The 57,671-nt window shown below is 65.1% G+C and carries 44 protein-coding genes and 1 pseudogene (1 of these 45 running past the window's edge); 26 read left to right on the top strand and 19 right to left on the bottom strand.

From position 1 onward, the window contains the following. Window positions 1-224, bottom strand: partial view of a nuclear transport factor 2 family protein gene (locus ACLV8F_RS05875; protein ID WP_411883305.1) — the 5' portion only. It extends 103 nt beyond the left edge of the window; 224 of the gene's 327 nt are visible here — the first part of the coding sequence; it begins with the start codon at window positions 222-224; its stop codon lies off the left edge, out of view. Window positions 225-326: 102 nt separating this feature from the next. Here ACLV8F_RS05875 and ACLV8F_RS05870 point away from each other — a divergent pair, with 102 nt between their 5' ends. The 4 genes from ACLV8F_RS05870 (at window position 327) to ACLV8F_RS05855 (ending at window position 3,683) form a co-directional block, all read left to right on the top strand. Beyond that, window positions 327-1,238 (top strand): LysR family transcriptional regulator, encoded by a 912-nt coding sequence (locus ACLV8F_RS05870; protein ID WP_411883304.1) that lies wholly within the window; start codon window positions 327-329, stop codon window positions 1,236-1,238. 192 nt (window positions 1,239-1,430) lie between these two features. After that, complete coding sequence (locus ACLV8F_RS05865; RefSeq protein WP_411883303.1) at window positions 1,431-2,264, top strand: universal stress protein; 834 nt, start codon at window positions 1,431-1,433, stop codon at window positions 2,262-2,264. 226 nt (window positions 2,265-2,490) lie between these two features. Further along, window positions 2,491-2,910 (top strand): response regulator transcription factor, encoded by a 420-nt coding sequence (locus ACLV8F_RS05860; protein ID WP_411883302.1) that lies wholly within the window; start codon window positions 2,491-2,493, stop codon window positions 2,908-2,910. Between the two features lie 14 nt (window positions 2,911-2,924). After that, on the top strand, window positions 2,925-3,683 hold the full coding sequence (locus ACLV8F_RS05855) for a helix-turn-helix domain-containing protein (RefSeq protein ID WP_411883301.1): 759 nt from the start codon (window positions 2,925-2,927) through the stop codon (window positions 3,681-3,683). 15 nt (window positions 3,684-3,698) lie between these two features. Here ACLV8F_RS05855 and ACLV8F_RS05850 read toward each other — a convergent pair whose 3' ends face one another. Then, window positions 3,699-4,823: a fatty acid desaturase gene (locus tag ACLV8F_RS05850; RefSeq protein ID WP_411883300.1), complete on the bottom strand. Its 1,125-nt coding sequence runs from the start codon at window positions 4,821-4,823 to the stop codon at window positions 3,699-3,701. Between the two features lie 447 nt (window positions 4,824-5,270). Between ACLV8F_RS05850 and hemN the strand changes: the two genes are divergently transcribed. Beyond that, entirely contained in the window at window positions 5,271-6,653 is a 1,383-nt protein-coding gene (gene hemN / locus ACLV8F_RS05845) for an oxygen-independent coproporphyrinogen III oxidase (RefSeq protein ID WP_411883299.1), read from the top strand. 29 nt (window positions 6,654-6,682) lie between these two features. Next, window positions 6,683-7,369 (top strand): sulfite exporter TauE/SafE family protein, encoded by a 687-nt coding sequence (locus ACLV8F_RS05840; RefSeq protein WP_411883298.1) that lies wholly within the window; start codon window positions 6,683-6,685, stop codon window positions 7,367-7,369. Between the two features lie 19 nt (window positions 7,370-7,388). Here ACLV8F_RS05840 and ACLV8F_RS05835 read toward each other — a convergent pair whose 3' ends face one another. Continuing rightward, the gene (locus tag ACLV8F_RS05835; protein WP_411883297.1) at window positions 7,389-8,345 is read right to left on the bottom strand and encodes a LysR family transcriptional regulator; all 957 of its coding nucleotides are present in this window, start codon (window positions 8,343-8,345) and stop codon (window positions 7,389-7,391) included. 143 nt (window positions 8,346-8,488) lie between these two features. On the opposite strand from ACLV8F_RS05835, the gene ACLV8F_RS05830 reads away from it, so the two are divergent. The 7 genes from ACLV8F_RS05830 to ACLV8F_RS05800 all read left to right on the top strand — a co-directional run bounded on the left by ACLV8F_RS05830 (window position 8,489) and on the right by ACLV8F_RS05800 (window position 18,986). Then, window positions 8,489-9,352: a fumarylacetoacetate hydrolase family protein gene (locus ACLV8F_RS05830; protein ID WP_411883296.1), complete on the top strand. Its 864-nt coding sequence runs from the start codon at window positions 8,489-8,491 to the stop codon at window positions 9,350-9,352. A gap of 35 nt (window positions 9,353-9,387) precedes the next feature. Then, window positions 9,388-10,371, top strand: a complete 984-nt coding sequence (locus ACLV8F_RS05825) for a Bug family tripartite tricarboxylate transporter substrate binding protein (RefSeq protein ID WP_411883295.1) — start codon at window positions 9,388-9,390, stop codon at window positions 10,369-10,371. 54 nt (window positions 10,372-10,425) lie between these two features. Beyond that, window positions 10,426-11,628, top strand: coding sequence for a 3-hydroxybenzoate 6-monooxygenase (locus ACLV8F_RS05820; RefSeq protein WP_411883294.1), 1,203 nt, complete (start codon window positions 10,426-10,428; stop codon window positions 11,626-11,628). A 20-nt stretch (window positions 11,629-11,648) separates the two neighbouring features. Continuing rightward, window positions 11,649-12,701: a cupin domain-containing protein gene (locus ACLV8F_RS05815; protein WP_411883293.1), complete on the top strand. Its 1,053-nt coding sequence runs from the start codon at window positions 11,649-11,651 to the stop codon at window positions 12,699-12,701. A 26-nt stretch (window positions 12,702-12,727) separates the two neighbouring features. After that, the gene (locus tag ACLV8F_RS05810; protein ID WP_411883292.1) at window positions 12,728-13,453 is read left to right on the top strand and encodes a class II aldolase/adducin family protein; all 726 of its coding nucleotides are present in this window, start codon (window positions 12,728-12,730) and stop codon (window positions 13,451-13,453) included. Window positions 13,454-13,511: 58 nt separating this feature from the next. After that, entirely contained in the window at window positions 13,512-14,492 is a 981-nt protein-coding gene (locus ACLV8F_RS05805; RefSeq protein WP_411883291.1) for a tripartite tricarboxylate transporter substrate binding protein, read from the top strand. Between the two features lie 312 nt (window positions 14,493-14,804). After that, window positions 14,805-18,986: a filamentous hemagglutinin N-terminal domain-containing protein gene (locus ACLV8F_RS05800; RefSeq protein WP_411883290.1), complete on the top strand. Its 4,182-nt coding sequence runs from the start codon at window positions 14,805-14,807 to the stop codon at window positions 18,984-18,986. Window positions 18,987-19,081: 95 nt separating this feature from the next. Here ACLV8F_RS05800 and ACLV8F_RS05795 read toward each other — a convergent pair whose 3' ends face one another. Together ACLV8F_RS05795 and ACLV8F_RS05790 are read right to left on the bottom strand one after the other, a co-directional pair. After that, window positions 19,082-22,420 (bottom strand): acetate--CoA ligase family protein, encoded by a 3,339-nt coding sequence (locus ACLV8F_RS05795; protein WP_411883289.1) that lies wholly within the window; start codon window positions 22,418-22,420, stop codon window positions 19,082-19,084. A 194-nt stretch (window positions 22,421-22,614) separates the two neighbouring features. Further along, complete coding sequence (locus ACLV8F_RS05790) at window positions 22,615-23,547, bottom strand: LysR family transcriptional regulator (RefSeq protein WP_411883288.1); 933 nt, start codon at window positions 23,545-23,547, stop codon at window positions 22,615-22,617. A gap of 215 nt (window positions 23,548-23,762) precedes the next feature. Here ACLV8F_RS05790 and ACLV8F_RS05785 point away from each other — a divergent pair, with 215 nt between their 5' ends. The 5 genes from ACLV8F_RS05785 to ACLV8F_RS05765 all read left to right on the top strand — a co-directional run bounded on the left by ACLV8F_RS05785 (window position 23,763) and on the right by ACLV8F_RS05765 (window position 35,221). Further along, window positions 23,763-24,743: a Bug family tripartite tricarboxylate transporter substrate binding protein gene (locus tag ACLV8F_RS05785; protein WP_411883287.1), complete on the top strand. Its 981-nt coding sequence runs from the start codon at window positions 23,763-23,765 to the stop codon at window positions 24,741-24,743. Between the two features lie 469 nt (window positions 24,744-25,212). Continuing rightward, complete coding sequence (locus tag ACLV8F_RS05780) at window positions 25,213-25,581, top strand: response regulator transcription factor (protein WP_411883397.1); 369 nt, start codon at window positions 25,213-25,215, stop codon at window positions 25,579-25,581. Then, window positions 25,578-26,060 (top strand): hypothetical protein, encoded by a 483-nt coding sequence (locus tag ACLV8F_RS05775; protein WP_411883286.1) that lies wholly within the window; start codon window positions 25,578-25,580, stop codon window positions 26,058-26,060. The genes ACLV8F_RS05780 and ACLV8F_RS05775 overlap by 4 nt, the downstream gene beginning before the upstream one ends. A gap of 151 nt (window positions 26,061-26,211) precedes the next feature. Continuing rightward, window positions 26,212-27,114: a hypothetical protein gene (locus ACLV8F_RS05770; protein WP_411883285.1), complete on the top strand. Its 903-nt coding sequence runs from the start codon at window positions 26,212-26,214 to the stop codon at window positions 27,112-27,114. Between the two features lie 943 nt (window positions 27,115-28,057). Continuing rightward, entirely contained in the window at window positions 28,058-35,221 is a 7,164-nt protein-coding gene (locus tag ACLV8F_RS05765) for a S8 family serine peptidase (RefSeq protein ID WP_411883284.1), read from the top strand. A gap of 46 nt (window positions 35,222-35,267) precedes the next feature. On the opposite strand, the gene ACLV8F_RS05760 is transcribed toward ACLV8F_RS05765, so the two are convergent. The 9 genes from ACLV8F_RS05760 to ACLV8F_RS05720 form a co-directional block, all read right to left on the bottom strand. After that, entirely contained in the window at window positions 35,268-35,621 is a 354-nt protein-coding gene (locus ACLV8F_RS05760) for a RidA family protein (protein WP_411883283.1), read from the bottom strand. Between the two features lie 57 nt (window positions 35,622-35,678). Beyond that, on the bottom strand, window positions 35,679-36,824 hold the full coding sequence (locus ACLV8F_RS05755) for an NAD(P)/FAD-dependent oxidoreductase (RefSeq protein ID WP_411883282.1): 1,146 nt from the start codon (window positions 36,822-36,824) through the stop codon (window positions 35,679-35,681). After that, window positions 36,814-38,226, bottom strand: a complete 1,413-nt coding sequence (locus ACLV8F_RS05750) for an NAD(P)/FAD-dependent oxidoreductase (protein WP_411883281.1) — start codon at window positions 38,224-38,226, stop codon at window positions 36,814-36,816. Before ACLV8F_RS05750 ends, ACLV8F_RS05755 begins: the two co-directional genes overlap by 11 nt. Continuing rightward, window positions 38,216-38,608 carry a (2Fe-2S)-binding protein gene (locus ACLV8F_RS05745; RefSeq protein ID WP_411883280.1) on the bottom strand — a complete coding sequence of 131 codons (393 nt, stop codon included), beginning with the start codon at window positions 38,606-38,608 and terminating at the stop codon, window positions 38,216-38,218. Before ACLV8F_RS05745 ends, ACLV8F_RS05750 begins: the two co-directional genes overlap by 11 nt. Beyond that, window positions 38,598-39,749 (bottom strand): NAD(P)/FAD-dependent oxidoreductase, encoded by a 1,152-nt coding sequence (locus ACLV8F_RS05740; protein ID WP_411883279.1) that lies wholly within the window; start codon window positions 39,747-39,749, stop codon window positions 38,598-38,600. Before ACLV8F_RS05740 ends, ACLV8F_RS05745 begins: the two co-directional genes overlap by 11 nt. 7 nt (window positions 39,750-39,756) lie before the next feature. Beyond that, on the bottom strand, window positions 39,757-40,554 hold the full coding sequence (locus ACLV8F_RS05735) for an ABC transporter permease (RefSeq protein WP_411883278.1): 798 nt from the start codon (window positions 40,552-40,554) through the stop codon (window positions 39,757-39,759). Window positions 40,555-40,705: 151 nt separating this feature from the next. Then, complete coding sequence (locus ACLV8F_RS05730) at window positions 40,706-41,605, bottom strand: ABC transporter permease (protein ID WP_411883396.1); 900 nt, start codon at window positions 41,603-41,605, stop codon at window positions 40,706-40,708. Between the two features lie 13 nt (window positions 41,606-41,618). Further along, window positions 41,619-42,686, bottom strand: coding sequence for an ABC transporter ATP-binding protein (locus tag ACLV8F_RS05725; RefSeq protein WP_411883277.1), 1,068 nt, complete (start codon window positions 42,684-42,686; stop codon window positions 41,619-41,621). A 174-nt stretch (window positions 42,687-42,860) separates the two neighbouring features. Next, window positions 42,861-43,907 (bottom strand): ABC transporter substrate-binding protein, encoded by a 1,047-nt coding sequence (locus tag ACLV8F_RS05720; RefSeq protein WP_411883276.1) that lies wholly within the window; start codon window positions 43,905-43,907, stop codon window positions 42,861-42,863. A 204-nt stretch (window positions 43,908-44,111) separates the two neighbouring features. Here ACLV8F_RS05720 and ACLV8F_RS05715 point away from each other — a divergent pair, with 204 nt between their 5' ends. From ACLV8F_RS05715 to ACLV8F_RS05680, 8 genes are all read left to right on the top strand, one after another. Next, a complete protein-coding gene (locus tag ACLV8F_RS05715; protein WP_411883275.1) occupies window positions 44,112-45,023 on the top strand; it encodes a LysR substrate-binding domain-containing protein in 912 nt (303 codons plus the stop codon). A 494-nt stretch (window positions 45,024-45,517) separates the two neighbouring features. Then, window positions 45,518-47,371 (top strand): NAD(P)/FAD-dependent oxidoreductase, encoded by a 1,854-nt coding sequence (locus tag ACLV8F_RS05710; protein WP_411883274.1) that lies wholly within the window; start codon window positions 45,518-45,520, stop codon window positions 47,369-47,371. Window positions 47,372-47,432: 61 nt separating this feature from the next. Continuing rightward, entirely contained in the window at window positions 47,433-47,957 is a 525-nt protein-coding gene (locus ACLV8F_RS05705; protein WP_411883273.1) for an N-acetyltransferase family protein, read from the top strand. Further along, on the top strand, window positions 47,954-49,024 hold the full coding sequence (locus tag ACLV8F_RS05700) for an aspartate carbamoyltransferase (RefSeq protein ID WP_411883272.1): 1,071 nt from the start codon (window positions 47,954-47,956) through the stop codon (window positions 49,022-49,024). Before ACLV8F_RS05705 ends, ACLV8F_RS05700 begins: the two co-directional genes overlap by 4 nt. Beyond that, a complete protein-coding gene (locus ACLV8F_RS05695; RefSeq protein ID WP_411883271.1) occupies window positions 49,021-50,112 on the top strand; it encodes a hypothetical protein in 1,092 nt (363 codons plus the stop codon). Before ACLV8F_RS05700 ends, ACLV8F_RS05695 begins: the two co-directional genes overlap by 4 nt. A gap of 29 nt (window positions 50,113-50,141) precedes the next feature. After that, window positions 50,142-51,395 (top strand): MFS transporter, encoded by a 1,254-nt coding sequence (locus ACLV8F_RS05690; RefSeq protein ID WP_411883270.1) that lies wholly within the window; start codon window positions 50,142-50,144, stop codon window positions 51,393-51,395. Window positions 51,396-51,425: 30 nt separating this feature from the next. Next, window positions 51,426-52,712: a diaminopimelate decarboxylase gene (lysA, locus tag ACLV8F_RS05685; RefSeq protein ID WP_411883269.1), complete on the top strand. Its 1,287-nt coding sequence runs from the start codon at window positions 51,426-51,428 to the stop codon at window positions 52,710-52,712. A gap of 43 nt (window positions 52,713-52,755) precedes the next feature. Next, on the top strand, window positions 52,756-53,919 hold the full coding sequence (locus ACLV8F_RS05680) for a class II histone deacetylase (RefSeq protein WP_411883268.1): 1,164 nt from the start codon (window positions 52,756-52,758) through the stop codon (window positions 53,917-53,919). Between the two features lie 560 nt (window positions 53,920-54,479). On the opposite strand, the gene ACLV8F_RS05675 is transcribed toward ACLV8F_RS05680, so the two are convergent. From ACLV8F_RS05675 to ACLV8F_RS05655, 5 genes and pseudogenes are all read right to left on the bottom strand, one after another. Continuing rightward, on the bottom strand, window positions 54,480-55,169 hold the full coding sequence (locus ACLV8F_RS05675) for a methyltransferase domain-containing protein (protein ID WP_411883267.1): 690 nt from the start codon (window positions 55,167-55,169) through the stop codon (window positions 54,480-54,482). 108 nt (window positions 55,170-55,277) lie between these two features. After that, entirely contained in the window at window positions 55,278-55,946 is a 669-nt protein-coding gene (locus ACLV8F_RS05670; RefSeq protein ID WP_411883266.1) for an ankyrin repeat domain-containing protein, read from the bottom strand. Continuing rightward, window positions 55,943-56,743 carry a TatD family hydrolase gene (locus tag ACLV8F_RS05665; protein WP_411883265.1) on the bottom strand — a complete coding sequence of 267 codons (801 nt, stop codon included), beginning with the start codon at window positions 56,741-56,743 and terminating at the stop codon, window positions 55,943-55,945. The genes ACLV8F_RS05670 and ACLV8F_RS05665 overlap by 4 nt, the downstream gene beginning before the upstream one ends. Window positions 56,744-56,841: 98 nt before the next feature. Beyond that, window positions 56,842-57,222 (bottom strand): PilZ domain-containing protein, encoded by a 381-nt coding sequence (locus tag ACLV8F_RS05660; RefSeq protein ID WP_411879844.1) that lies wholly within the window; start codon window positions 57,220-57,222, stop codon window positions 56,842-56,844. Window positions 57,223-57,294: 72 nt separating this feature from the next. Next, a pseudogene (locus ACLV8F_RS05655) lies at window positions 57,295-57,671 on the bottom strand (DNA polymerase III subunit delta'); the annotation flags it as partial.

Genomic DNA, 57,671 nt, shown 5'->3' with positions numbered 1-57,671 from the left:
ACGAGCTGCAAGCCGTCCTCCCGCTCGATGTCGAACGGCACGCTCGTCGCGCTGTACCTGGCCGATGCCTCGGCTATAAAGACCTTGATGGCATCGACGCCCGTGTAAGTGTGGCCGTCATCTTTCAAAACCGCTTGCGGCGTGAAGCAATGTGCCAAAGCTTCAGGACTGTGCTCGGCCGCGAAGTACGCGGCAATCGGCTCAGGAAGGGTCGAGAGGTTCATGTTGGGGGCTCCATGTGGTTGGTGAAGGCCTTAGGATGCGCGCCAAAGTGAATTTAGTGAATACTCTAGAATTTGGATGGGCTATGTAGAAAGGAATACATAATGCGCGGATTCGAGTTCGCTGAGCTGAAAGCTTTTGCCGCCGTGGTCGAACGTAAAAGCTTTGCCCGGGCTGCAGAGCATTTGGGCCTGTCACCTTCCGCGCTCAGCCAGACCATTCGACAGCTGGAAGGCCGGATCGGCACACGCCTTCTAAATCGCACGACACGAAGCGTTGCGCCATCGGCAAGTGGCGAATTGCTCTATGGGCGAATAGCCCCGCTGTTTCGGGAGATGGCTGCCGCACTCGCTGAAGCCAGTGAAGCCGCGGGACAAACCAGGGGCACACTTCGTATCAACACGCTGGGAATCGCGGCGAGAACCATCATTGCGCCCAGGCTTTCACGCTTCCATCAGGCCTACCCTGACGTTGTGCTCGACATCGTGGTTGATGACGCGCTGGCCGATATCGTCGTCGGCCGCTTTGACGCCGGCATTCGCGTGGGTGGACGGCTTGAGAAGGACATGATTTCCGTCCGCCTCACGCCGGACTTGAAAATGGTTGCGGTGGCGTCTCCCGATTACCTCGCGCGCCGGGGCATACCCAAGTCACCCGCCGATCTGCATAACCACGCATGCATCAACTGGCGGCTACAGATGGACGGCAGGCACTATCGCTGGGAATTCGGGCAAAGGGGGAAGCGACTCGAAGTCGCCGTAGACGGCCCCGTCGTCACCAACCACGCTGACATCGGCGTGGCTGCCGCGCTGAACGGGCTCGGCATTGCCTATCACTTTGAGCGGGATGGCGTGGGTGAATTGTTGGCTCAGGGGCGGCTGGTCCAGGTCCTTGCGGACTGGTCGGTTTCACGCAGTGGCCTGTTTCTCTACTATCCGAACAGGCAGCATCGACCAGCCCCCCTCGGTGCATTCATCGACTGTCTGCTGGATCGAAAACCGTTCGATCGGCTTTAGCGAGGGCCTGTCGGCACAGCCGCAAGCCGTCAGCGTGATCTCCATGCCACCCATATCACTCGATCACTCGATCACTCGATCACGCGGTACACGCAATTGGTGTCAATAGGCCCTGGTTGACCAAAATCAACAACAAGACCGGCGGGCCTGCCTACAGTCAGGGCATCCAAACTCTGCACCGGGAGGTGTTCCATGAGCGATGAACTGAAACAGTTGCTGGTCCATGCCGATGCCACGCCGCAGTTCGCGCAACGCCTGGAATTTGCCTGCCGGCTGGCCGCCCGGCACGGGGCAGGCGTCACCGCGCTGTATGCCTCGCCCTCGGCCTCGGAGGCGCTTCCCGTTACCTCCGGCATGGGACCGGGCCTGGCCGTAAAGCGCGAAAACCTGCAGGACACCGAGCTGGCGCGCGCGCGCTCGGTGTTCGAGCAACTCAGGCCCGAAGGCTTGCCGGCCGCCTGGGCTGAAATCCATGAATTCCCTCTGGTATCGGCCTTTGCCGAACAGGCGCTTTATGCCGACCTGCTGGTGCTGGGCCAGCACGGCCCGGGGGAGGGCTGGTCCACATTGATGCCTGCGGATTTCGTGGAGACCGTGATCGCCCTGAGCGGCCGGCCGGCGCTGGTGCTGCCCTATACCTCGGTCAAGCCCGATTTGCCGGGCAATGTGGTGGTCGCCTGGAAGCCCACCCGCGGCGCGGCGCGCGCGGTGACGGCGGCCCTGCCCATCCTGCGCCAGGCGAACTCGGTACAGGTCCTGAGCTGGGGCGTGGATGCCTGGACGGCGGACGGCGGCCTGGACATCATTTCCTGGCTGAAGGCCCATGGGGTGCGCGCCGCCTGGCATCGCACGGGCACGGAGCCGGAAAAGCTGGGCGATTTGCTGCTCTCGCGCGCCTTCGACCTGCAGGCCGACCTGCTGGTGATGGGCTGCTACGGCCGTGCCCGCGCCTATGAATGGGTGCTGGGCGGCGCATCGCGGACCGTGCTCAAAAGCATGACGCTGCCGGTGTTGATGGCGCACTGATGTTTTCGTAACACGGCACCGTACACCGTTCGCCCTGAGCCTGTCGAAGGGCTCTAACCCTTCGACAAGCTCAGGGCGAACGGTAGCTGCGGGTGTGCCGCCAGCCCACACTCGGAAAATTCCGAGGCCGCCTCGGAGCGCGGGCGCCGGCAAACCAGCTTTATCCGAGCCGGCCTTTCAGCAAAAGCCGATGTTCCGGCCGCGCCGCCTGCGCGACAGTAGGGGCATGCAACACAGCGCTTCACCCACCCGGGTTTTCCTGGCCGACGATTCGGCGCTGAGCCGCGGCCGCGTGGCCGCGATGCTGCGCGCGCAGGGCATGGAAATCGCAGGGCAGGCCGATACGCCGGAGCTGGCCGTCGCCGGCATCCTGGCGACGCGGCCCGACGTGGCGGTGCTCGACGTGCAGTTCGAAAAAGGCACAGGCATGCAGGTGCTGGAGGCCGTTCTCAAGTCCACGCGGGAGATTCCCTTCGTCGTGCTGAGCAACCATGCCGAGCCGGCCTATCGCGCGCGCTACCTGGCCGCGGGCGCCGCCTGCTTTCTCGACAAGCACGCCGAGTTCTACCAGCTCGCCGGCCAGGTGAAAGCCGCGGCCATGTTGTCGCCCCGGCGAACCACCCATCAACCCGTTTCATCCTCTTAACCCAGGGAGCCGCCATGTCCTCAGCCTGTTCAACCGCCAGCGATACTTCTTCCGCCGCCGTCATACCGCCGCTGAAGACACAATGCTCGAACTGCAACCTGCGCGACCTCTGCCTGCCCTGCGGCATGAAGCCCTCGGACGTGGACGGCCTGGACGGCCTCAAGTTCAGCCGCACCAAGGTCAAGGCGGGGGAGGCTCTCTACCATGAAGGGCAAACCTTCCGGAACATCTATGCGGTACGCATAGGCACCTTCAAGTCCAGCCTGACGCTGGCGGATGGGCGCGAGCAGGTCAGCGGCTTCCAGATGGCCGGTGAACTGATGGGCCTGGACGGCATCGCCAACGGCGCCTATGCCAGCAACTCCACCGCGCTGGAAGACACCGAGGTCTGCACCATTCCCTACGACGAGATCAGCGGCCTGGCCGCGGCCAGCACCGGCATGCAGCAGGCCGTCAGCCGGCTGATGAGCCGCGAAATCGTCAGGGAGCACAGCCTGATGATGCTGCTGGGCAGCATGAACGCCGAGGAGCGCCTGGCCGCCTTCCTGCTCAACCTGTCGCAGCGGCTCAAGCTGCGCGGCTACTCGGCCGGCGAGTTCCACCTGCGTATGTCGCGCGCCGAAATCGGCAGCTACCTGGGCATGAAACTGGAGACCGTGAGCCGCACCTTCTCCGCCTTCCAGCAGCAGGGCATCCTTGAGGTCGACAAGCGCCACATCCGCATCCTGGACCAGGCAGCCCTGCAGCGCGTCTTCGACACGCGCGTCCATTAATAAGCTGTTCACGGCCTAAACGGGGCCGGCCATGCCCTGGGAAGTAGGGCGGCCGGCAAAGTCCGTCCACTGCCGCCGCCCGAAGTCATAGAGCTTGCAGCGCCGCGCCGTGTCGAAATACCAGCCCCAGGAAAAGGGCTGCACCACGATGTGGCCGGGCAGTTTTTCCTCCAGCAGGGCCTGGGCCTTTTTGAGGCGGTACAGCGGCACGCCCATGTCCACGTGGTGGGCGGTGTGCTCCATGATGTGGTGCAGCGCCGCGCCGAAAAACGAATTGAAGGTCAGGTGCACCGTGGTGGAGACAAAGGGGTTGGCGTCGGACCAGCTCTTCTTGTTGTCGTACCAGGCGATGCTGGTGTGCGTGTGGTGCACATAGACGACAAAGCCGATGAGGCCGTTCCACACCAGCAGCGGCAGGAAGAAACCCACGGCCAATAGCCAGAGTGCTGACTGGCCGGTCGCCGTTGCCGCGGCCACGAGGCCCGCGATCCATGCGGCGGCAGCCGCGGTGACCAGCAGGCTGTCGGCCACAAAGATGCGGCGCCGCGTGGGCATCACGGCTTTGGATGGAAAGTACAGCCGCTTCCACCAGATCTCCACGAGGTAGTACAACCAGGGCGCCCAGCCGCTGCGATATGCGCGCTCCAGGGTCCGCTTCCAGGCGGGCATGCTCTCATAGGCCTCCAGCGTCGCGGGCTGCCAGACGAAGTCAAAGCCGCTGAGGTTGGTGTAGCCGTGGTGCACGATGTTGTGCCCCACGTCCCACAGGCTGTAGGGCGTCAGCGAGGGCAGGAACAGCAGCCGGCCCAGCCAGCGGTTGAGCTTGCGGTGCGGGGTGAAGCTCTGGTGGCAGGCGTCATGGCCCAGGATGAACAGCCTGGCGATCATGAAGCCGGCCAGCAGGCCCATGAGCAGTTGCACGGAGGGCAGGCTCGCGAGCACCGCCCCGGCCATGCATGCGGCGAAGAGGGCAAGGTCCGCCAGGGACATCGCCAGGGCGAGGCCGGTGTTTTTGGCCGAAATGGGGAGAAGCCAGGAGCGCAGGACTTTGCGGTGCGGAAGGACGGTGGCCTGGTGGGCTTTGTCTGCCTGGATTGCCGGATTTTCTTGTATTGCTTGGATTGCTTGTGACAGGGACATGAAGGATGAAGGGTTGGCGGCCGGGGCCGTCGACCCAGGTGCAATGGGGAAGCCGCCAGCTTACGGCGCGCCCTTCGCGGCGATTTGACGCAGGTCAAAGACGGGGCAAACGAGGCGCGGCGCCCCGGCGGCTGGGCCTTCGTTGATCCACATCAACGCCGCGAGGCCGGGCGGGCGGCACAGTGGAGGCCTCACTTCCTGAACCTAGAAACCGCAGTTGACCGCTTGCGAACTTCTTGAGAGCCTCATGAAAACTGACTTTTTCCTCTTCGTTGACGGCGCCCGGCTGGACGACAACGCTATGCGTCCGATTGCGCCGCGCACGCCGCGCCATGCTGTGTTGCTCCGCCTTGTGGGCATTAGCCCACGGCGTTGTCGCGCCTTGCCTGGCACGCCCTGCGCAGCACACTCAGACGCATCCAACTACTGTTTCTAGGTTCACCCCCCATGCCCGCTGTTCTACCCCAGGCCCTTCGCAAATTCGACATCTCCGGCCCGCGCTACACCTCCTTCCCCACGGCGGACCGTTTTGTCGAGGCCTTTACCGCCGCCGACCACGCCCGCGCGCTGGACGACAGGCGCGCGCGGGCCGAGACCTCGGCCGCACCGCTGTCGCTGTATGTGCACATCCCGTTTTGCGAATCGCTGTGCTACTACTGCGCCTGCAACAAGATCATCACCAAACAGCACAGCCGCGCCACCGCCTACCTGGGCTACCTGGAGCGCGAGGTGGCCCTGTACACGGCGCGCCTGGGGCAGGGCCAGCCCGTCAGCCAGCTGCACCTGGGCGGCGGCACGCCGACCTTCCTGTCCGACGCGGAACTGGCGCGGCTCATGGACATGCTCAGGCGAAACTTCGACTTCGCGCCCGGCGCGGAAATGGCCATCGAGGTCGATCCGCGCACCGTGGACAACACGCGCCTGGCCGCCCTGGCGGCCCTGGGCTTCAACCGCCTGAGCTTCGGCGTGCAGGATTTCGACCCCGACGTGCAGAAAGCCGTGCACCGCGTCCAGCCCGCCGAACAGGTCTTCGCGCTGGTCGCCCAGGCGCGCGCGCTCGGCTTTGAGTCCATCAACGTGGACCTGATCTACGGCCTGCCGCGGCAGACGCAGACCTCCTTCGCGCGCACCATCCGCCAGATCGAGGAACTCAGGCCGGACCGCATCGCCCTCTACGCCTACGCCCATCTGCCGGAACGCTTCAAGCCGCAGCGGCACATCGCGCCCGCGCTGCTGCCCGCGGCCGAGGACAAGGCGGCCATGCTGGCCGAGGCCATGCAGCGCTTCCAGGGCGTGGGCTACCGCTACATCGGCATGGACCACTTCGCGCTGGAGAACGACGCGCTGGCGGTGGCCAGCCGCGAGGGCCGGCTGCACCGCAACTTCCAGGGCTACAGCACCCAGCCCGACCGCGACCTGGTGGGCCTGGGCGTGTCGGCCATAGGCGCGGTCGGCGCCACCTACAGCCAGAACGCCAAGGACCTGGAGGAATACTGCGACCTGCTGGACCAGGGGCGCTTTCCGGTCACGCGCGGCCTGGCGCTGAGCCGCGACGACCTGGCGCGCCGCGCGGTGATCATGGCCATCATGTGCCAGGGCCGGGTCTGGTTCGAATCGATAGAACTCGCCTGGATGCTGGATTTCAAGGCCTGCTTCGCGCAGGAACTCGAACGCCTGCGCGAACTGGAGGACGCCGGGCTGGTCATGCTGTCCGACACCGGTATCGAGGTGACGCCCGAAGGCCGCTTCGTGCTGCGCGCGGTGGCCATGGTGTTTGACCGCTACCTGCAGTCCGACCTGAACCGCAGCCGGTTTTCACGCATTATTTAATCGCGCATCATTTGATTGCGGCCCTGCCCATGTTTTACGCGCTCGCCACCACGGCCCTGTTGATGGGGCTTGCCGGCGGGCCGCATTGCGCGGTGATGTGCGGCGCGGCCTGCGGCGGACTCCGGCGCATGGGCGCGCAGCCGCAGCGCCGGCCGCAGTCGCCGCTGGTCTTCCAGGCCGGGCGGCTTGTGGGCTATTCCACCGCGGGCGCTGCTGCCGCGGCGGCGGTGCAAAGTTTTGCCTGGATCACGGAACAGGCCGCCGTGGTCAAGCCGCTCTGGGTGCTGTTCCACCTGGCCGTGCTCGGCTGGGGACTGATGCTGGTGGTCAAAGCCAGCCAGCCGGCCTGGGCCGACCGGGCAGGGCGCTCGGCCTGGTCCCGGGTCGGGGCCGTGGCCGCATCGCGCGGCGGCATGTTCTCGGTCGGCGCGCTGTGGGCCTTCATGCCCTGCAGCCTGCTGTATTCGGCGCTGCTGGTCGCGTCCTTGAGCGGCGGGCCGCTGCAGGGCGCACTGGCCATGGCGGCGTTTGCCGCGGGCAGCGCTGTCTCGCTGCTGCTGGCGCCGCAACTGCTGGCCTGGCTGCGCCGCGCCGGCAACGGCCTGGGCGACCAACTTGGCGTGCGCCTGGCCGGTGGCGTGCTGGTGCTGGCCGCGGTGTTCGGTTTGTGGAGCGACATGATGCACCGCATTGCGCAGTGGTGCGGGCTGGCCTGAGGCGCGGAATCAAAGGCCTTTACGAAGCCCGGGCCTTCAAGGCGCCGCGCCCGCCGATTTCGGAAACGGCCGCATCCAGGGGAAGGTTCACCGCGGTCTCGTAGATCTGGGCGCGCAACCAGGCGTTGCCCGGGTCGCGGTGGTAGCGGTCGTGCCAGTACTGGGTGACTGCATAGCTGGGGAACCTGACCGGCAGGGACACCACCTTCACCCCTTTTTCGGCCGCAAAAATGGCGCCCAGGCGCAAGGGGACGATGGCCACCAGGCTGGAGCCGGCCACTACCTGGCCCAGGCCGAGGAAAGAGGGCACCTTGAGCGCGAAGACGCGCTGCACGCCTTTGCGTTCCAGGAACTTGTCGACGATGGCGTGTGAGGTGGCCGACAGCAGGATGTTGACGTGGCGCTCCTGCTGCAGCTGCGCCAGCGTCATGCGTTTGCCGATGCGCGGGTGGTTGCTGGACGCGATGCAGACAAAACCTTCGTCGAACAGTTTCTGCTGGTAGAAGCCGGCATTGATCTGCGCCGTGAAACCGGCCGCCAGGTCGGCCTCGCCGGACTCCAGCTGGCGCGCGGTCTCGAAGCTGAGGTTGGCGACCTCGATCTTGACGTTGGGGGCCAGCCGCTGGATCTTCGGCAGCAGGCGCGGCAGCAGCGTCATCTGGCCGACGTCCGTCATGCAGATGCGAAAACTGCGCGTGATCTCCGCGGGATTGAATTCGGCGGGCCGCACCAGGCTCTGGTCCAGCAGCTGCAGGGCCTGCCGCAGCACCGGCTCGATCAGCTTGGCGCGCGGCGTGGGCTGCATGCCCTGCGCGGTGCGCACAAACAGCGGGTCCTCATAGTGCTCACGCAGCTGGGCCAGCACCACGCTGACCGAGGACTGGCTCAGACCGACCGCTTCGGCGGCTCGCGTCACGTTCCGGGCGGCGCACAGCGCGACAAATATGCGCAGGTGGCGTAAATCGAGTTCGCTCATGGCACCCCACTATTGATATTTTCGATTGTGTGAATCGATAAATACGCATTGTATTGATAGTGCGCCCCCCGTAAATTTGAGCCCAGCCAAGGCCGCCGCAAGCAGCGGCCGTATTTCAAGAACCGACATCCATTGAGAGACACATGAAACTTTGCAGATTCAACGACGGCAAACTGGGCCTGGTGCTGGGCGAGGAGGTGGTCGACGTGAGCGCCGCACTGCGCCTGCTGCCCACCTGCAGCTATCCGCTGCCGGAGCATGACCTGCTGATTGCCAGCCTGGACGCCATTCGCGATGAAGTGGCCAAACTCGCCGCAGCCCCCGGGGCCGAACGCCATCCGCTGGCCTCGCTGCGCCTGCTGAGCCCGGTGGCGAACCCGGGCAAGGTGGTCGCCGCGCCGGTGAACTACCTCAAACACCTGGAAGAAGCGCGCGAGGACAAGGCCATCCACCACCAGAACCAGATCGGTGAAATCCAGCGTGTCGGCATGTTCCTGAAGGCCACGAGTTCCGTCGAGGGGCCCTCGGCCGGCGTGAAGATCGCGCGGCCGGACAGGCGCAACGACCACGAAATCGAGCTGGCCGTGATCATCGGGAAAGCCGGCCGCAACATCCCCGCCGCCAATGCGCTGGACCATGTGGCGGCCTATTGCATAGGGCTGGACATGACCGTCAGGGGCCCGGAAGAGCGAAGCATGCGCAAGTCACCCGACGGCTACACCGTGCTCGGCCCCTGGCTGACGACACCGGACGAGATCGCGGATCCCGCGAACCTGGATCTGGTCATCACCGTCAACGGCGAGGTGCGGCAGCGCGCGAACACGCGGGACCTGATCATGACCGTTCCGCAGCTCATAGCGTTCGCGTCCTCGTTCTACACGCTCAAACCCGGCGACGTGCTGCTGACCGGCACACCCGAGGGCGTTTCACAGGTTTTCCCCGGCGACCGCATGGTGGCCGAGATTGAAGGCCTGGGCCGCATGGAAGTCGGCATTCATGCGGATTAAAAAGCGTATCCCCATAAAAATTTGAAAGAGACAAGATGAACAAACGCATCAGAAACTGGATGGCCGGTTTTTCCCTGCTGGCGGCCCTGGCACCCGTGGCCCAAGCCCAGCCCGCGCAAGCGAAGTGGCCCACCGGCCCCGTGCGTTTTGTCGTACCGTTCCCGGCCGGCTCCGCGCCCGACGTGCTGATCCGCTTCGTCGGCGTGAAGCTGACGGACATGTGGGGGCAGTCGGTGATCGTCGACAACCGGCCCGGCGGCAGCGGGGTGATCGGCATGAACGCCATCCTCACCGCGCCGGCGGATGGAAGTGTTTTCGGCTTTGTGCAGGGCTCGGCAATCTCCGTCGCGCCCAGCATCATCAAGGACGTGAAGTACGACTTCAAGCGCGACTTTGTGCCGGTGACGCTGGCGGCGGTCTTGCCCTTTGTGCTGGTGGTCCCCGCCGATTCGCCGCACAAGACACTGGCCGACCTGCTCACGGCGGCCAGGGCCAATCCCAAAAGCGTTGAAGTCGCCGACGTGGGCCGCGGCACCGCGCCGCACCTGGCGTCGGCCTTGCTGGGCATACAGTCCGGCGCGCAATTCCTGGAGGTGCACTACCCGGGCGGCGCGCAGGCGATGCAGGCCGTGCTCGGCGGGCAGACCCAGATGATGGTGGACTCCTACAACGTTGTGGCCGGGAATGTGCAGGGTGGAAAACTGCGCGTGCTGGCCTCGATGGCGGACCGCGTCGAGCCCGGGCTTGAGCAGTTCCCGCTCGCCAACAAAACCGTTCCCGGCGCGGTGGCGCACGGCTGGTTCGCCGTGATCGCGAAGAAGGGCGTGCCTTCCGCGGCCCTCGCCAGGATGAACCGCGACCTGAACGACGTGCTGCTGCGGCCCGACGTGGTGGCGAAGTCGCGCGAGCTGGGAACCTACCCGCGCCCGGGCACACCCGAGCAGCTGCTTGAGCACATCGAGCAGGACAGGAAGACCGCACAAAGCGTGCTCGACAGGCTGGGCATCAAGCCCGAATGAGTTTCCGCCGCCGGCACCCGCGCCGGCGGCCTATCAATCCGTGGAGAGAGTTCAATGAATCCCAATTCAATGCCGGTATTGGTTGCCGGTGGCGGTATCGGGGGCCTGGCCGCGGCCCTCGCGCTGGTTCGCCAGGGCTTTACCGTCCAGGTGCTGGAGCAGGCGTCGGAAATCGGTGAGATAGGCGCAGGCGTGCAGCTCAGCCCGAATGCCTTTCATGCCTTCGACGCCCTGGGTGTCGGCGAGAAGGCGCGCAGCCGCGCGGTGTACACCGACTACGCGGTGATGCACGATGCGCTTGACGAGTACCAGGTCGGCCGGATAGAGACGGGGGAAGCCTTCCGCCAACGTTTCGGCAATCCCTATGCGGTGGTTCACCGTGTGGATGTGCACACCGCCCTGATGGAGGGCGCGGCGGAGACCGACAGGGTGGAGTTCGTCACCAGCACCCGCATCGAAAAGGTGGAGCAGGATGAAGCCGCCGGCACCGTGACGGCGACCGACCAGAACGGCAAACGCTGGACCGGCCAGGCGCTGATAGGCGCCGACGGCGGCAAGTCGGTGGTGCGTGCGCAGTACGTCAACGACCAGCCGCGCGTGACCGGCCACGTCGTGTACCGCGCCGTGGTCGACGAGGCCGATTTCCCCGCCGACCTCAAATGGAATGCCTCCAGCATCTGGGTCGGCCCGAACTGCCACCTGGTGCACTACCCGCTGCGCGGCGGCGCGCAGTACAACGTGGTGGTGACCTTCCACAGCCGCCAGCCGGAGCAGTGGGGCGTCACCGAAGGCAGCCAGGAGGAGGTCGAAAGCTACTTCCAGGGCATCTGCCCGAAAGCGCGCCAGCTCATACGCCTGCCGAAAAGCTGGAAACGCTGGGCGACGGCCGACCGCGACCCGATCGCGCAGTGGAACTTCGGCCGCGTCACCCTGCTCGGTGATGCCGCGCACCCGACCACGCAGTACATGGCCCAGGGCGCCTGCATGGCCGTGGAGGACGGCGTGACGCTGGGCGAGGCGCTGCGTGTGTCCGGCAACGACTGGGCCGAGGCGCTGGCGCTCTACCAGCGCAGCCGCGTTGCCCGCACCGCGCGCATCGTTTTGTCCGGCCGTGAAATGGGCCGGCTGTTCCATGTCTCGGGCGTGGAGCGCCTGGTGCGCAACAGCCTCTGGAAGGGCCGCAGCCAGGAGCGCTATTACGACGCCATCGAATGGCTCTACGGCTGGAACGTCAACAACTGCCTGCAGCCCGCCTGAGCCCGCACAAGGAGCATCACATGCAAGACAACAGCCGCTTCGAGTCCCTGGGACGCCTGGAAGATTTGCCCCAGGCTTACCGCGATGAACTCGCCGCCCAGAACCTGGCGCCGCTCTGGCCCAGCCTGCGCGCCATGCTGCCGCCGCACGTTCCGGCGCGCAAAACCGAAACCACGCACTGGGCCTACCAGTCGCTGCGCCCCTTGCTGCTCAAGGCCGGTGAACTGACGCCGATTGAAAAAGCCGAGCGGCGTGTCCTGGTGCTCGCCAACCCCGGCCACGGCATCGACAAGATGCAGGCCAGCCCGGCCATCTACCTGGGCATGCAGTTGCTGCTGCCGGGCGAAAAAGCGCCGGCCCACCGGCATACACCCAACGCCGTCCGCATGGTGGTGGAAGGCAAGGGCGCCTGGACCCTGGTGGGCGGCGAGAAATGCACGATGAACCGAGGCGACCTGATCCTCACGCCGAGCGGCATGTGGCACGAACACGGACATGAGGGCACGGACCCGGTGATCTGGCTGGACGTGCTGGACATCCCGCTGGTGTACTACATGGAAACCTCCTACCACGAGGAAGGCCCGCATCAGGAAGCGCAAGCCGGGCAGGGCGCCAAGGCTTATGCACGCGGCGGCGTGGTGCCGACCACGGTGTTCCAGCGTTCCGGCAACAGCTACCCCATGCTGTGCTATCCCTGGGCGGAAACAAGGGCCGCGCTGCTGTCGCTGGCGGAGGACCAGCCCGGCGAGGGCGCGGTGCAGGTGACCTACGTCAACCCGGAAACCGGCCGCGACGCGGAGAACATCCTGGGCTTTTATGCCCTGATGCTGCGCCCGGGCCAGACGCTGCGGCTGCCGGCCCGGTCACCCGCGCAGGTGCTGCACCAGATTGAAGGCAGTGCCGGTGTGACCGTGAATGCCAAGACCTTCACCTTGCTCGAAGCCGACACCGCGGTGGTTCCCGGCTACACCGCCGTTGAGCTGCGCAACCGCTCGGACCTTGAACCGGCCTTCATCTTCATGGCGGATGAATCGCCGCTGCACCGCAAGCTCGGTGTCTACGAAACGCGGTGAACTCCCCGAAACTTTGAAAGACCCCCGTGCCCCTTCATACCCCTTCCGCCGAAGTTGTCGACAAGCTCGTGTATGCCAACCGCATCCTCTATGACCAGGGCGTCGTCGACGGCCTGGGCCATGCGAGCGTACGGCACGAGAGCGACCCGGATGTCTTTCTGCTGTCCTGCAACCGCGCGCCCGGCCTGGTCCGCCGCCAGGACATCGTCTGCTACGGCCTGGACGGAAATGCCGTGTCGCAAACGAATGAGCGCCCCTACCTCGAACGCTTCATCCATGCGGAAATTTACCGGGCGCGCCCCGACGTCATGGCCGTGGTGCACAGCCACTCGCCCAATGTCATCCCTTTTGCCAGCACACAGACGGCTTTGCGGCCGATATTCCATATGGCGGGTTTCCTGGGGGAGGGCAGTGGCCACTTTGAAATCCGCGACGTCGCGGGCAACAGCGACATGCTGATCCGCAGCACCTACCTGGGCGCCGCGCTGGCTGCTTCACTGGGCCGGCACAGCTGTGTGCTGATGCGCGGGCACGGATCGACCGTGGTGGGCGCTTCCATCGAGCAGGCGGTCTACCACGCGATCTACACCGAGACCAACGCCAGGCTGCAACTGGCGGCCCAGGGCCTGGGCGAGATCACCTTCCTCAATGCCGAGGAAGCCCGGCTGTGTTCCGAGGCCAATGACGGGCAGATCCCGCGCTCGTGGAACCTGTGGATCAAGCGCCTGGGCGCCGTCGACCTGGACAGCTGAAGAAGTTTTTCCTCGTTGCCCGTCCATCACCCTTAAAACCCAAAAACAGGAGACAACCGTGATCCCCAGATTCAAACTTTTGCGCGCAGGTGCATTCGTGCTCTGCTGCCTGCCCTTGTGGCTTTCGGCCCATGCCGCCGACAAGTACCCCGAAAAGCCGGTTCGTGTCGTCGTGCCTTTCCCGGCGGGCGGCGGCACCGACACCATGGCCCGCACCCTGGGCGTGGCCTTGCAGCAGGCGCTGGGGCAACCCTTTCTGGTGGACAACAAATCCGGCGCCACCGGCAACATCGGCACCGAGTTCGTCGCACGGTCGCCGGGAGACGGCTACACGCTGCTGGTGGTGCCCAACTCCCTGGCGATCAACAAGTTTCTGTTTCCCAAACTGTCCTTCGACCCGCAGAAAAGCTTCAAGCCCGTCGCCCTGTTGGGATCATCCCCTGTGGTGGTAGGCGTCAAGGCCTCGCTGCCGGTGAACTCCATCCAGGAACTGATTGCCATGGCCCGAAAGAACCCGGGCAAGCTCAGCTATGCCTCCTGCGGGTCCGGCTCGCCGCAGCACATCGCCGGTGAACTGTTCAAGATGATGGCCAAGGTGGACATCGCCCACATTCCCTACAAAGGGTGCTCCCCGGCGGCGGTGGATGCCGCCGGCGGCCTGGTGGACGTGGTGTTCAACACCGTCGCGAACATCCGGCCCTTCGTGCAGACGGGAAAGGTGAGGGCGCTGGCCGTCACCAGCGCCAAGCGCTCGGCGCTGGCGCCTGAATTGCCGACGGTGCAGGAAAGCAATCTCCCGGGCTATGACATCGAGGTCTGGTTCGGCGCCCTGGCGCCCGCCGGAACGCCGGACGCCGTCATCGCCCGCCTCAACGCCGAGATCAACAAAACCCTGGCGCGCCCGGAAATCAGGGAGGGCATGGAAAAGATATCGTACGAAGCCGTGGGCGGAAGCAGCAAACAGTTTGCCGACGTCATCCAGCGGGACCTGGAACGCTACGGCGCGATCATCAGCAAGGCGAATATCCGGATTGACTGAGCCGGCCAGGCGCCGAACGGCTGGAGCGCCGCCACAGCGCACAAGCTGTCAGGGCAAGCCGGGCGGCTAAAACGGCTGTTTCGGGTATTTTTGGACCATTTCAGGCGCCAAAAGTGCCTGAAACGCAATAGCAGGGCGCTACCAGCTATTGAATTCTTGGCAAACAGGAGGTGTAAGGCGTCCCCAGAAAAGGGGACATACAGGTGGCAAGCGGACTCATAAGATTTAGAGGTTTTGTCACGGTTGACGCGCGCCGCGCCCGGCCAGTGCAAGGCCGCAGGGGACTCCCCCGTTTTCCGAAAGAACCTTGCCATGAAGTCGCACGCCAGCATGAACCGCATTTACCGCCTTGTCTGGAACGCTGCACTCAGCCTGTGGGTGGCCGTGGCAGAAAACGCCAAAGGCAAAAGCAAGGGCGGCTCGGCACGCAGCAGCGTTGACTGCAGTTCTATTCATCAGGGCGGGGAGGGGCGTGGCGGCGATGGTGGCAGTAGCGGGTTCACGCTCAACGCCGCGTGCAAGGCGGCGGTCGGCGCGCTGGCCTCGTTGATCTTGCCGGCCCACCAGGCCTGGGCCGCGGATGCCGCCAATGCGGCTGTGGTGGCGGGGGCGGGCAGGGTGGCCACGGCAGGCAACACCACCACCATCAACCAGGCCACGCAAAACCTGGCCATCGACTGGACCTCGCTTTCCACCCGCGCCAATGAAGCCCTGGTCTTCAACCAGCCCAATGCCTCGGCCATTGCCCTGAACCGCATCGTCGGCAGCAGTCCCAGCGAACTGCTGGGCAGCCTCACCGCCAACGGCCAGGTCTTCATCCTCAACCCCAACGGTGTGCTGTTCGGTGCCGGCTCTCAAGTGAACGTGGGTGGACTTGTGGCTTCAACACTCAGCATGAGCAATGCCGATTTCATGTCGGGCAAGCATGTGTTCACGAGTTCAGGCGGCACAGGCCCGGTCGTCAACCAGGGCACGATGACGGCAGCCCAAGGCGGCTACCTGGCCTTGCTGGCGCCTGAAGTGCGCAACGAAGGCGTGATGACCGCCAGCCTGGGCACGGCACTCCTCGCCGCAGGCAACAAGGTCACGCTCAACCTCGACAACGGCTCGCTGCTGGGCTACAGCATTGACCAGGGCGCGATCAATGCGCTGGCGGAGAACAAACAGCTGATCCAGGCCAACGGCGGCCAGGTGCTGCTCTCCGCCAGGGCGATGGACAGCCTGACGACCGCGACCGTCAACAACACCGGCGTCATCGAAGCCAGGACCCTGCAGAACAAGGCCGGCCGCATCCTGCTGATGGGCGACATGGAGAAGGGCACCGTCAATGTGGCAGGCACACTGAACGCTTCAGCACCTGACGGTGGTAATGGCGGCTTTGTGGAAACGTCGGCTGCCCATGTCAACGTCGCGGATGGCGCACGCATCACCACCAAGGCGGTAAGCGGCAAGACGGGCCAATGGCTGGTCGACCCGTTCGACTTTGTGGTCGCAACAGCGGGCGGCAACATCACGGGCGCGGCCCTCGGTGCCCAGCTGGACAACAACAACGTCACGCTGAACACCACCTCCGGCAACTCGGGCACCAACGGTGACCTGAGCGTCAATGACGCGGTGAGCTGGTCCGCCGCCAACACGCTCACACTGATCGGCGAGCGTGACGTGAATCTCAACGCCAACCTCAGCTATTCGGGCAGCGGCACCGCCGGTGTCACGGTGCAGGCGGTGCGCGACATCAACGTCGCCACCAACGTCGGTATCACCTCTACGGGGACGGGCGCGCTGCCCGTGGTGTTTGGCGGCGCGACAGTGGGCACGGCGGCAGGCGGCAACATCAACATGGCCAGCGGCTCGTCGATTGCCAGCAAGGGCGGCAATGTGAGCTTCAAGGCCAATGCCATCACGCTGTCAGGCGCAACGGTAGCGTCAGCGGGCGGCAACATTGCCATGACGGCATCGGGCGCCAACCAGTTGCTAGCAATCACCAACGCAGGAGCGACTGAATCAAGCGTGAGCAGCGCGGGCGGGCAGATCAGTCTGGCAGGCGATCGCATGACGATTGCCGGCGCGGTAAATGCAGGAACCGGCCGGGTGCTGATCACCCCGACGAGCATCACCCGGCAAATCACCCTGGCGGGCGCCGATGAGAACGCGGCCTTTAACCTGTCCAACGCCGAGCTGAACCGCATCACGGCCGGCACGCTGGCCATAGGCGGCACTACCCTCAGGGGCGGGATAAGCATCGGCGACATGGGCGGTGCGGTCAACATGGTCAGCACGTCATCGCTGAGCCTGATCAACGAAAGCGAGGACGGCCTCGGCAACATTACGCAGAGCGCGGGCCTGACGGTTGATAATTTGAACGTTGACGCCGCCAGCATCTACCTGTCCAACACATCCAACCAGATCAGCCAGATCAGTGGCCGCACTACCATAGGCACCATTGACGTCTACTCGGCCAGGGCACTGACGGTGGGAACAGTCGACGGCATGACCGGAATTGCCGGCTATGGCTCCGTTACGCTGACCAGCGGCGGCGTCCTGACGGCAACGGCCGCGGGTATCACCAACCTCGTTGGCCCAATAACCGCCTCGAGCGTCGGTGGCATGAGGCTTGACAATGCCGGCAACCGGATCGGCCAATTCGGATCTATCCAGAACAGCGGCTCTGGCGACATCATCCTGCGCAATTCCATTGACACCACCTTTTCCGGCGCCGTCTCGAATGGCGGCGGCCGCATCGACATCAACAACACGGGTACGGTGGCGCTGAACTCGCAGATCAGCTCCAGCAGCGCGAACGCGGGAAGCACCGCAGCCACAGCCGCCGTCAGTGTGGTGTCAACTCGTCGCATCAGCGCAGGCACTGGCGTTGGCCAGGTGATCACCAACTCGGGCGGCGGCTCGGTCTACCTGCAGGCCGGCAACGGCTACATCGGGGCCAGTTCGACCACCGGTGTAGCCGTCTCCACCTCCGGTGCGGTCACCGCGGTGGCGGCTGGCGGCACTTCGCAGGTCAACCTCGCCCTGGCGGGCGGCGCAACGGTAGAAAACATCAGCGCCCTCGGCACCGTCAACGTCACTACTGCAGCCGGCAACCTCGCGGTGAAGACGGTTTCAGGCAGCATCGTCACACTCAGCGCGGCGGCCGGCGCCATCCTCGACGCCAACGGCGCAGCCAACAACATCACGGCCAACAGGCTCAATGCAACTGCTGCGAACGGGATTACGCTGGGCACCAACGTCACAGGTATTCAAACACTCACAACCACCGGCGCCGCGGGCGACATAGTCATCACCGCCGCCAATGCGCTGAACACCAGCGATGTCATCGTCAGCACCAACGCAGGCGCTGCGCAAACCGTCAGCCTGGCCTCCAGCGCAGGCATCACGGTCGATACCACTTTTGGCAATGCGCAGGACAACTTCAAGCTGACGGCGACAGGCGGCAACCTCGACGTCAATGCGGCATTGACGGCCAACCAACTGACGCTGTCCACAGCAGGTACATCGGCGCAGACCGAAGCCATCACGGCCACGGGCCTGGAGCTGCTCGGCAGCGGCAGCCACGCACTCAACCACGCCGGCAACGCAGTGACCACCATCGCCGGCAACACCGGCAGCGTGGACTACTCGCAGGCCGGTGCACTGACGATTGGCACGGTCAACACCGCGGGCTTGGCAACCACAGGCAAGGTGCTGGTGCGCACCACAGACGCGGCCAGCGACCTGACGGTGGCCAATGCCGTGAGCGCGGGCAGCACCGCCGGCGATGCGCTGGTGCTGGCAGCCGGCCGCAACTTCATCAACAGCAGCGGCAGCGCCACGCCAATGACGACAGGCAACGGCGGGCGCTACCTGGTGTATTCAACCGACCCGGCGGCCAACACCTTTGGCAGCATGACCTCACCCGGCAACGCCTTCAACCGCAGTTACGCCGCCAACGGGCCCGCCGATGCCTCGACGACGTCCATCGCCGGCAACCGCTTTGTGTACAGCGTCCAGCCCACACTCAACATCAGCGGCGACAACAAGACGAAGTTTGTCGGCGGCGGCGATCCGGCGCTGACATATACGATCAACGCCGGCCTGGTCGCGGGCGACACCGCCGCCAGCGCTTTGGCCGGCGCACTGTCGGCCCCCACCGGCGCGGCGGTCACCGGCCCGACGCACGCGATCACCCAGGGCACCCTCGCATCCAGCCTGGGTTACGCCATCAACTACACGCCCGGTACGCTCACCCTCACAGACGCACCGGTCCCTGGCCCGGTGGCTGACGCACCATTGAGCCCGCTTGCCGCAGCCATTGCAGTTATTCCCGGCACATCACCGGCCCCTGGCGCGGCATACAACAGCGCCATTGAAACGGTCGGCAAGCTCGCATCGGAAAATCCCGCGGGACCAGGCGGTGGCGTGTCGGCAGCGCTTGATCGGGGCGGCGCAGCACTGAACGCATCGGCGGCGGAACGTGACCAGGATGGCGGTAGCGACTGAAATGTTGTCAACTTCATTTCGCCGGACGGCAGCAAGCCGAATGGCTTCCTGTTTCCGTCTGCAAGGCAACTATCAGGATCGATCGAAGAGGGCGTTCAATCCACCCGTTGAACAGGCGGGTAGCTGAAGCCGCCCTCCAGGTGGGCGCTGCGCGGCTGGTAAAGGCGCAGCACCAGGTAAAACGCTTCGCCCGCGGGGGCCGGCAGCCAGTTCTTTCCCTCGCCGGGATCATGGGCCTGGATAGCAATGCCCAGGCCGCCGTCGGCCTCCAGCCGCAGCCCGCGCGTGCGGTCGCCAATCGAATAACGCCCAATTGGATTGGCCGCCAGCAGGCAGTCCTTGCGCTGGTAGAGCGTGATCGACCAGAAAGCGTCCACCTGCAGCGGTGCGCCGGCGGGGAAGCGGAGCAGGTAACGCAAGCTGCCGTCGAGCTCGGCGCCGGCGGCGTCGACTTCCGCCATGATGTACATGGCCTCTTCGATGCCCAGGGTCCCTATCCAGTTGCGGGCCACACGCGCCCGTGTGGCGAAATCCCGGCCGAAGTGCGTCCGCACCGAGACGGCCGTGGTCCAGCCGCCGCCCAGCTCCGCGTCATGGCTGGCGCCGCGCAAGTCACGGTAGACCTGGGCAAGCGCCGGCTGCAGTTCGCCCGGCGAAGGCGGCCAGCCGGTCAGCGCGTGTTCCGCGGGGTTGCGGGACATCATCTCTCCAAGAACGCGCAGGTACTCGCCGGCCTCAGGAACGCCGGCGCCGCGTCCATCGAGTAGGGTGTCGATGCGGGACACGGCCGGGGAGCCGTCCGGCCGGCTGATGCTGAAGCGGCCCTGCAGGGAATGGACAAGCGCGTGGTCTTTCTCATCGTGGTCCACCAGGATGCGGCCTATGACCCAGACGTCGTCGCCCGGGGCGCTGATGGTGTGCATGCCGGCGGGCGCGGCGCCCCGCCATGCCGGGCCGTGCACGAAAAGGCGTTGCGCGCACCCGCCCGTGGTGCGCCTCCCGGCATAGGCCCAGGGGTTGGTCCACGCATCCAGGAAGCCCAGGGTCCAGTAGCGTTCGCCCATGTCGGGCACGTCGATGACGACCGGGCCGTTTGACAGGTCCAGCCAGGCGTTCGTGAAAAGCGTGTCGTTGTTCGGCGTGACGACTTCCCTGTCTTCAGGGCCGCGCAGCCGCCGTGTGTGCGTGAACTGGTTCACCCAGCGCAGCGTGGAGGCCGGGCCGTCGCCGGCGAAGCCGTGCACCGGATGACGCCGGGCGGTGTTGGCCGCGCGCATGCGCGCCATTTCAAAAAGCGGCAGCGTCTCCATCACCGCCTGGGCCGCCGGTAGCGGGGACACGGTCGCCCGGCCCAGCACCACCGCGTCCAGCGCCATCGCGCCTTTTCCGCGCGGCAGTACGGTAAAGGGGTTGATGTCGATCGCCTCCAGCGAATCACCGGCGGCCATGGCGAGATCGGACAATTTCACAATCGCCTGGGCCAGGGCGTCGACGTCGGCCATGGGCGCGCCGCGAAAACCGTGCAGCAGGGCGGTGGTCTTCAGTTCGCTGATCATGCCGCGTGCCTGGGCAAGGTCCACCGGCGCGACGCGAAATGCCACGTCGCGCAGCAGCTCCACGTTCACGCCGCCCAGGCCCAGCATCAGCACATGGCCCAGCACCGGATCGCGGTGCACGCCAAGGATGCACTCCACACCGCCGCGCACCATGGGCGCGACCAGAACACCGTCGACGCGTGCTTCGGGCGCGGCCGCCTTGACGCAGGCCTGGATGTGGTCGTAGGCCTCGCCCGCCTGCGCGGCATCCGCCACGGACAGCACCACACCGCCGACCTCGCTCTTGTGCGTGATGTCCGCGGAGAGTACCTTCATCACGACGGGAAAGCCGAGTTCGCGCGCGCCGGCGATCGCCTCGGCGCGCGATGGCGCCCGGCGCAGCGGCACCGCCGGCACGCCGTGGCCGCGCAACAGGTCCAGCGCGTCGGCCTCGTTGTACATCGCGCGATCCAGGACAACAGGCGCGGCCGGCGGAGGCTGCGCATGGCTGGCTTGCTTTCGGCTTTCGCAAAAGAAGTTCACCGCGGCAAGCACCCGGATGGCGCGGCTGGGGTCCGGGAACGTCAGGCAGCCCAGCGCTTCCAGCGCGCGTTGCTGCGCCGGGTCCGCCAGCGTGCTGAACATCACCAGGCGCCCCGGGTAGTCGCGCCGCAGCGTGCGCGCGAGCGTCTTCTGCATGTCCTGCATCACGGGTGAAAGCCCGGCGGCGGCGAGGAAGATCAGCAGGCTGCCGTAGCCGCCTTCACCGAGCATCGCCCCGGCGGCAAGCGCCAGCAGGCCGGGGTCCGAAGTCACCTGCCCGGTCACGTCCACCGGGTTGCGCGTGGCGGCGAAGGGCACGCGGGCCAGGATGCGGTCCTGCGCGGATTGCGCAAGCGGCGCGATGTCGAGGCCGGCGTCCGCCGCTTCGTCGGCCATCAGCACACCCACGCCGCCGGAGACGGTGAGCAGGCCTACGCTGGCGTTGGCGGGCAGGCCCGAGACGGCCAGGCAATGGGCGATGTCGAAGAACTCGTCGATGGTGCGGGCGCGCCAGACGCCGTACTGGCGGAACAAGGCGTCAAACGCGGCGTCGTCGCCCGCCAGCGCGGCCGTGTGCGAGGCGGCGGCCATGGCGCCGAGTTCCGTGCGCCCGACCTTCACCATGACCACCGGCTTGCCCGCCGAGCGCGCCAGGCCGAGCGCGTGCTTGAGCTTGGCGCCGTCCTTGCAGCCTTCCATGTACGCCATGATGACCTGCGTCGCCGGGTCGCGCGCCATCCACGCGATGCAGTCCGCCACCTCGATGTCCGACTCGTTGCCGGTGGTCACCCATGTGGAAAGGCCCACCTGGCGTTCGCGGGCCATGCCGTAGGCATAGGCGCCGAAGGCGCCGCTCTGGCTGGCGATGCCGACGGAGCCGGAGGGCGCGATGCCGGTGGAGACGGCCGGCGAGAAGGTCGCGTACACCCCCAGGGCGGCGTTCATGAAGCCCAGGCAATTCGGGCCGAGCACCCGCATGCCCGCTTCGCGCGCCTTGTGGATGAAGCGCTGCTGCGCCTGCGCGCCTTGTTCCCCGGTTTCGGCAAAGCCGGCCGAGAACATCACGATGTTTTTGACGCCGGCCGCCAGGGCGTCGTCCAGGGCCGCGTCGGCCTGCGCGGCGGGAATCGCGAAGATCGCCAGGTCTATGGGTTTGCCGATGGCTTGCAGGCGCGGATACACACGCAGGCCCAGGATTTCAGCGCGGCCCGGGTTGACCGGGTAGACCGCCCCGGCATAGCCGTGGTCCAGCAGGTAGCGCAAAGGCGCGGCGCCGATTTTTTCCGGCGTGGCGGAGGCGCCTACGACCGCGATGGAACCGGGCGCAAAAAAAGAATCGAGATCGGGTGGGGCCACGGCGTGCTGCTTGACGGTTGAGGAGGGCAGGGCCCCCGGGATCGCCTGCGGCCCGTGAATCAAGGCCCGCCCGCGATGCAGCCGCCCAATATAGCCAGCGGGCTTTTATCGGACAAGACGTGAATTTCTATCCACTTATCAGATTTTGTGAAATATGGGCCCGCCGCCGAATGCGCGGCCGTGCGGGCTGGGCTTTAAATTGCTGTTCCGGCGTCGCGGCCGGCCTCCCGGCTGAGGGCTTCCCAGGTGCTGGCCAGGTTCAGCGTGAAGTTGACGAAACTTTCCACGGCGGGCGACAGCGATGCCCGGCGCCGCACGAACATGGCGATCTTCCAGCTGACTTCGGGTTGCGCCAGCGGCAGGAACTTCAGGCCGAATCCGTGGACCAGCGGCTCCGCCATCGAAGGGCAGATGACGGCGCCCTGTCTGACCTTCAGCAGGGACAGGGCGGTGTTCACCCGGTGCACGGGCACCAGCTGCAAGGGGTGATGCCGCGGCGGTACGTTGCTCAGCACGTTGAGGGCGAAGTTGGGCATGTAGTTGATCAGCGGGCGTTCGCGCAGGTCCTTCCAGGTCACGAAAGCGCCCTTGCTGAGCGGATCGTCGGCGCGCAAGGCAACCCGCAGCGGATCGGCCCACAGCGGGTGAACGTCCACGGAGTCGTCCACAACGACCTTCGCCGGGCCAAAGCCGATGTCGCTGGCGCCGTCCTGCAGGCCCGCCAGCACCAGGTCGATGGGCACGTCGTCGAAACGCACCTCCACACCGGGGTGGCTGCTGTTGTACATCGCCATGAGTTTCGGCATCAGCGTGCAGGACAGCGGCTCGGGCGCGGCCACCCGCACCAGGCCGCGGCGCAGTTCCTTGAGGTTGCCCAGGCTCTCCAGCGCTTCGTCCAGGTCGGACAGCACGCGCCGCGCCATCGGCTCGAAAACCTCACCGACCGCCGAAGGGCTGACGCTGCGGGTGTTGCGGTCCAGCAGGCGCATGCCGACGCGGTTTTCGAGTTCGCGGATCAGGCCGCTGAGCGCCGCCTGCGACAGGTGCATGGACTTGGCCGCTTCCGAGAAGCTGGCGGTTTCCAACACCTCGACGAAGGCGCGCAGCTGGCGCAGGGTCACGTGCATGGACATCCTGGTACTCCCGCCGCAGGCACGCGGCATTTATAAGATTAAATGATAGGTTCGTCGGAAAATACATATTGTCTTGCGGAAGGCGCACGCCTATCGTTGCGGCCTGAGGCGGGTTTTGCAGGAGGAGGGGAGGCGGCGTTCTGGTGAGAAGACGTCGCGTGACCCTGTTCTTTTCAATCTTCCTATTCTTATAACGCAAGGAGACATTCATGAACGTCACACGCCGCACCGTGTTGGGTGCCGCTGCCGCAAGCCTGTCCGCTGTTCCCGCCTTGCAGGCGCTGGCGCAATCCGACTGGCCCTCGCGCCCGGTGCGGCTGATATCGCCCTATGCGGCGGGCGGCGCCAGCGACATTTCGGCGCGCATCCTGGCCGAGCACCTGAGAGGCACCCTGGGCCAGACCTTCCTGGTGGAGAACAAGCCCGGCGCGGGAACCCGCATCGCCAACGAACTGGCCGCGCGCGCGGCGCCGGACGGGTACACCGTGCTGTATGCGGCGGCGCCTTATGCGACGGCTGAAGCGCTCTACGGAAAGCAGGCGTTCGACCCGCGCAAGGATTTGAAACCCGTGGCCATGGCCGCGCTGGCCCCGCTGTTCCTGATCGTCAACAGCGAGACGCCCTTCAAGACCGTGAAGGACTTCATCGCCTTTGGCAAGGCGCGGCCCGACGGCCTGACGTTTGCGTCTCCGGGCGCGGGATCGCAACCGCACCTGGCGGCGCAGTTGCTACTGCGCGATGCCGGCGTTAAAGGGCTCAACGCCCATGTACGCGGCGATGCCGTCGCCTACACGGAACTGCTGGCCGGCCGGGTCGACGCGACCTTCACGGCCATCACCACCGCCTTGCCGCACATCGAGAGCGGCAAGTTGCGCGTGCTGGGCGTGGCCTCCGCGGTCCGCTCGCCGATCTATCCCCAGGCGCCAACCCTGAGTGAGCAGGGCTTTCCCAACGTGGTCGCTTCGGGCTGGTATGGCTTCATGGTGCCGGCGGCCACGCCCGCCTCGATTACCGCCCGCCTGCAGGCCGCGGTCATTCGCGCGCTTTCCGATCCGACGGTCAAGGGCAAGCTGTTGGCCCAGGGCCTGGACGCGCGCGGCACCACCGCCGCCGAGTTCGGGAAGTTCATCGAAGACGAGACGCGAAAGTGGACGGATGTGATCCGCAAGGCGGGCATCAAGGGTGAATAAAATGCCGCACCCGAAGTCAAGGCTTTCGCCGCCATAGCGGCTTGTCATCACACCATGGCCAATCCACGGGGTGGCATGCCGGCTTGCAAACGCATCGCCGCCGCAATGCCGTTTGCCGAAACGCGCCGCCTGCGCGCCGTGAATATTCACGCCCAGGCATATAGCGATTTAGTTCTCTCCAGAACCTGTCGCTAAAACTGGGGACAGACAAGGCCATGGATGCGTCCCACCATGGGGCGCTCTGTGCCTGCTTGCGCGGGGGCGGCCAGGGAGCGGTGCATGGATTAATCACCTGTCAGAACTGACAGTCAAGATAAGTTGCCGCCACGGCCCAAACTCCTGTTTAATCAACCCCGCCAAGACTGCCGCAGAGCAGCGCGAGAAGAAATTGAAAGCATGAAAGCGGGGCATGACTGCCCCGGCTTGCTGGTCGATGAACTGATCGGAGAGGGATTTCCTTACGGGAGTCATCAGGGAATGGACAAAAAAAGAAATTTCGGGAGACGCTTTTTTCGAGGCATCGCAGGGGAGCCGCGCAACGCAGCTGCCGGCGTATCAACTCACGCCAATAGAGCAGGCGCTTCTGCATGCGCTGAGCACGGGCGCCTCCAATAAACAGATCGCGAACGCGATGCTCAAGAGCGAACAAACCGTGCGCAACCAGCTCAGCACGCTGTTCAAAAAAATCCACGCCAACAATCGCACTCAGGCCGCTTGCTGGTATCGGGAGAGGGTAGACATTCGTCTGGGCGCATCGCCGGCCCCCTTGTTACCCGCCGGCAATGCATTGATCGAGGTGGATATGCGGCACCAACGCGGGCCGAAAGTGGGCTTATGAAGATAGGGTTGCTTGTTCTGGTTCTACTCGCCGGGTGCTATCTGCCCGCGGCTCGGGATGATCTCTCGGGTTTGGGTGGCGATCAGTTTTCGAATTTGATCCGTGAGGCGTATTCGGACAAAGTCATCGAAGGCCGCAATGCGGTGGGAATTGACCGCATCGACAAAGTCAAGGCCAACGACATTGCCCAGAGGCTGATGCTGGGAAAGACCTTGGACGAACTTGGCGCGCTGTTCAGCCAGGAAGGCGGGCAATGCTCGTCGGCGGTGGCAAACCTGGACAGGCAAGTCATGACTTGCGAGCTAAGGCGGGCATGGAAACTCAAGAATATCGGAGCTGAGTTTCCTGCGGAGAACTGGTCCGAGCCGGCGTTGAAGATGCTTTTTCGAATCGGAGTTCAAAAAGGAAATTCAAGTGTCGATACCGTGGTTCTTGAAATTACTGATATCACAAAGTACTCCATCGGGAGGAGAGAGTAGACATTCGTATAAACGACGCCGGTACATCTGTACTATTGCGTCCCCGCCTGACATCCGCCAACAATGCATTGCCGGCCAATTCGAAGTATTTCAAGAAAACCGGGGCGTGTGGTGTTGATTAATTCAAAGAAAATAAATCGAAACTTTCAGCATGACAATTTCACCACATTCGCTTCTCCGCTGCGTATTGACCGGTCTGGTCTTTTGCGCGGCCACACAAATCCACGCCCAGAACACAGCCTCGCCGGCGGCACCAGCAGTCCCATGGGATGCGCGCAGTTGGGAAGATCGGGCCTTCAAAGGTGCTTACGAGGACTTCCACACGTTCAGGCACAAAAAAAGTTTTCCTTTCGACCCCTTTGTGTGGGCATACAGCCAGGAGTTCGCGGACAAGTTCCGGATGCCCAGGGAATGGGTAGACCCCGAACTCAAGGGCGCCATGGCCGTGGCCTGGCGTATGACGAACATCGGGCAAACCACATGCGGCCTGGGCGGCCGCGCGGACAACTGCTGGCCTACGCTGACCTGCCAGCTGGATGTCTACTTCGACAGCAAGACCTCGTTGCCGTGGCGTTACACCGATGTGGTGCGGGACAACTTCATGCGGGGAATCGCGTCGTCGGATTACCTTCCCCCTTTGTCCGTGGAGTCACGGAATCTGCGATACGGCCGGGCCGGCTCCAGGGGCGAACCGTTGCTGACGGGTGCGTTCAACTATTTGAATTCACAGACAAGCACATCGGGGTTTTTGATCACCTATTTTGATCGTGAGTTCGAGCCCGGCGTGATGTTGGTTGGATTCAGGGATACCTGCCCCAGGGCAGGTGTGGACAGCCCGGCGGTGCTTAAATTTTTCAGCGCCGAAGAGCAGCGGAGAACGCGTGGCGTTATTGAACGCTACGACCATGAAATCCTGTTTTCGCGCGCCTATATGAAAAAAATCACCGAAGCCTATGTGGCGCAGAACAAGCCAAACGAAGACATCACGAAGCGATTGATGCAGGACTTTTTTAACAGCCGCAAGGGCGATCCCAACTTTTCACCACGGCAGTAATTTTCGCATGCGTTCTTTTGGGTAAACACATTCATTCCTAGGAGCATTGGCCATGACACCAGCAGAACTAGTTTCACTTGGATCAACCATGGGCAATATCAATGCCTATAACCCCAATGCGACCCCGCCACCTGGGTGGGAACTTGTAGCTTCGTTGTCAACAAAGGATGCCGCAACGGGTTTTCAGGCTACCACCTACTACAACGCCGCCACCAAACAGTATTTCTTTGCCGTGGCTGGAACCAACGATGGCAAGGACGTTGGCTCATGGCCGTCTGCCCTTTCCGGGTACAGCGGCAACAAGGCACAAATCGATGTGGCATTGACTTTGATGAACAGTGTGAACGAAGCCGCCGCTGCGATACCGGGCGCCACCGTGGTCGCTTCGGGGCATTCGCTCGCGGGCCAGTTTACCGACATCGGAACCTACACCTTCGGGTGGCAGAGCGTGAAATTCGACGCTGTGGGGGCTTCAAGCGTCATCAACAGCAGCGGGTTTACCAATCAGCTTACCCAGATGGGGATTACGCCTGTTGGTGGTGGAGACGTGGTCTCTTGCAACATCAATGGACTAGGGCCGTTCGGTGGCGGCGTGGTGGGCAATTTCGGCGGCAATGACATTCCAGGCACCATCAATTGCCGGATTGAGCTACCTTCAAGCACTGCCAGCGGCATTGTCAGTGGCGTGATCACGATTGCCACAGGGCCTGTCGGCTTCGTGTTATCCAAATTGGTGTTTGGCGCTGTACAACACGATGCCGCGAATATAAACCAGGCTGTTCAAAGCGGAAATTTCACGGTCAACGGCGTCAAGCCGGTATCCACTGCAAGCTACCAACCCTACAGTTACACCGACGACGAGGGAAATATCCTGCGGACAATACAGGGTACTGACGGCCTCCTCGTTCTGGATACCGAAGGCAAGCCAAAGCTGGAGTTGGTGATGGCGCCTCCCACCACGGGCGTTGGCGGAATCGTCATCGAATTTGATTCCCGGGGGCGAGTTCTGGGAACAACAAGCGACGCGACGCCAGCTACTCAAAACGGCACGGAAACCAATCTCATCAACCTGGAAGTCGCTCCTCCAACCCCCACTCCCAGCCAGCCTCCGATTCCCGATGGCACCAGTTCCGTCAACACCAGCAACAACACGCTGATCAGCAATTTCGACTTCACGGTCACCGGCATGGGCAACGTCAACAACGACGGCGCCGCGGTAGCTGCAGCGAACAATACGGTTGCCGAGTTCATACCGGGCAATCACCAGCAGGTCTACGATGGTTTCGGCAATACGCCGTATGACTCGGGCTTCGATGCCAGTACCGCTTACGGCGCAAGCCAGATCGGCAGCGACGTCAACCACTTTGCCAGCGGCCTGACATTCCTGATCCCGACGGATCCGCTCGTGCTGGATCTGAACGGCGACGGCGTCAAGCTCACCAACTACACCGACAGCCCGGTTCTTTTCGACGCCGACAACGACGGCGGTTCGCTGGAGCAGACCGGCTGGATTTCCGCCCAGGACGGCATCGTGGTGCACGACCTGAACAACGACGGCAAGATCAACAACATCAGCGAGACGCTGAGCGAGTATTACAACGGCGTGGCCGGCACGGGCGGCGCCGCCGGCACCAAGCCTTTTGCCAACGGCTTTGCCGCGCTGAAGAGCCTGGACAGCAACAGCGACAACCAGTTCACCAGCGCCGACGCCGCCTGGGGCAGCCTGCGCGTCTGGGTCGATGCCAACCATGACGGCAAGACCGACGCCAATGAGCTCAAGACCTTTGCCGACCTGGGTATCACCGCCATCAACCTGAACACGACCGCGCAAAGCGGCGAGGTCAGGGATGGCAACGAGGTGCTGGCCCGGGGCACATTCACGCAGAACGGACTGACCCGTGAAGCCATCGCAGCGAACTTCCTGGCCAACCCGGCCGGCAGCACCATCACCCAGGCAGGTGGTGGTGTTGTGGTCTCCACGGAAAACACCGGCGGTGGCGGAGCCATCACCTCATTTGTGTCCCAGAACACAAATTCCGCAGTCGCCGAGACTTTGAATGCCGCCGCGCTGGGCGTACGCCACATCACAGGCGGCGCGGGCAACGACAGCCTCACCGGCGATGCGCAGAATAACTGGCTGGCGGGCGGCCTGGGTGCGGACAGCCTCGACGGCGGCGACGGCGACGATGTATTGCTGATTGATGCCAGCGACACCGTCATCAATGGCGGTGACGGCCTGGACATCGCGCAGGTGGTCGGCAGCCAGGGCATCAGCCTCAACCTGAGCCAGAGCAACATCGAAATCGCCGTGGGCGGCGATGGCAATGACGTCTTCATCGGCGGCGGACGCAGCACGGTCTTCGTGCGCGGCGGCGCCGGTGACGACATGATCATAGGTGGCGCGGCCAACGACGTGCTGAGCGGCGAAGACGGCGCCGACCTGATTGACGGCGGCGCCGGCAACGACCTGATACGCGGCCATCGCGGGCAGGACCAACTGCTGGGCGGGCAGGGCGACGACGTGCTCGACGGCGGCCTGGAAGACGACGCGCTGGGCGGCGGCGCGGGCAATGACGTGTTGATAGGCGGCCGTGGCGACGACAGCCTCAACGGCGGCGACGGCATCGACGTGGCGCAGTATTCGGGCAGCTACGCCGATTACCGGATCACCAGAATCAGGGATGCCGCATCGGGCGCCTCCGTCTACCGCGTGGTCGACACCCGGACCGGCCAGGACGGCGCGGACACGCTGACCCATATCGAGAAGCTTTCATTTGCGGACGTGAGCCGCGTCGACCTCACGCTGGCCGCACCGCTTCCGGCCAAAGACGTGCTTCGCGTCAACGGCAGCGGGCAGGCCCTGAGCCGGACGGCCGCGCACTTGCTGTCCAGGCAGCAGTTGCTGGGCAATGACCGCGACTGGGACGGCGACACCTCGCAGCTCAGCATCACCGAGGTGCTGGAGGCCAAAGGCGGCACCGTGAGCCTGACGGCGCAAGGCGACGTGCTGTTCACACCCGATGCCGGTTACACCGGCGTGATGAGCTTCAAGTACAAGGTGCAGGACGCGCAGGGCAACTACACGCAGGTAACCTCGCCGACCGGGCAAACCGAGGCCATGAAGGCGGCCGTGTATTTGCAGACCGGCGACCTGCCCAGCGACCCGTTGCTGGTGGAGCAGTGGTACCTGACGGACACCAACATCATCGCGGCCTGGGGCACGGCGGCGGAGCAGGCCGCGGGCCAGGGCTATAGCGGCAAGGGCATCAAGATAGGGCAGTTCGAACCGGGCGGGCCTTTCAGCACAGGTCCGGAAGTGTTCGACTACCGCCATCCCGACCTGGCCCCGAACGCGGACAAGGCCTGGCTCAATACCCTGGACGCCAACGGCAACAACAACACGCCGCAGGTCTTCAGCAACCACGCCACCATGGTCGCGGGCGTGATGGTCGCCGCCAGGAACGGCGAAGGCGGTGTCGGCGTGGCGTACAACGCCAGCCTGGCGGGCCACTACATCCAGGGCGAGGGCCTGGAGGTGAGCCAGCTCAACCAGGAAATCACCAATGCCCTGGCGAAGTTCAAGAACTACGACGTGGTCAACAACAGCTGGGGGCCCACGTCCAACTTCATGCTCAACGTGACCCCTGTGGGCCTGCTGCAGACCGGCATGGCGGACGCCGTGCAGAACGGCCGCAACGGCCTGGGCACGGCCATCGTGATGGCGGGCGGCAATGACCGCGAGCACGGCGCCAACACCAACTACAACGCGCTCACGGCCAACCGCGCGGTGATCACGGTCGGCTCCATCAACGCGCCGGGCGACCTGGGCACCCTGCAGATGGGCAGCAAGCCTTTCAGCAACCCGGGCTCCTCGATCCTGGTGAGCGCGCCCGGCAGCAACATCGACTCGACGAGCCGGGAACTGATTGCCGACAACGGCTCGACCTTCGGCAGCGACTACAACACCAGCCAGGGCACCAGCTTTGCCGCGCCCATCATCAGCGGCATCATCGCCCTGATGCTGGAGGCCAACCCGGGCCTGGGCTACCGCGACATCCAGACCATCCTGGCCATGAGCGCGACCCAGTTCACCGACCCGAACGGCACGGACTGGACCTACAACACGGCCAAAAACTGGAACGGCGGCGGCATGCATGCCAGCCACGACTACGGCTTCGGCAAGGTCGATGCCAGGGCCGCAGTGCGCCTGGCCGAGACCTGGTACGACGTCAGCACCTTCGCCAACGAGCAGAATAAAACCGCCAGTAGCGGCACGCTCAACGCGGCCATCCCTGACGGGGCCGGCGTGCTGACGCGCACGTTGACCATGGCCGCCGGCCTGGAGGTGGAGACCGCGCAGGTGACGCTGGAGCTGAACCACCAGCGCTGGGGCGACCTGATCATCAAGCTGATCTCGCCCACGGGGACCGAGAGCATCCTGGTGAACCGGCCGGGCAAGGCGCCGGGCAGCGCGGGGACCGACCTGGGCGACACCAGTTCGGGCACCTTGAGCTTCAGCTTCAACACCACCCACGTGCGCGGCGAGGCCAGCGGCGGAACCTGGACGCTGCAGGTGATAGACGCGGCCACGGGCAACACCGGCACACTGACAAACTGGAAGCTGGACCTGTATGGCGCCACGGCGGACAGCAACGACGTGTATGTCTATACCAACGAGTTTGCAAGCACGGCGGGGCGCACGACGCTGACGGACAGCAACGGCGGCAACTCCGACATCATCAATGCCAGCGCGGTCACGGGCAACAGCACCATCAACCTCAACAACGGCAGCACCAGCACGCTTGCCGGGAAAAACCTGGTCATCAGCGGCGACGTTGAAAGGGCTTACGGCGGCGACGGCAACGACACGCTGACCGGCAACGCCCTGACCAACGTGCTGCTGGGCGGGCGCGGCAACGATACGCTCAACGGCGGTGGCGGCGAGGACCGGGTCGAGGGCGGGCGCGGCAACGACACCCTGACGGGCGGCGCGGCGCGCGACTGGTTTGTGTTCCAGAAGGATGCGGGAAGCGTTGACACCATCACGGACTTCGCGCCGTCGGAGGTGGGCGAAAAAATCGCCTTGATTGGTTTTGAGAACGTCACCGACTTCAGCCAGGTGGTGGTAACCCAGGAGGGCGCCAACACCCGCCTGAGCCTGGGCGACGGCCAAAGTGTGCTGCTGCTGAACCTGGCCCCCAGCCAGGTGAGCGAGCAGAACTTTGTGTTTGCCAGCGATGCCGCCTCGCTGGAAATTTATTTGAACTACGCCTTCAAGGCGCTCGCCTGGGGCACGCCCGGCGCGGAAAACCAGCTGCTGCCCAATAACTGGGGCGACCTGGCCATGTATGCCCTGGGCGGCAACGACGTGCTGGGCTCGCAGACGACCAACGACCTGATTGACGGCGGCGACGGTAATGACACCCTCTGGGGTGACTACCCCGGCGCCTCCCCGACGCCCGGCTCGGATTGGCTCGAAGGCGGCGCGGGCAGCGATGTGTTGTTCGGCGGGGCCGGCGGCGACAGGCTGGTGGGCGGCAGCGGCAACGATGAGCTGTATGGCCAGGACGGCGACGACCTGCTGATCGGCAACACCGGGGCCGACTACCTGGAAGGCGGCGCCGGCAACGATGTGCTGGCCCTGGACGGCGACTTCGGCACGGTCAGCGGCACCAGCTTCGGGTTTTACGGAACACGGGTGGGCGGCACGGGCGCCGATGTCTTTAAAGTGCTTTCTACCGGCGGCGGTTCGAACGGCTTTATCGCCAGCGGCACGCAGTTTTCCGGCGCCAACATGATTGCCGACTTCGACCCGAACCAGGTGGGCGAAAAGATAGACCTCACGGCGTTCAAATGGATCACATCGCTGAGCGACCTGGTGATCAGCAACTGGTCGATCAACGGCAACCAGCTGGCCCGCATTTCCGCCTCCAACGGCACGGCCGCGGTGAACCTCAACCTGCGCGGCGTCACGTCGTCACAGCTCAACGCCAGCCATTTTGTGTTTGCGCCGGCCACACCCGGCGCCATCAACGGCACGGCCGGCAACGACACGCTGACCGGCGACGCCGGGGCCAATACCATCAACGGCCTTGCCGGCGCGGACAGCATGACGGGCCGTACCGGCGACGACGCCTACGTCGTCGACAACAGCGGCGACACCATCAACGAACTGCCGGGCGGTGGTTATGACAGCGTGCAGTCCAGCGTGAGCTACACACTGAGCGACAACGTGGAAGCCCTCATGCTGTCGGGCACCGCAAACCTCGATGCGACGGGCAATGCGCAGCGCAACCGGCTGGTGGGCAATGCGGGCAACAACCGCCTGGACGGCGGCGCCGAGGCCGACAGCCTCATAGGGGGCCTGGGCAACGATGTGTATGTGGTCGACGACCAGCTGGACACCGCGTTTGAAAACGCCGGGGAGGGCACCGACACGGTGGAGTCCGGTGTTTCGTGGACCCTGGGAAACAACTTCGAGAACCTCACGCTGACCGGCTCGGGCAACATCAACGGCACGGGCAACGAGCTGGCCAATGTGCTGACGGGCAATGCGGGCGACAACATCCTGGACGGCGCCCAGGGCGCGGACGCCATGGCCGGCGGCGCCGGCAATGACGACTACTATGTCGACAACGCGGGTGACACGGTCAGCGAAGCGCTGGATGCGGGCGTGGACACGGTCTACACCAGCGTCAACCTGACCCTGGCCGCCAATGTGGAAAACGGCGTGCTGTTCGGCGCGGCCACCACGCTGACGGGCAACGGCCTGGACAACACCCTGCTCGGCAACAGTCTCGTCAACACCCTCACGGGCGGTGGCGGCAATGACGTGCTGGATGGCGGCACGGGCGCCGACGCCATGGCCGGCGGCACGGGCAACGATTCGTATTTTGTCGACAACGCCGGCGACACCGTGGCCGAGAACGCAGCGGAAGGTATCGATACCGTGATTGCAAGCCTGGGCTACACCCTGGGCGCCAATGTCGAAAACCTTATCCTGGCGGGCAGCGCCAACCTGGGCGGCAGCGGCAACGCGCTGGACAACCAGATCAGGGGCAACAGCGGGAACAATACCCTCAGCGGCGGTGGCGGCAATGACGTGCTGGACGGCGGGGCAGGGACCGACGCCATGAGCGGCGGCACCGGCGATGACACCTTTTATGTGGACAACGCCGGGGACACGGTCTCCGAGAGTGCGGCCGAAGGCACGGACACGGTGATCAGCGCCATCGGCTACAGCCTGGGCGCCAACCTGGAAGGCCTGGTGCTCGGAGGCTTCGGCAACAACAACGGCACGGGCAACAGCCTGGCCAACCTGCTGCGCGGAAATTCCGGAAACAACACCCTGGACGGCGCGGGCGGCTTCGACGCACTGGAAGGCGGCGCGGGGAACGACATCCTGGCGGACACCTCAGGCGCGAGTTACTACAACGGCGGCGACGGCGCGGACACCTTGACCGGCGGCGCCGCCGCGGACTTCCTGATCGGCGGTGACGGCAACGACACGATCACCAGCGGAAATGGCCCGGATGTGATTGCCTTCAATATCGGCGACGGCCAGGACACGGTGAACCCCGGCGGCGGCCTGGACGACACGGTCTCCCTGGGCGGCGCCGGGCTCAGCTATGCCAACCTGAGCTTCCAGAAAAACGGCAACGACCTGATCCTGAACGTCAGCGCCAACGACAAGCTCACCTTCAGCAACTGGTACGCGAGCACCGCCAACAAAAACGTGCTGAACCTCCAGCTCGTCGCCGAGGCGATGTCGGCGTTCGACGCGGGATCCAGCGACCCCCTGCTCAATAAAAAGGTCCAGGCCTTTGATTTCCAGGGCTTGGTGAGCGCATTCGACACGGCGCTGTCGACGGACCCGGGCCTGAGCAGCTGGTCGCTGTCCAACGGGCTGACACAGTTCCACCTCGCGGGCAGCGACAGCGAAGCCTTGGGTGGCGACCTGGCTTACTACTATGGCCGTGACGGCACACTCGGGGGTATCGGCTTTGACAAGGCCCAGGACGTGGTGACCGGATCGCAATTCGGCGCACAGGCACAGACGCTGCATGCGCTCAACACACTCCAGGCGGGGGTGTTGAGATTGGGTTGAGGCTTGGTGGCGTCCGTCGGCACCTCCAGCCCGACGTGAGCGCTGCTTACAAGGCCGCGATCACGATGATTTCCACCAGCAGCTCCGGCGCGGCGAGCTTGGCCTCGCAGGTGGCCCGGGTCGGCACCGCGTCGGCGGGAACCCAGGCTTCCCACACCGCGTTCAGGCCGGCGAAATCGCGATCGATGTTCTTGAGCCAGATCTGTGCGCTCAGGATTTTCTCCTTGCCGCTGCCGACGCTGGCCAGGCGCGCGTCTATGGTGTCGAGCACGCTTTTCGTCTGCACGCTGATGTCGCCATCACGAATGGCGGAGGTGATGCCGGCGAGGTAGACGATGTCCTTGTGCACGACGACGCGGGACAGGCGGGGAGTGGATTCATGGCGCTGGATATCGGACATGGAAGAGTCTTTCTTTGTAGTGGTGGGAAGGGAAGGAAACGGAAAACAGGAGGCGAGTCAATGCGCGGCGGCCGACGCGAACCGGTCCACGGCAAAGGGCGCGATCGGCAGGGTGCTGCGCCCGTCGAGCACCAGCTCGGCGACGATCTGCCCGCCTATGGGGCCGAGCTCGAAGCCGTGCGCCGAGAAGCCGAAAGCGTGCACCAGTTGCGGCGCATGGCGGCCCAGGCTGATGACGGGAATCTCGTCGGGCATAAAGGCCTCGACGCCGGCCCAGGCGCGCACCACGTTGATGCCAGCCAGGTGCGGGAACAGGTCGGTCACGGTCTGCGCGCTCGACGAAAGCTTGAGGAAGTCGACCTCGCCATGGCGGCGCACCACGTCGGCCGGGCAGCGCAGGCCGCCGCCTATGAGTACCGTGCCGTTGGCGAACTGCTTGAAGGACAGCGGCCGGCCGGCCGCGCCCAGCACAGGGTCGACGAAGTGCGGCACACGCTGCGTGATCATGAGCATCAGCCCGCCGGGCTGCATGGGCACCGTGTCGCCCGCCTGCGCGGCGAAGTCGCCGGACCAGGCGCCGGCCGCATTGACCAGCCACGGCGCGGTGAAGATGCCGCGCGGCGTGCTGACGCGCCACTGGCTGCCGGCGCGCTCTATCGTCCGCGCGGGCGTGGCTTCATGAAACTGCGCGCCCAGGCGTTGCGCGGCATGGCGAAAAGCCGTGACGGCGCGGTAAGGCACGGCATGGCCGTCGTCCTTGACCCAGATACCGCCGACCACGTGGTGCGCCAGGCGCGGCGCGATCTCGCGCACCTGCTGCGCGTCCACGATGACCTCGTGCGTGAAGCCGAGCGCGTTCAAGCCGGCCACGCGGCGGCGCAAGGTGTCCAGTTCCTGCGGTGTTTCTGCGATCTGCAACTGGCCGCTCGGCACAAAGCTGCCGTCTTCACCGAGCAACTCCGTCAGGCGATGCCAGAGTCCCAGCGAGGCGCGCGCCAGGGGCACCTCGGCATGGTGGCGGCCCAGGGTGCGCACGCCGCCGGCGTTGACGCCCGAGGCATGGCGCGCGCAGTATTCGGACTCCAGCAGCGTGACTTTTGCGCCGCGGCGCGACAGGTGAAAGGCGCTCGACGTGCCGTGGAAACCGCCGCCTATGACGATGACGTCGCTGCCCAGCGGCCGCCCGGCGCCCTCAGGCTTCACGCGCAAGTTCCCCGAGCGTGATCGGCTTGATCGGCGGACGGATGCGGAAGTAGCCGGTCTCGCCGGGCGACACGCCGCGCGCATCGGCAATGACTTCCGTCACCGTCAGGCCGCACTGACGGCCCTGGCACGGCCCCATGCCGCAGCGGCCGAAGCTCTTGGCCTGGTTGGGGCCGGTGCAGCCGATGCCGACATAAGCGCGGATGTCGCCGGCGGTGACCTCTTCGCAGCGGCAGACGATGGTGCCGTCGGCCGGAATGCGGTTGGCTTTCTTCGGGCGGTACAGGGCATCGAGGAAGGGCCGGATAAACAGGTGCCCGCGCATTTCGGCGCGCAGCGGCGCGGCCAGGCCGTCCCGCGTGGTGGCGGCCAGCTTGCCCAGTTGTGTGGCGGCGGCCAGCCCGGCGAGTTCGCCCTGCAGCGCGGCCACGCGGGCGCCGCCTATGCCGCCGCTGTCGCCGGCGACGAAGATGCCGGGCACGTCGAGCTCGCCCCAGGCGTCGGTGACGGGCGACCAGCAGAGCTGGGCCTCGTCCCACAGGTGTTTGGCGCGCAGCGACCAGGAGAACTGGGTGTTCGGCACCACGCCCTGGTGCAGCAGCACCAGCGGGCTGTCCACCTTGCGCAGCGCGCCGCCGCTGGCAAAACCCAGGCCGCTGGCCTTGCCGTCGCCCAGCACGTGCAGTCCGGAGGCGCCCTTGTAGAAGGGCACACCGGCCTTTTTCAGCGCGGCCATGAGCGACAGGCCTTTCCGCAGGTAACGCCAGCCGGCCAGCGCACCGCCCGCATGGCGGATGGCGCGGCGGTAGTCGGCGCCGTCGGTGGTGTCGACGATGGCCGCAATCGGCACTCCGGCGCGCACGTACTGCCAGCCGAGCAGGTAGAGCAGCGGGCCGCAACCGGCCAGCACCACGGGCTGCGTGGGCGCCATGCCGGAGCCCTTGAGCAGGATTTGCGCGGCGCCGGCCGTCAGCACGCCGGGCAGCGTCCAGCCCGGAATGGGGAAGGGCCGCTCCATGGCGCCCGTGCACAGCAGCACGCGGCCGGCCTGCACGGAGCGCACGCCGCCGTCCTGCAGGTAATGCACCTGGCGTTCGGCCGTGACCTGCCAGACGGCGGCGCCGGTGACGTGGCGCGCGCCGCTGGCGCTGAAGTCCCGGGCCAGCGCCGCGCCGGCGCCGTAGTCGGGGCCCAGGATGTCCAGGCGTTTGGCAGGCACGTCGGTGATGCCGCGGTAGATCTGGCCGCCGACGGCCGGCTGCTCGTCGAGCAGCACGACACTGGCGCCGTGTTGGCGCGCGGCGATGGCCGCGGCCATGCCGGCGGGGCCGGCGCCGATGATGGCGATGTCGACCTGGTCAAGCGGACGGGGCGCAACCGGTGGTGATGCTTCATAGGCCATGGGGTGCCTCCATCGCCTGGGCGATAGCCAGGGCCGGGGCGCTGGCTTCGGCGAGCAGGTCGCGCATGCCGTCCTGGGTACGGATGGCCATGCCGGCCTCCAGCGGCACCAGGCAGCCCTGGCGGTTGGGCACACCGTCGATCTCCAGCAGGCATTCGAAGCACACGCCCATCATGCAGTAGGGTGCGCGGGCCTCGCCCGACACCGGCGAGTTGCGAAAACGCTTGACGCCGGCGGCCAGCAGGGCGGCCGCCACGCTGGAGCCAGTGGGCACTTGCAGTGGCTGGCCGTTGAGGGTGACGGCGACGGTCGCCGTGGTGGAGGCGCCGGCCTGGGCCAGCGGTTGAAAGAAGGAATCAGTGAAGAGGGAATCAGTGGGCATGGCTGGGGCGGTAGTTGGGGTTTAAAAAGCGGTCGCCCTGGAAGACGCCGAGCTCTTCGGGCTGCGGCGCGCCGCTGATCCAGGGCGCGACGCGAAAGGCGTGCGCAGCGGCGAGCGTGACGCCGCTGTGGCAGGTGGTGACAAAAGCGCCGGGGTGCCGGGGCGACTCGTCGTAGATGGGAAAGCCGTCCGGGCTCATGACGCGCAGCGCACCCCAGGCCCGCACCAGGCGCAGGCCGGCCAGCACGGGAAAGGTGCGCACGCCGCGCCGGGCGATGTCGGCCAGCACGCCGGTGGTGACGTTGTCGTTGAAGCCGACCTCTTCCATCGAGTCGCCGAGCTGGATGGTGCCCTCGTCGGTCTGCCGCACGTTGAGCGTGGGGTAGTCCAGGAAGCGCGCGGTGCGCTCGCCGACCAGCACCTGGCCGCGGTTGGGCACCACCGGCGCGTGCAGGCCGACCTGCGCGGCCAGGTCGCGATTGCCGAGGCCGGCGGCCAGCACCACGCGCGGCGCCTGCCAGCGGCCCTCGACGGTGAACAGGCTGCCGCCCGCGCGCGGCTGGGCCGTCACGGTTCTGACCGGCTGGCCGCCGAAGTAGCGCACGCCGCGCTTGAGGCTGGCCGCATGCAGCGCACGCAGCAGCTTGAGCGGGTTGGTATGGCCGTCCATGGGCGTGTAGCTGGCGCCGGTCACGGCGGGGCCCAGGGCCGGTACGCGGGCGATGACCTCCTGCCGGTCCAGCATCTCGAAGGGGTAGTCGCCCGCGAGTTCATCCTGGATGGCCTGCATGCGCAGCCGCCGCTCTTCCTTCTCTTCGTCGGAGAAGGTGAAGCAAAAGCCGCCGGGCTGCTCCAGCCGCACGTCGATGCCGGTGTCGTCGAGCAGCGCCTGCGCCAGCTGCGGCCAGAGGCCGGCCGACGACCGCGTCCAGCGGGCATAGGGCGTCATGCCGAAGCCTTTGCCCTGCACCCAGACCAGGCCGAAGTTGCCGCGCGAGGCGCGCAAGGCCTGGTCGCCTTCGTCGAGCAGGGTGACCTGGGCGCCCTGGCGCGCCAGGCCGTAGGCCACGGCGCCGCCGACCAGGCCGCCGCCTATGACGATGACGTCGCTGTTGTTGTGGGGGGATGTGGTGTTTGTCATGCGGTATTCAGTTCTTGCCGATCAGCACGCGGTCCAGGCCGACGAGGCGGTCCATCACGACCATGACGGCCAGCGTGCCGACGATGAGCACGGTGGCTACCGCGGCCACCAGCGGGTCTATGGTCTGGGCGATCTGGTTGTACATGGCGACGGGCAGCGTGGTGGTGCCCGGCGTGGCGACGAAGACCGTCATCGTGAGTTCATCGAAGCTCTGGATGAAGGCCAGCATCCAGCCGCCGGCCACGCCCGGCAGGATCAGCGGCAGCACCACGCGCCGGAAGGCGGTGAACGGCGAGGCCCCCAGCGACAGCGCGGCGCGCTCGGCATCGCGGTCCAACCCGGTGGCCGAGGACAGCACCAGCCGCAGCGCGTAAGGAACGATCACGATGACGTGGGTGGCGGCCAGCCAGGCGAAGGAGCCGGTCACGTTGATCGTCGTGAAGAAGCGCAGGAAGGCCACGCCCAGCACCACGTGCGGGATCATCAGCGGCGACATGAAAAAACCCACCAGCACGCCGCGCCCGGCGAACTTGTATCGGGTCAGCGCCAGCGCCCCCGGCACGGCCAGTGCGATGGCGACGGTGGCCGAGGCCAGGCCCAGCCACAGCGAGAACCAGAACGCCCGGATGATCTCGGTCGAGCCGAGGATGGCGCGGAACCAGCGCAGCGAAAACCCTTCGGTGAAGGGCATGGAGATAAAGCCCTTGCTGGTGAAGGACACCAGCATCACCACCACCAGCGGCGCGATGATGAAGCCGATGAACAGGGCGTGGTAGAGCAGCGAGAAAAAACCGTTCTTGCGCATGGGAAGTCCTAGGCTTTAATGAGTGCACTGATGAAGGTGTGAAGAAACCGTAGCGAGCGCTTCGAGCCCGGTACGAGGACCGGAGCCGTACATCAGTACGGTGAGGACCGCAGTGCCGGGATCGAGGCGCGCAGCAGGTTTATTCATACCTTCAGGCGTCGAAGACCTGGCTGAAGCGCCGCTCCACCCAGCGGTTGGCGCCGAGGATGATGAGCACGTTGGCCAGCAGCAGCAGCATGGCGATGGTGGCGCCCAGCGGCCAGTTCAGCGTGTTGAGGAACTCGTCGTAGGCGGCCGTGGCCACGACCTTGAGCTTGCGCCCGCCCAGCAGGGCCGGTGTGGCGAAGGCCGAAGCCGACAGGGCGAAGACGATGATGCTGCCCGAGAGGATGCCGGGCAGCAGCTGCGGCAGCATCACGCGCCAGAACACCTTGCGCGGCGGAGCGCCCAGCGAGAGGCCGGCGTTTTCCACCTGCGGATCGAGCTTTTGCAGGTTGGCCCAGACCGAGATCACCATGAAGGGAATCAGCACATGGGTCAGTGCGATCGCCACGCCCGTCATGCTGAACAGCAGGCGCACCGGCTCGCTGGTGATGCCCAGGCCCATCAGCGTGCTGTTGATCAGCCCGTTGTTGCCGAAAAGGATGGCCCAGCCCAGCGTGCGCACCACCACCGAGATCAGCAAAGGGCCGAGGATGACGATGAGGAAGAGGGCGCGCCAGGGGCTTTTCATGCGCGCCAGGATCAGCGTCTCCGGCACGCCGAAGACCACGCACAGCACGGTCACGCCCAGTGCCAGGCCGCCGGTGCGCAGGAATATCTCGTGGTAATAACCGTCTGAGAACACTTCAAGGTAGTTGCGCCAGGTGTAGTCGGGCAGCACTCCGCGTGTGCCGTCGAAAGCATGGAAGGACAGCAGTGCCGTCAACAGCAGCGGCACCAGCAGCAGGCCGATGAACAGCAGCAGGGCGGGGGACGCCAGCAGCCAGGGCGCTGCGCCCGCGCCATCGGTGGATTTGCGGCGCGGCAGCGCGGCGCCGGCGTGAGTCATGGCGGCGGTCGCTTCAGCCATGGGCCACCTCTTGCCGGGGCAGCACGCGCAGGTCGTCGTCCGACCAGTTCAGGCCGACGGTGCTGCCTTCGGCCGGCGGCACTTCGCCGATGTTGGGCAGGCTCACGCTCATCAGGCCCATGGCGGTGTCGACCTGCAGCATCCAGTGGTTGCCGAGGAAGACGCGCGTCTTGACCTGGCCAGGCAGGCCGCCGCCGGCCGCGCCCAGGCGCAGCTTTTCAGGCCGCACGAAGACATGCACCTCGCCGTCCAGGCTGCGGCCGCCGTGCGGGATGTGCAACTCGCGCTCGTTCACATTGACGACGGCGCAGCGCTGGTTGTTGGTGACGACGCGGCCGCTCAGCGAATTCGTCTTGCCGAGAAAGGCCGAGGCGAAGGGCGAGCCGGGCTGCTCGTAGGCCTCGAACGGCATGGCCAGCTGCACGATCTTGCCGCCGTGCATGACGGCGATGCGGTCGCTCATGGTCATGGCCTCGACCTGGTCGTGCGTGACCAGCAGGGTGGTGATGCCCAGGTGGCGCTGGATGGCGCGCAGTTCGATGTGCATGTCCTCGCGCAGCTTGGCGTCGAGGTTGGACATGGGCTCGTCGAGCAGCAGCAGCTGCGGGCGGATGGCCAGGGCGCGGGCGATGGCCACACGCTGGCGCTGGCCGCCCGAGAGCTCACGCGTAAAGCGTTTGCCCAGGCCGCCCAGGCGCACCAGGTCCAGCGTCTCGCCGATGCGCTGGGCGCGCTCGCTGCGGCCCATGCCGCGCATCTCCAGGCCGAAGCCGACGTTGGCCTCGACCGTCATGTGGGGAAACAGCGCATAGCTCTGGAACACCACACCCATGCCGCGCTTTTCAGGGCGCAGCGCGGTGATGTCCTGGCCCTCGAGCACGATGCTGCCGCGCGTCGGGTTCACAAATCCCGCGATCATCTGCAGCGTGGTCGTCTTGCCGCAACCCGAGGGGCCAAGCAGCGAGATGAACTCACCGCGCGCTATGTCCAGGTCCAGCGATTCAACCGCGACAAAATCGTCGAAGTGCCGGGTCAGCTTTTGGAGGGAGAGGAAGGTCATAGGTGTTCAGTTCAGGTGGCTAAGGGGCTGCCGGAAAAAAGAGATCGCCAGGGAACTGAAGGGTCGAGAAACCGTAGCGAGCGGGCCTAGGCTGGTGGGAGGACCGGAACCGTACACCAGTACGGTGAGGACCGCACCGCCGGCATCGGGCCGCGCAGTAGGTTTATCCCCCCTTCAGCGCTCGATGGTGCGGTTCCAGCGGTTGGTCCATTCGCCCCGCTTCTCGTTGACGACAGACCAGTTGGTCGGCAGCAGCTTGCCGATCTGCGCCGGGCCGTAGGGCACCTTGGCGGCGATGGCGGGCTCCAGCTTCACCTTGCTGTTGACCGGACCAAAGCCCTGGGTCTCGGCCAGCAGGACCTGCACCTCGGGCGTCATCAGGTATTGCAGCAGGGCCTGGGCATGCTCGGGCACGTCGCTGTTGACGACCGGGCAGGCCGCGATCAACAGCGCCATCGCGCCTTCCTTGGGATAGACGAATTCGATGGGGAAACCCGTGGCCCTGAAGGACTCCGTGCGCCCGCTGCCCCACACCGCGAGGTTGATGTCGCCGTTCTGGAACAGCTCGGTCATCTTGCCCGGCGACGGCTCCCAGGCCAGCACGTTGGGCGCGACTTCCTTGGCCATGGCGTCGAAGCCGGCGTCGATGGCTTTTTCGCCGCCGCCGCGCATTTTTGCGTACATGATCAGCGTCTGCAGGCCGTAGGTGTTGGAGATGGGCGGGATGGCCAGCTTCTGCTTGAACTTCTTGTCGATGAGGATTTGCCACGAATCCGGCTTGGGCAGGCCGGCCTTCTTGAAGGCTTCGGTGTTGTAGGCCAGGCCGGTGGCGACGGCGCCTATCGCCATGGAGCGGTCGTCGATGCGGGCCAGCGGATAGAGATCCTTGTAGATGGGCGCGTCCTTGACCTTGTCGCAAAAGCCGAACTGCACGGCCTGCTGCATCGGGCCGTCATCCAGCAGCACCAGGTCGAGCTCCTGCTTGTCTTTCTGCGCCTGCAGCTTGGCCAGGGTGTCGGTGGAGTTGCCCGCCACGTAGACGATCTTGACCTTGCGCGATGCCTCAAAGGCCGGAATGATTTTTTCCTTGAACGCCTTTTCGGTGGAGCCGCCGTAGGCGCCGACGTAGAGGGTAGGCACGGATTGCGCGTGGACGATGCCCGCACAGGCCAGTGCGATGGCTGCGGCAAGCGGTGCAACAACCAGGAATTTTGCTTTCATCAGGGGTTTCTCCATAACGGTGCATCCGGCCCACTCTGGGGCGCGACACGCACTAATTTGACACACCAGGTTATGGGATGAAAATGTCCACACAACCCGCCACTACGCTGACGAATTCAATGGTAGGTGGCAGATTGATGTAAAACCAATACAATTATTTTTTTCATCCATAACATTGTGTTATGGGATTACCGGGGTTTTCCCTTGCGCCTCAGACAACTCGAAGCCTTCCGCGCCGTCATGCTCTGCCAGACCGTCACCCGGGCGGCCGACATGCTGTTCATTTCGCAGCCGGCCGTCACGCGCCTGCTCGCCGACCTGGAAGAAAGCGCGGGTTTCCCGCTCTTCGAACGCGCGCGCGGGCGCCTGCATCCGACGGCCGAAGCGCAGCTGCTGTATGAGGAGGTCAACCGCTCGCTGATCGGCGTCGAACGCATCGCGCGCATGGCCCACGCCATCAAGACGCAGCAGCGCGGCGCGCTGCACGTGGCCGCGCCGCCGTCGATTGCGCTGTCCTTCCTGCCGCGCGCCATCGCGGGCTTCCTGAAGGACCACGGCGAGATCAAGATCATGCTGGGCGTGTACGACTCCCGCACCATCGTCGACATGGTGATAGGCCAGCGCTGCGACCTGGGCATCGTCAACCTCTCCATCAGCAACACCGGCACGCACGGCGACACCCTGCTGACGGCCGCGCACGTGTGCGTCGTGCCCGTCGGCCACCGCCTGGCCGGCCGCGAGGCGCTGGTGCCGGCCGACATCGAAGGCGAACTGTTTATTTCGCACCCGAACAACATCGCCACGCGGCTGCTGATCGACGCCATGTTCGCGGCCCACGGCGTGAAATACCAACCGGCGCAGGTGGAGGTCCAGGTATCGGCCGCGATGTGCTCGCTGGTGGCGGCGGGGCAGGGCATTGCGCTGGTGGATGCGATCACGGCCATGGAATACAAGGGCCGCGACCTGCGCTTCATTCCCTTCGAGCCGTCGGTGCCGCTGGAGTTTTCGGTGCTGACGCCCCTGCAGCACACCCCGCCCAAGCTGGTCGATCCCTTCATCGCGTATGTGCGCAAGTTCGCGATCGCAGAGCTGGATCCGCGGCTTCTGATGAAGTAGGTCGGGCAGGCTTCGGCGCAGCGCCACTCATCCTGTCACGACGGCACACGCAGAGGTGAATGCAGCTTTTCAACGGAATTCAAGTCGATATCAAAGGGACCGACCTCACGGAGCGTTCGTCAGTACAGGTCGTTTCGAACGGAGTAACCACCGTAGCCCGCGGGCCCTGCACCCTGGAGGGCACGGCGGCAGGTTGAGCTGCGTAGCTGCCCTGCATGACGCAACTGTTGCGGAAGACACACAAGTTAGTAAAAACCCCGTCTCACCATGAAGCTTCACATTCAGCAGTCGACAGTAAATCGTTCGGCTTAAGCGACGGCCGCACGCGTGCGCTGAACAGAACTATTCCGCATTGCATTTCGCGAGACCTCGCAAAACCAAAATTTTGCGAGCAAGCAAATGCGTTTCACGGACTTACAAATATCCTGCATTTGTGGGAGGAGGTTTTTCTCTCCACCCATTGATCATTCGTGCTGCAACGTAAGGGGCATCACATGAAAATTGCATCGACCGTTTCATTGTCGTCCGCGGATATTGCCGAACTGCTGCCTGCGCCGGTCATCTATCTGGTCGGCTTTGCTGCACTTGACGACACCGCTGCCGCTGCGGTGCTGGCGGATGCCGACTTCGATGTGCTGATCACCGACCGGATACCCCCGGGCGGTGTATTGCGCGCCTGGTCGCAGGCGCGCACACGCGAAGTGATCGTGCTGGTCCGCCAGCCCCTGGGGCGGTCGGGGTGTTTTACCAGCCGCAGTGACGGCGCCATCCACGTCTTCTTCGGCAAGGACCGCACGCCGATAGCGCGCGCTTTCGAGGCGGCCGAGCGCCTCTACAGCCGCGACCTGACCGCTCGCGCCACGGCGGCGCATGTTGCGGCCGCAGGCCGCAAGGCGGCGGCGGCCGAGACGGTACTGGTGGTCGGTGCCGGGATCGTGGGCCTGATGACCGCACTGCACCTTGTCGATCTGGGTTACCAGGTCGAGGTGGTTGAGGCCAGCGCCGACCCGCGCGGCGCGCCGGACTGGCTGTCGCTCGGCTGCACCCACGGCGGGGCCAATGCCCGGATGTTTTCTTTGACGGAATGCGACAACTACCACGACCGGGACGCCGCCCCCGGCGAGCTGCTGCACGGCTACCTGCGCAAGCGCGTGTCGGAGTTCGGCTGGCTTATAGGCCGGCCCGACGGGTATTCAGCCGAGGATGAGGCCTGGATCGAGGATTCGCTGGCCATGCCCGTCTGGCTGGCCGAGCGCTACAACGACGACATCTTTGCGCTGAACCACGAAAGCCTTGTCTACTGGCGCGAGCTGATCGCCGAGAGGCCCGGCCTTTTTGAAGGGGTGGAATTCTGCGAGCCGCTGCTGCGCGTCGCCTCGACCGGGCCCTACCATGCCAAGCAGGTGAAGCGGCAAAAGCGTGTGGGCTCTTACCTGAACGAGCTTGACCCCGCCGCCGTCGCCACCGCCTATCCGTCGCTTGCCGACGGTGTGCGCAGCAGCGAGATCGAGGGCGGAATCGAGGTTACCGGTTTCACCGTCAATGTGCATAGTTTCACGCGCCGCCTGATTGCCCATCTGGAAGAGCGTGGTGTGCGCTTCCGCTGGCAGGCGCAGGCCGGGCGCATCGTGACCGAGAACGGCGTGGTTGCCGGGATCGGCATGGATGGCGGCATCCTGCGGAGCAACCATTACTTTCTGTCGCCCGGCGTCTACGGCGGTGAATTGCTCAAGGGCACGGCGTCCGAGGGCAAGGTGCATGGCGTGTTGGGCGCGTGGATGAGCATTCCCAACCTCGAACCCCGTTTGAGCAATGCACTGAAGATCGCCCGCGAGGGCCATATCGCGTGCAGCGGCAACATCATTCCCGCGCGCAGTCCCGAGGGGCGGGATATTCTCATCTTCGGGTCGGGCTTTGGCTATCTGGGCCATGACCCGGGCAACATCGATCCGGCGGAACTTGAGGCCCTGTATATCTCAATGGAGGATTACCTGGCCGCCATGTTCCCCGAGGCCTTCCGGCAGGCGCTGGCCGACGGGTCGCTGCGCCGGAGCCGGAAATACTGCATCCGGCCCTGGACGGCCAGCAGCCTTGGCATGTTCGAGATCCAGCCCGCCGAGGCCGGGCTCCTGGTGGTGGCCACCGGCCACAACACGGGAGGGTTTTCGCAGAGCACCGCCATTGCGCGCGCGACCACCGATGCCTTCCAGGGCCGTCCGCATCCCATGCACATCGTGTACCACCCGCGCCGCTTCGAAGCTTTCTGGCTGGGCCGCGACCGGGTCGAGCGCGACGAGGCGGCTTCCCCTTCCGCTTTCGCCATGCCCATGGCACAAGCCGTCGCATGAGCGACGCATAGGCGACGCATAGATTGTTTGCGGCAGATGATTTTTACCTGAGGACTTTTCCATGACCCACACCGTTTCCATCCGTCCCGCCACCCGCGCCGATACCGCGCTGATCTGCGAACTGATCCGCGACCTGGCGATTTATGAAGAGCTGGGAGATTCCTGCGTCTCCACGCCCGACGTGATCGGCGAGGCGCTGTTCACGGACCGCCCCTCGGCCGAGGTGCTGATCGGCGAACTGGACGGCGGCGCCGTGGGTTTCGCTCTTTTTTTCCACAACTACTCCACCTTCCTCGGCAAGAAAGGCCTGTACCTGGAGGACCTCTTCGTGCGGCCCGAGTTCCGCGGCCACGGCGTTGGAAAGATGCTTCTGCAGGCGCTGGCGCAGGTAGCGGTGAAGCGCGACTGCGCGCGCATGGAGTGGTCGGTGCTGGACTGGAACGCCCCTTCCATCGCCTTCTACTCCTCGCTGGGCGCGGCGCCCATGAAAGGCTGGTCGGTGTTCCGCATGACGGGCGACGCGATCACCCGGCTGGCAAAGGACGAAAGCAAAACTGAAGCAGGTGCCGAAGGGCTGGCCGCTTGAACTGCGCCGCCCCCCCGCATCTTTCCCGCCGCGAAACCGGGATGCCCGAAAGCCTGCGCGCCGGCGCGGACAGCCTCTTCGATCTTCTCGCCGCCGCGCCCGCCTTGCCGTCGCACCTTGTGTCACTGCGCGAGGTGTCGCGCCCCATGGCCGAGCATTGCATGGAGATTGCCCGCGCCATGGAGGCCGCGCCGCCCGCCTGCCTGTCGCGGGTCGCGCAAGGGCGATGCCTGGGCGTGATGTTCTATCAGCAGAGCACCCGCACCCGGATGAGCTTCGAGGCGGCGATGCTGCGCATCGGCGGCCATGTGGTGGGCTTTGCCGACCCGACGACAACCCGCGCCGTGGGCTTCTACGAGGAAACGCTGGAGGACGTGGTGCGCTTCACGGCCGAGATGGCCGACGTGCTGGTGCTGCGCCACAGCGAGACGGGCGCCGCGCTTCGCGCCGCGGCGGTGTCGCCGGTGCCGCTGGTCAATGCGGGGGACGGCTACGGCGAGCACCCGACCCAGTCGCTGGGTGACATCCATCACCTGCACAAACACTTCGGCCGGCTTGACGGACTGTGCATCGGCATCGTCGGCCATCTGGGTTGGCGGGCGCATCGCTCGCTGGTCACGGCGCTGTCGCTGTTCGATGTCCGGCTTGCGGTGCTCGAACCGCCCGGTTCGGCGCCGCCGCCCGATGTGCAGGAACTGCTGCGCGCGCGCGGCACCCGGGTCACGCACTGCGCCCATATTGACGAGGTGCTGCGGCTGGCCGATGCCGTCACCACGCTCGGGGTGTATCACGCCAATTTCCACGCCGACTTCGGCGATACGGCCAATGCCTGTGCCCGCCAGGAACGCGCGACGCCCGACAGCCACCGCATCACGGCGGCGGCGGTGCGTGCGGCGGGCCGCCACCTTCCGGTGCTGCATATCGGCCCCATCGCGGACCATGTCGACCGCGCGATCGACGCCATGCCGCAGGCACATTACTTCAAGCAAGCGCGTGACGGCGTCTGGATGCGCGCGGCGCTGCTCGCGCTGCTCTGCCGTGGCGCGGACGCAGGGGAGCCGGAATGAAACTTGTCATCGATCCCGGGCCCACCGCCCTGGGCACCGACCATATTTTCCTGGCGACCTCGGCGCTGGCCGACGACGCCGGCCTGCGGGACGCGGTGCTCCGCGAGTTGCGCGCCATTGCCGCAAGCGCCGCCTATCTCGACTGGGCGGCGGGGCTGGCCCAGCTTCAGCCTTTCGAACCCGGCAGCGCGCTGCGGGGCGGCGCGCTGTCGCAGGTCGGCTTGCTGCGCGACCGCCGGCTGTGCGTGCGTGTCAACACGGTGGAGCGTGATCTCCTGCTCACCGATGGCGTCTGGGTGGACGCGCGCCTGCGCGTCTTTCCCTTCCCCGATGAAAGCGCTGCGATCCACCGCTACTGCCTGGCGCGCGGCTTTGTCGCGGATGCCGACGCGGTGATAGACCTGGCCACCGGCAGCGGCCACAACCTTGCGCATTTCGCGCCCGACATACCCGGCCTGGGCATGGACATCAATCCGCGCGCGCTGGCTTTTTTCGGGCTGAACCAGCGCCTGAACGGCCGCGGCGCCGGCGTAGCCTGCCTGAACGACATCCGGCGCGGGTTCGCCGACATCGTTCCTTTCCCGCAGGCGCGCCGTCCGCTGGTCCTGGGCAACATGCCCTTCGGGCTCGCGCCGACGCGCGAGATACTGGCGCTGACCTCTGACGGCGGTGAAACCGGGCTTGTCCTGCAACGCGCTGCCTTCGAGGCGGTAGCGCGCTTTCGCCAGACGCCGTGCGGGCGGCGGGCGAGGGTGGTGATGCTCGGCTACTCGGTGGGGAACGCCGCCGAGGACCGTTGGGAGATGGCCGAGCTGGCGCGCGATATCGTTGGGGCCACGGGGCTCAGCTGGACGATTCTCGCCGGCGAGGGGCTGCTGCGGGTGGATGGGCAGCGCATCATGGCCAATCCCGCGCCGCTGTCCCCGGCACTGCATGCGGCGGGCGGCTGCGGCCTTTATCACCGCGATCCCGCGGCGGTACGAGCGGTTTATGCTGAACTGGCGCAACGGTTGGAGGCGCGCGGGATGCCCGACCTGTCCTATCTTGTCGTCGAGTTCGCGCCCGCCGAGCAGGGCGGCCTCGAATAACCGTCACATCCACTCCAGGAAATATGTCCATGACAAATGCCTCCGACAGTGTTCAACGGCCGGCTCCGGCGGGCCTCTTTTACGGCTGGATCATTGTTGCCTCGGTCTTCTGCATGTCGGCGACTGCGGCGGGCATCATCTATTCTTTTCCGGCCTTCGTCGCGGCATTCGAGGCTGAATTCGGTGCCGGGCGGGCCGACATTGCGTTTGCCTTTGCCATCAGCGAGTTCATCTGGTTCATGACCGGTTTCGCCGCAGGCTCCGCGGCGGACCGCTTGGGGCCGCGCAAGGTGGGACTTGCGGGCGCGCTGATCATGGCGGCGGGCCTCGCGGCGGCGGCACAGGCCGGATCGCTGACCCTGCTCTACATCGCCTACGGGGCGGGGGTCGGGATAGGCGGCGGCATGATTTATGTCCCCGCCGTCGGCCTGGTGCAGCGCTGGTTCCGGGTGCGGCGCGGCCTGGCCTCGGGCCTGGCCATCTGCGGCACCGGGGTCGGCACCCTGGCCTTTCCGCCGCTGGCCATGGCACTGACCGAGGCCTTGGGTTGGCGCGGCGCACATATGGTGCTTGCGGCCTGCGCGTTAGGCATCTGTGGTGCTGCCAGCCTGATGCTGGTCGCTCATCCTCGCGAGATGGGCCTTGCCCCCGATGGGGGAGCGGCAGTTGACACCGCAGATCCCGCCACCCCCATCCCCGGCTTGACCTTGGCCGAAACGCTGCGATGCGGCCATTTCTGGTTGCTCTATGCCGCAAGCTTGCTGTCGGCGGCCGCCGTGTTCATCAACTATGTGCATCTTGTTCCTTACGCTACCGACCACGGCATCACCGCGCAGAGTGGAATCGTGCTGGTCAGCATCCTCGGGATTTCCGGAACGGTGGGGCGCTTTCTGCTTGGCGGGGTGGTCGATTATTTCGGCCGGCGCAATGCGCTGACGCTCATGTTCGCGGGGCTGGCTCTGGCGATGTTGTGGTGGTTGCTTGCCCCCCCGGGCTTCGCGGCCCTCGCATGTTATGCGGTCGCCTTCGGCCTGCTGTATGGCGGCTACATTGCCATGCTGCCCGTGCTGACGATGGAGTATTTCGGCGGGCGGCGCATCGCCACGATCATCGGCGCGCTCTATACCTCATGGGGCTTCGGTGCATTGTTCGGCCCCACGCTCGCGGGCGCCATCCGCGACATGGCGGGCGGGTATTTCTTTGCCATCCTGATGGGGATTGCCTGCATGGCGGGCGCGGCGATCTGCTGCCTTCTCATCCGCGAGCCCGCGACGCGCTACTGATCTCATCCTTTTCCAGAACCGGGACCCGCCATGACCCTGCAGCACCGCACCGCCGCCCCCGACGCGCCGGCGCTTCGCCCTTCGCTTTCCGACGACACCCTGCGCGAGGCCGCCCGCCGCTTCGGCACGCCTTGCTGGGTTTATGACGCCGCCGAGATCCGCAGGCGCGTCGCCTCGCTGGCCGGGTTCGATGTGATCCGCTACGCGCAGAAGGCCAATTCCAACATCCATCTGCTGCGCATGCTGCACGCCATGGGTGTGACCGTCGATGCGGTGTCGCTCGGTGAAATCGAGCGCGCGCTGGCGGCGGGCTATAGCAGGGCGGGAAACTCGCACGATATCGTGTTCGCTTCTGACATACTCGACCGCGCCACGCTTGCACGGGTAGTGGAACTGGGCCTGCCGGTCAACGTCGGCTCGCCCCAGATGCTCAGCCAGTTGGGCGAGGTCAGCCCAGGCCACCCGGTCTGGCTGCGCATCAACCCGGGTTTCGGCAGCGGCTTCAGCCGCAAGACCAATACTGGTGGACAGTGGAGCAAGCACGGGCTGTGGCACGAAACCCTGCATGAATGCTACGACCTGATCCGGTTGCACCGGCTGAAGCTGGTGGGACTGCACATGCATATCGGTTCCGGCGCGGATTTCGATCAACTGCGCCGTGTCTGCGACGCCATGACTGGCGAGGTACGGCGCTGCCCCTTTGACATCCAGGCCATCTCGGCAGGTGGCGGCCTGCCTATTCCTTACCGCGATACCGATACCGAGATCGACCTTGTCGCCTATCGCACCCACTGGGCCGCGACGCGAGCGGCCGCTGAAGAACATCTGGGCCATTCGGTGTCGCTTGAGGTCGAACCGGGCCGCTACATCGTCGGCAATTCTGGCTACCTGGTGTCGGAGGTGCGGGCGCGTAAGGCCGTCGGGAACAACTGGTTCATCCTTGCCGATGCCGGCTTCAACGACCTGATGCGCCCGGCGATGTACGGCAGCTTTCACCGCATCGGCATTCTGCACGCGGAGCCACGCTCCGAGAGCGCCGAGCGGCGGCCCACCGTGGTGGGTGGCCCGCTCTGCGAGGCGGGGGACGTGTTCACAGTGGATCAGGGCGGCATGGTAGTTCCGCGGGAACTGGCCGTCCCGGAAATCGGCGACCTGGCGGTGTTCCACGATTGCGGTGCCTATTGCGCCAGCATGTCGTCGAACTACAACTCGCGAGGCCTGGCACCCGAGGTGCTGCATGAGGGCGGCGCGCTGCGCATGATCCGGCAGCGTCAACCCGTCTCCGATCTTCTGGCGCTGGAGCTGTCCTGTGAATGAGACCGCGTCATTCAGGACCGGGCTCGTCTGGCATGAAAGCTATATGTGGCACATCACCGGCATGGGCGCGGGCGCGCAACCCGCGGGCGGCTTCATGGAGCCGGGGCTACAGCACATCGACAGCCCCGCGAGCAAGCGGCGCATGCGCAACCTCATCGAGGTCAGCGGCCTCATCGATCACCTCGCGCCGGTGCGTCCGCGCCCCGCGACCGAGGAGGAACTCCTGCGGGTTCACACGCCTGGCTACATTGGCCGCCTCAAGCGGCTGAGCGCGCAAGGCGGTGGCGATGCGGGCGAAAAGGCGCCGGTCGGCCCGGGCTCCTGGGAAATTGCGCAGCTCGCGGCAGGCGGATGCCTGGCGGCCGCGGATGCGATCATGGCCGGCACGCTGCGCAACGCCTATGCGCTGGTGCGGCCGTCCGGCCACCATGCCGAGCCGGAGCGTGGCCGTGGCTTTTGCCTGCTGGCGAACGGGGCGCTGGCCGTCGCCCACCTGCGTGCCGTGCACGGGCTGCGGCGGATTGCACTGGTCGACTGGGACGTGCACCACGGCAACGGTGCCCAGGGCATTTTTTACGAGGATCCCGGGGTGCTGACGATCTCGCTTCACGAAGAGGACAACTATCCCCGTGAATCCGGCGGCATCACCGAGCGCGGCCGCGGCCCGGGATTCGGGGCCAATATCAATGTACCGCTGCCGCCTGGCTCCGGGCATGGCGCCTACCTGGCGGCCATCGAACAGGTGGTGCTGCCCGCGCTGGAGCGCTTCGCGCCCGAGATGATCCTGGTGTCGTCCGGCTATGACGCCTGCCTCTACGATCCGCTTGCCCGGCAGATGGCGATGATGGAAACCTTCCGCCTGATGGCGCGCGCGCTGGTGGATGCGGCCGACCGGGCCTGCAGCGGGCGACTGCTTGTGCTGCAAGAGGGCGGCTATTCTGATTTTTATGCGCCGCTTTGCGGTCTGGCGGTGGTGGAAGAGCTCTCGGGCCACCGGACCGCCGTGCAGGATCCCTTCGTGTCGCATCTGAGCCGGGCTGCTCAGCGCTTGCAGCCGCATCAAGCCGAGGTGATCGATGCTGCCGCCAAGCTGGTTGAGGATGTGCCGCGGATATGGTCCGGTCCACCTCGGAGGGCCGCCGCAAACACGCGTGGACGGCATCTCGAGCCGCGTGACAACAGTTCGCATGGCATCGCTACCCCGTAACTGGTCAGCCCAATAATGGAGTTGCCGTTCCAGCTTTTGACCAAAGCCTTGCCTATGACAACCTGAACCGTCTCATCAACGCCACGCTCGGAGGCGCAGCGATGAGGATGGCTCGAACTGCGGCCGGGAGGGCGCTTCACCCAGATGCCCGCATTTGCGCGAACGCTCCGAAAAATTGCCCCCGACCCAATCAGGTTGGCGGGCAACCTGCCGATTTTGTCGTTTTTCGAAGTGTTGATTTGGCAGCGATCCAGGCCATCTGTCCGGCATACGTATGTAGCGGTGGCCGGTGTTGAAGATGCGGCAGTAACGATGGCCACCCAAATTTCACGCAGCAGCGGTGACCAGGAGTCGCTCGGAAGCCAGTTGAGGCGCTAGCTGGTCAACGTTACTCCGCTGGGAAAACAAACGTATAGAAGTTTATAAAGGCTGCTTGCTTCTGGATACCTTCCTGGCATTGTCCAAATATTAGTTAACATAATATACATCGTAGAACATCATGATGGGCAATTAGCCTCTCGGCATCACGCCGAGCCGCATGCGCCCTGGCTGCCGGCAGATCAGGAGTTCAAAATCTCATTGATGGATTGAACGATCGTGACAAGCTTTGTGTGTGCCGCCTGGTCCTCGGATGGGTGCAGATAATTCCTGATCTCTTCCGAGTTGTATGAACGGCCGTTGGTAATCGCTGTCAGCTCGTTCTGGATGCGGTTGGGGTACTTTGATTCATGGCGCTCGTCCTTGACGAATACCGCAATGAAATCATTCCAGATATCCTGCTTTTTGCCGCCTATGAATGACTCTAGCAATGCGCAGTTGTAGCCGCTTCTTTTCCCCCAGTTCTGCAGAGCCACCCCGCTGTCAGGGTAAAACCGCCAGCAATCCACCGGGTATCGATGGAAGGCTCCGTTGGAAGGCACATTGATGAAAAGCAAGCCGGTGGGCTTGAGAATTCTCAAGGCTTCATTAAACAGAAGCCAGAAGAATTCCGAATGCTCAAAGCACGATGAGCTCACCACCACGTCCACGGATTCATTTTTAAAGGGCAACGAATAGGGATCCGTGATGACGATATCCACGCCGTTGGCGTTCTCAAAATCCACTCCGATGTATTGGTTATTTGCCGGAGCGACCGATCTCAGACTGCCGTTCACGTCTTGTGAACCGATGTCCACAATGGTCAAATCCATCGAATTCTTCACATAGGTGTTGAAGAAAGCGGCCCCGTGGTCCATGGCGGTATCGTGCATTTTTTCCTCTTTTGTTGAGCGGCGCTTTAAACGGCGCCTCGCATTGCTGCAGTTTAATGGCCGGGCTTTGCCGAAGTGCCCGGACTTTTATTCTTGCGAATGGCAAGCTCACCATTGCCCAGCCGGCTTTTTGACCCGAACCGCTGCGGCTAGCAATTGCACGGCGTCGGGCCGGCTGGCGCTCTCGGCGAACTCCAGGGCTGTCAGGCCTTGCTGGTTCTTGAGCTGCGGGTCGGCGCCTTCCTGCAGCAGCAGTTTGACGGCCGCGGCCGTGCCGTACATGGCGGCCATCATCAGGGGCGTCGTGCCGTTCGGCGATTCCGCGTCAATATAGGCATGCTGCTCCAGCAGCAGGCTGATGATGGCCAGGTGGCCCTTGGTGGCCGCGTAATGCAGTGGCGTCCAGCCGGTCTTGTTGACGTCGGCGCCCTTCTTGATGAGTTTTTCGGCCAGGTCCTGCTGGTCCGTGAGCGCGGCCAGCATCAGGGCGCTTTCACCTTTGCCGTTGAGCCGGTTGACGTCGGTCTTGGGCCAGTCGATCAGCAGCTGGGCGACTTTGGGGGATGGCTCACGCAAGGCGATAAACAGGCCGGTCTGGCCGTCGGGGTCCACGGTGTTGGGGTCAAAACCGCGCCGCAGCAGGTTCTGGATAGGATTGGGCGTGTCCTGTTTGACGGCCATGAAAAAGTCTTCGTAGGAGCCGGCGCTTGCAACAGAAACTCCAGCAATTACAACAAGGTAAATTGCATTTTTAAAGTATTGGGTGAAGTTTTTCATGATGCTTTGACCCCGGTGAAAAGCTGCTCGAAGTTGCGGCTGGTGGCCTCGGCGATGGTCTCCAGCGGTTTCTGGGTCAGCTCGGCGATCTGCTTGGCGACGAAGGGCACGTAAGACGGGTTGTTGGTTTTGCCGCGGTAAGGCATGGGCGCCAGGTAGGGGCTGTCGGTCTCTATCAGCATACGGTCCAGCGGCACGAACTGGGCGACTTCGCGCAGGTCGGCAGCGTTCTTGAAGGTCAGGATGCCGGAAAACGAGATGTAAAACCCGAGGTCCAGGGCTGCGCGGGCCACGGCCAGGGTTTCGGTAAAGCAGTGGAAAACACCGGTAGCGGCGCCGGCCTGCCCTGCACTGCCGCCCTCTTCCTTGAGGATGGCAATCGTGTCGTCGGAGGCGCTGCGGGTGTGGATGACCAGCGGTTTGGCGGTCTGGCGGGCCGCGCGTATGTGCACCCGGAAGCGCTCGCGCTGCCACTCCATGTCGGCCACGGTGCGTTCGCCCAGGCGGTAATAGTCGAGGCCGGTTTCGCCGATGCCGACCACCTTGGGCAGGGCCGCGCGCCGCAACAGGTCTTCCAGGCTGGGTTCCTGGACATCCTCGTTGTCGGGATGCACGCCCACGGTGGCCCAGAAATTGTCATAGCCCGTGGCCAGGCCGTGAACGGTTTCAAACTCTTCGAGCGTGGTGCAGATGCACAGCGCCCGGTCGACCTGGGCGTCCCGCATGGCCTGGCGGATTTGCGGCAGCTGGGCCTGGAGCTCGGGAAAGCTTAAATGGCAGTGGGAGTCGGTGAACATGGCGCAAGGGCTCTGGATGGGGATGCCGCTGCCGCTATATATATATATGAGGGGGCAGGAAGCATGAAAGGGGGCGGCCAGCGCAGCGGCCGGTTCGCTTAAATCGTCTGCGTGGGCCGGTCAGAGGCCAGGTGCGCGCCGAGGATTTCCTCGATCTTGAGCTTGAGCAGGCGGGATTTTTCGTCGGCCGGGAAACGCACGCCGACACCTTGGGTGCGGTTGCCTGCCGCCCTGCCGGGCGTGACCCAGGCGACCTTGCCGGCCACCGGGTAGCGCTGCGTGTCTTCGGGCAGCGTCAGCAGCACGTAGACGTCGTCGCCGAGCTTGTAGTCGCGTGCCGTGGGAATGAAAACGCCGCCTTCCTTGAACAGCGGGATGTAGGCGGCGTAGAGCGCGGCTTTTTCCTTGATGGCCAGCTGGACGACGCTGGGGCGCGCGCCGGCGGCTGCGGGGGTGCTGGCGGGTGGGGGTGTACTCATGGCCTTAGTTTATCGGTTTGAGGATGACGGCGCCCGCAATTGCTGCACATTGCCGCACAAAAATCGGCCTTCTTATTTCGTGTTGAGCGCCAGCCGGGCGCGGCTGACCAGTGATTCCAGCATCAAGCCCGGGTTGTAGGGGTGCTCCACGGTGCGGGCGGTGGTGGCCAGTTCGCGCGACCAGGCGGCCAGGGCATACAGGCCGCCGCTGGGCTTGCCGGCCGTGACCGGCGCCAGCGCGGGCAGGTCGCCGGCATTAAAAAACCGCGGCGCCGCGCCCATGCGCACGGCCAGCACGTCGTGGCAAAGCTTTTGCAGGGCGTCGACCGCCTGCGCGGGCGCCCAGTCCGACAAGGCGCTGACGTCGCCGCGCGCCATGGCTTTGGGCAGGGCCTGCCAGTGTTGGGCGGCGTCGCCGGGCGGGCTGCTTTGCGCCCACGCCAGGGCGT

The organism is Polaromonas sp. YR568, from assembly GCF_943369675.1.
Lineage (GTDB): Bacteria > Pseudomonadota > Gammaproteobacteria > Burkholderiales > Burkholderiaceae_C > Polaromonas.
The sequence above is the reverse complement of the archived record's forward strand: the minus strand, read 5'-3'. Positions and strand labels throughout refer to the sequence as shown.

What these genes read in the sequence shown, in the direction of transcription:
- ACLV8F_RS05870 (WP_411883304.1), top strand. Translation starts at nt 327, where the DNA reads ATGCGCGGATTCGAGTTCGCTGAGCTGAAAGCTTTTGCCGCCGTGGTC.
- ACLV8F_RS05865 (WP_411883303.1), top strand. Translation starts at nt 1,431, where the DNA reads ATGAGCGATGAACTGAAACAGTTGCTGGTCCATGCCGATGCCACGCCG.
- ACLV8F_RS05860 (WP_411883302.1), top strand. Translation starts at nt 2,491, where the DNA reads ATGCAACACAGCGCTTCACCCACCCGGGTTTTCCTGGCCGACGATTCG.
- ACLV8F_RS05855 (WP_411883301.1), top strand. Translation starts at nt 2,925, where the DNA reads ATGTCCTCAGCCTGTTCAACCGCCAGCGATACTTCTTCCGCCGCCGTC.
- ACLV8F_RS05850 (WP_411883300.1), bottom strand. Translation starts at nt 4,823, where the DNA reads ATGTCCCTGTCACAAGCAATCCAAGCAATACAAGAAAATCCGGCAATC.
- hemN (WP_411883299.1), top strand. Translation starts at nt 5,271, where the DNA reads ATGCCCGCTGTTCTACCCCAGGCCCTTCGCAAATTCGACATCTCCGGC.
- ACLV8F_RS05840 (WP_411883298.1), top strand. Translation starts at nt 6,683, where the DNA reads ATGTTTTACGCGCTCGCCACCACGGCCCTGTTGATGGGGCTTGCCGGC.
- ACLV8F_RS05835 (WP_411883297.1), bottom strand. Translation starts at nt 8,345, where the DNA reads ATGAGCGAACTCGATTTACGCCACCTGCGCATATTTGTCGCGCTGTGC.
- ACLV8F_RS05830 (WP_411883296.1), top strand. Translation starts at nt 8,489, where the DNA reads ATGAAACTTTGCAGATTCAACGACGGCAAACTGGGCCTGGTGCTGGGC.
- ACLV8F_RS05825 (WP_411883295.1), top strand. Translation starts at nt 9,388, where the DNA reads ATGAACAAACGCATCAGAAACTGGATGGCCGGTTTTTCCCTGCTGGCG.
- ACLV8F_RS05820 (WP_411883294.1), top strand. Translation starts at nt 10,426, where the DNA reads ATGAATCCCAATTCAATGCCGGTATTGGTTGCCGGTGGCGGTATCGGG.
- ACLV8F_RS05815 (WP_411883293.1), top strand. Translation starts at nt 11,649, where the DNA reads ATGCAAGACAACAGCCGCTTCGAGTCCCTGGGACGCCTGGAAGATTTG.
- ACLV8F_RS05800 (WP_411883290.1), top strand. Translation starts at nt 14,805, where the DNA reads ATGAAGTCGCACGCCAGCATGAACCGCATTTACCGCCTTGTCTGGAAC.
- ACLV8F_RS05790 (WP_411883288.1), bottom strand. Translation starts at nt 23,547, where the DNA reads ATGCACGTGACCCTGCGCCAGCTGCGCGCCTTCGTCGAGGTGTTGGAA.
- ACLV8F_RS05785 (WP_411883287.1), top strand. Translation starts at nt 23,763, where the DNA reads ATGAACGTCACACGCCGCACCGTGTTGGGTGCCGCTGCCGCAAGCCTG.
- ACLV8F_RS05775 (WP_411883286.1), top strand. Translation starts at nt 25,578, where the DNA reads ATGAAGATAGGGTTGCTTGTTCTGGTTCTACTCGCCGGGTGCTATCTG.
- ACLV8F_RS05770 (WP_411883285.1), top strand. Translation starts at nt 26,212, where the DNA reads ATGACAATTTCACCACATTCGCTTCTCCGCTGCGTATTGACCGGTCTG.
- ACLV8F_RS05765 (WP_411883284.1), top strand. Translation starts at nt 28,058, where the DNA reads ATGGCGCCTCCCACCACGGGCGTTGGCGGAATCGTCATCGAATTTGAT.
- ACLV8F_RS05760 (WP_411883283.1), bottom strand. Translation starts at nt 35,621, where the DNA reads ATGTCCGATATCCAGCGCCATGAATCCACTCCCCGCCTGTCCCGCGTC.
- ACLV8F_RS05750 (WP_411883281.1), bottom strand. Translation starts at nt 38,226, where the DNA reads ATGGCCTATGAAGCATCACCACCGGTTGCGCCCCGTCCGCTTGACCAG.
- ACLV8F_RS05745 (WP_411883280.1), bottom strand. Translation starts at nt 38,608, where the DNA reads ATGCCCACTGATTCCCTCTTCACTGATTCCTTCTTTCAACCGCTGGCC.
- ACLV8F_RS05740 (WP_411883279.1), bottom strand. Translation starts at nt 39,749, where the DNA reads ATGACAAACACCACATCCCCCCACAACAACAGCGACGTCATCGTCATA.
- ACLV8F_RS05735 (WP_411883278.1), bottom strand. Translation starts at nt 40,554, where the DNA reads ATGCGCAAGAACGGTTTTTTCTCGCTGCTCTACCACGCCCTGTTCATC.
- ACLV8F_RS05730 (WP_411883396.1), bottom strand. Translation starts at nt 41,605, where the DNA reads ATGACTCACGCCGGCGCCGCGCTGCCGCGCCGCAAATCCACCGATGGC.
- ACLV8F_RS05725 (WP_411883277.1), bottom strand. Translation starts at nt 42,686, where the DNA reads ATGACCTTCCTCTCCCTCCAAAAGCTGACCCGGCACTTCGACGATTTT.
- ACLV8F_RS05720 (WP_411883276.1), bottom strand. Translation starts at nt 43,907, where the DNA reads ATGAAAGCAAAATTCCTGGTTGTTGCACCGCTTGCCGCAGCCATCGCA.
- ACLV8F_RS05710 (WP_411883274.1), top strand. Translation starts at nt 45,518, where the DNA reads ATGAAAATTGCATCGACCGTTTCATTGTCGTCCGCGGATATTGCCGAA.
- ACLV8F_RS05705 (WP_411883273.1), top strand. Translation starts at nt 47,433, where the DNA reads ATGACCCACACCGTTTCCATCCGTCCCGCCACCCGCGCCGATACCGCG.
- ACLV8F_RS05695 (WP_411883271.1), top strand. Translation starts at nt 49,021, where the DNA reads ATGAAACTTGTCATCGATCCCGGGCCCACCGCCCTGGGCACCGACCAT.
- ACLV8F_RS05690 (WP_411883270.1), top strand. Translation starts at nt 50,142, where the DNA reads ATGACAAATGCCTCCGACAGTGTTCAACGGCCGGCTCCGGCGGGCCTC.
- lysA (WP_411883269.1), top strand. Translation starts at nt 51,426, where the DNA reads ATGACCCTGCAGCACCGCACCGCCGCCCCCGACGCGCCGGCGCTTCGC.
- ACLV8F_RS05680 (WP_411883268.1), top strand. Translation starts at nt 52,756, where the DNA reads ATGTGGCACATCACCGGCATGGGCGCGGGCGCGCAACCCGCGGGCGGC.
- ACLV8F_RS05675 (WP_411883267.1), bottom strand. Translation starts at nt 55,169, where the DNA reads ATGCACGATACCGCCATGGACCACGGGGCCGCTTTCTTCAACACCTAT.
- ACLV8F_RS05670 (WP_411883266.1), bottom strand. Translation starts at nt 55,946, where the DNA reads ATGAAAAACTTCACCCAATACTTTAAAAATGCAATTTACCTTGTTGTA.
- ACLV8F_RS05665 (WP_411883265.1), bottom strand. Translation starts at nt 56,743, where the DNA reads ATGTTCACCGACTCCCACTGCCATTTAAGCTTTCCCGAGCTCCAGGCC.
- ACLV8F_RS05660 (WP_411879844.1), bottom strand. Translation starts at nt 57,222, where the DNA reads ATGAGTACACCCCCACCCGCCAGCACCCCCGCAGCCGCCGGCGCGCGC.